Source organism: Leisingera sp. ABM4_101, from assembly GCF_056158725.1.
In genome coordinates this window covers 2,498,009-2,552,388 of the sequence record NZ_JBSWTV010000002.1, presented here as the reverse complement: position 1 = coordinate 2,552,388, position 54,380 = coordinate 2,498,009, and the positions used below count along the sequence as shown (strand labels likewise).

Sequence of the window (54,380 nt, the reverse complement as noted above, 5' to 3'; positions counted from 1 at the left end):
GAGCAGGACGTCTTTACGAAACTGCTGCAAAAGGCGACCCTGGCGGCCAACGGCCTCAGCCGTGCGCCGCAGCGCGACCTGCCCGCCCGCGAGGCCGCCGAATAGGCTCAGATCAGCCGCCCGCGCGGGATGTCCTCCTCCCCGAAGGGCTCAATCAGCTCCGGCCCCTCAGCCCGGTTGGAGTTCACCGCCGGATCGACGCGGTGAAAGTCCAGCACGCCCTCCGGCCCCGGCAGCATCAGCCGGGCCGCGCCATGGCCCTCCTCGCCCAGCCATTTGGCCCAATCCCCAGGTTCCAGGATCAGCGGCATCCGGTGGTGGATGGCAGACAGCCCCTGATTGGCCGCGGTGGTGACAATCGCGCAGGTCTTGACCGGATCATCCTCCCCCCAGCTCTGCCAGACCGCGGCAAAGGCAACCGGCGCGCCATCGCAGCGATGAATGTACCAGGGCAGCCGGGCGCCCTCCTCCGACTTGGTCCATTCATAAAACCCGCTGGCCGGAATCAGGCAGCGCCGCTCGCGGGCGGCCTTGGCAAAGGCGGGCTTCTGCGCAATCGTCTCCGCCCGCGCGTTGATCAGCAGCGGCCCGGCGGTCTCAGACTTGTACCAATGCGGCAGGAACCCCCAGCGCATCGCAACCAGCTGCCGCCCCGCACCGCCCGCCTGCACAACATGCACCGCGTTAGTCGGACAGACGTTGAAGTCCGGCACCTGGGGCAGATTATTCGCAGGCTGCGCCGCAAACAGCTGCGCCATTGCATCCGCAGGCAGGGTTATGGCAAATCGTCCGCACATGCTGATTTCTAACCCGGGCCGCGGCGCAGATGCAAAGCCTCGCCGGCTCAACGCTATTCAGCGGCTCTGACAGGATGATAGATAGGCCTTATGACTCTTCAGAATGATCTCCAATCCGCCTTGGGCTTTCTCAACCAGGGCAAGTTCAAACAGGCGCTGAAGCAGTCCAAGGGCGGCATGAAGCGGCACAAGAGCCACCCGGATTTCCCCAATATCGCCGGCATCTCATTGTCGGGCCTGGGCAAACACCGCGATGCTGTGCCTTATTTCAAGAAGGCGCTGGCACTGGCGCCCGGTTTTCACGACGCCCGCAAGAATCTGGCACAGACGCTGCTGTTCATGCAGCAGGGCGAACAGGCGATGAAACTGCTGGAGCGGGTGCTGAAAGACCAGCCCGGCGACCAGGCCGCGCTGTATCTGAAGGCGCAGGCAGAACTGATCATGAACGCGCTGGAAGCGGCCCTGGCTACCGCCAACGGCGCCTTGGCGCTTGATGCCAGACAGCCGCGTATGCTGCGGCTGCGGGCGATGGCGTGGAAAACCCTGGGCGATGAGAAGGCAGCGCTGGAGGATTACCAGGCCACCCTGCGCCTCAACCCCAATGATGTGGACGCGCTGATCAACATCAGCCTGCCCCTGGCCCGGCTCATGCGGCAGGAGGAGGCCACCAGCGCCGCGCAGAAGGCTGTCGCAGTGGATCCCCGCAATATTGAGGCCCGCCGCCGCCTGGCCAGCCAGCTGATCTCCAACGGCGAAAGCGCTGCGGCACGCGAGCAGTGCCTGGCCCTGATGGAGCTGGACCCCAAGGACACCCAGGTTCTGGAAATGCTGGCCCGCCTCAACAGCCGCGAGCAAAACACAGAGCTGCTGCCCATCGCACAAAAAGCGCTGAAGGCGGCCCCTGCAGGTTCGCTGGACCGTGCCAACATCAGCTTTGCCCTGGCGCGGATCTGCGACCAGGCCGGCGACAAGGCGGCCTTTGCCGCCCACAATGACGAGGCCAACGCCTGTATGGCGGCGCAGAATCCTTATGACTATGAAGATACCGAGCAGCAGTTCAGCCGGATCATGGCTGCCTTCCCGGCGGAGATCACCCCGGCGGAGACCGCGCCAGACGGTCCGCGCCCGGTCTATGTGGTGGGGATGCCGCGCTCGGGCACCACACTCACCGAAACGGTAATCGGCTCGCACCCGTCAGTTTTCCCGCTGGGCGAACGCGGCGTGCCGGCCTACCTGCTGCATCCCTACCTGGACCAGGATCAGCCGTTCACGCCTGAGGCCGTCCGCAACTTTGTGGCGGAGGACATCAGCCGCCTGCCCGAAATGCCCGAAGGCACCGCAGCCTATGTCGACAAGATGCCCGACAACTACCGTCTTCTGGGCCACCTGCTGACCGCCTACCCGGATGCACGTTTTGTTCATCTTTGCCGCGACCCGCGCGATGTCGCCCTGTCGATCTGGCGCGGCTATTTCTCCGGCAGCTCGCTCACCTATGCCTATGACCTGAAGGCAATGGCGCACCGCTTCAACCTTTATGGCCGGCTGATGCAGCACTGGCGGCAGGTGATGCCGGGCCGGATCTATGACCTGCGCTATGAAAACCTGGTTGCGGATATCGAGGGCGAAAGCCGCAAACTGGCAGAGTTCTGCGGGCTGGAGTGGGTCGAGGATATGGCCCACCCGGAACGGCACGAAGGCCAGGTTCTGACGCTGTCAAATACGCAAGTAAGGCAAACGGCGCACACGCGCTCAATCGGCAAATGGGAGAAATACACCGATGTTCTGGCGCCCTTCATCGACGGGCTGGACCCGGAAATATGGCCGGAAATCAAAGGTTAACGGACGTTACTTGGTGAAGGCCTTGCGTGCGATCTCGATCCGCGCGTCCATCATCGACATCTCTTTCAGGATCTCCTGCCGGCGGCTGCGGTCGCCGGCCTCGCGCAGCTCCGCCCGCAGGCGCTGCAGCTCGCGCGACAGGCTGACAAACTCCGGCACCCCGCCGCTTTCGCGCACCAGCCGGTTGACCAGCTCGTTCTCCGGATCCTCGCACTTCGGCAGCGGCCTGCCGGCGCCTTGCAGATTATCAAAGGCGCCGTCCTTCTCGGCGGCTTCGATGCGGGCGTTGATGAGGTCAATCAGCGGGTGGTCCATGCCCGCCATTCTGCCATGCGCGCGGGCGGTGCGAAAGCCCCCGCCCCCTGTTAACGAACGGGTGGCGAAGGTTAAGGATGCTTAAAAATAATGCGGCAGCCTTCCTGCCCGAATGTTTCGCGCGCGAAACATTGGGTCCGGTCCGGACCTATATGCCGCTGATTATTTCACCTGTAAAATCCGCCCGTCGGTATAGGGCGTATAGGGGCCTTGCGCGGCCAGATACTCCGCCAGCACATCCGCCAGGTCGGGGCCGAAATCATAGGCGTTCTTGTCGTCGCCCTCGAACATTGCATAGCCGTCGCCGCCATTGCGGACGTAATCGTTGGTAACCACCACATAGGTCTTGGCCGGATCAATGGGCACAAAGCCGTCGCCTTCAGCCACCAACACCTCTGTGACACGGCCCGCGTTCGGCGCGGCGGAGCTGTCCCAGCTGAATTTCAGCCCCGCCACCTGCGGAAACCGGCCCTTGACGTCCTCCACCTGGCTGACGCCGTTCTCCAGCGCCGCGACCAGCGTCTTGCCGTCAATCTGGAATGTCGAGAGCGTGTTCTGGAACGGCAGGATGGTCAGCACCTCGCCCATAGTAACCTCCCCCGCATCCAGGCTGGCCCGGATGCCGCCGGAGTTCGCAATGGCAATGGTCACGCCCTGATCCCGGACCCGGTCCAGCATCGCATCGGCCACCAGGTTGCCCATCTGGCATTCCTGCACCCGGCACACATCGCGGCTGCCCTCAACGGGTTCCGCGGCCTCTGCCACCACTTTGTTGCGGATCTCGTCCAGCGGCTGGGCCAGTTCAGCAATCCTGCTGAGGGTGGCATCATCTTCTGCAACTCCAGCATCCATGATCAGCGGCTCGCCTACGGCGCTGACAACATTGCCTGCATCGTCAAAAGTCACGTTCAGCTCACCCAGGAACTTGCCATAAGCATAGGCCTGCACGATCTGCACACCGTTCACCACGGTCGGGTAAGGCCCCGCGGCCTTCTCTGATGTATTGGAGAGGTAGGTATTCGAATGACCGCCGACGATCACATCCACACCGGAGGTCTCCGCTGCCACCCGCTGATCCACCCCGTAACCGGAGTGGCTGAGAACCACGATCTTATTGACGCCCTCGGCGGTCAGCCGGTCCACCTCCGCCTGCACCGCTGCCACCGGGTCGGAAAAATGCACGTGTTTGCCGGGGCTCGCCAGTTCATGGGTATCTTCCGGCGTCAGGCCGATCAGGCCGATCCTCTCACCGCCGCGCTCGATCACCGTGGATTTCTTCAGCACATCCGCCAGCGCAGGCTCGCCCGAGACATCCGCATTGGACATCAGCACCGGAAAGCCCACCGCATCCATGAACCCGCGAAGAACCTCCGGCCCGTCGTCGAATTCATGGTTGCCCACGGTCATCCCGTCATAACCCAGCTTGGTCATGAACTCCGCCGCGGCCTTGCCCTTGTAATAGGTGTAGAACAGCGATCCCTGAAACTGGTCGCCGCCATCCACCAGGATCGCATTCTCCGCCCGCGCCCGCGCGTCCGCTATGGCCGTCACCAGCCGCGCGGTGCCGCCGAAACACTTGCCCTCGGCCTGATCCTCCGCATCGCAGGTGCTGTCGTATTTGTTGATCGGCTCAAACCGTGAATGGAAGTCGTTGGTGTGCAGGATGGTCAGCTTGTACTCCGCCGCCGCCGCACCGGCGGTCAGGGCCAGGGCTGCAACCGATATGAGAATACGTGCAATCATGAGGAGCGCTCCCGTTGTTCTGTTTTAGGAGGAGCCTGCTCCCAAACCCCGCGCCGGTCAAAGGGGAAAAGCCGCCATGCTGCCTCCCCTTGCGTCAGCTTGACCGGCGGCTAGCCCCCAATCCCCCTTGATTCCTTTGCAAACGCAGGGCATCAGGCCGATATGCTGATTTACAAGATTTTCCGGGCGGACGAATGGGCCGCGCTGCAGGCCGCGGGCGAGACGCCGGGCGCGCCGATCGATGTTGCGGACGGCTACGTCCATTTCTCCACCGCCACTCAGGCAGCGGAAACCGCAGCCAAGCATTTTGCCGGCGCCGAGGGGCTTACCCTGCTGGCCTGCGACGCGGATGCGATGGGCGCGGACCTGAAGTGGGAAGTGTCCCGCGGCGGTGCCGAGTTCCCGCATCTCTACCGCAATATCCGCATGGGTGACGTGCTCTGGGCCAAGCCGCTGCCGCTGGTCGGGGGCATCCATCAGTTCCCGGAGGAGATGGCATGAAGCTGACTGAAAAGCTGGCCCTGGCGGCGATGCACCGGATTGATCCGGAGGCGGCACATGGCCTGTCAGTGAAGGCGCTGACCATGGGGCTGGCGCCTGCCCCCGGCCCGGTGATCTCTGCCCGGTTGAAAACAACGCTGGCAGGGATCGAGCTGCCGAACCCGGTCGGGCTGGCGGCAGGCTATGACAAGAACGCCGAGGCTCTGGCGCCGCTGGCGAAATCCGGTTTCGGCTTTATCGAGGTCGGCGCGGCCACCCCACGCCCGCAGCCCGGCAACCCCAAACCGCGCCTGTTCCGCCTGACCGAGGACAAGGCGGCGATCAACCGTTTCGGTTTCAACAACGAGGGAATGGAGGCCATCGGCGCGCGTCTGGCACAGCGCCCGCGCGATGCGGTGATCGGCTTGAACCTCGGCGCCAACAAGGACAGCGCGGACCGCGCCGCGGACTTTGCCAAGGTGCTGGCCCACTGCGGCGCGCATCTGGATTTTGCAACCGTCAACGTGTCCTCCCCCAACACCGAAAAGCTGCGCGACTTGCAGGGCAAGGCGGCACTGTCGGCGCTGCTGGCGGGCGTGATCGAAACCCGCGAGGGGCTGTCGCGCCGGGTGCCGGTGTTCCTCAAGATCGCGCCGGACCTGGACCGCGCAGGGATCGAGGACATTGCCGCAGTCGCGCTGGAAACCGGCATCGACGCAGTGATTGCCACCAACACCACCCTGTCGCGCGACGGGTTGCAGAGCGCCCACAAAGACGAGGCCGGCGGTCTGTCCGGCGCGCCGCTGTTTGAGAAATCCACCCGCGTTCTGGCACAGCTGTCGGAGCTGCTGGACGGCAAGGTGCCGCTGGTCGGCGTCGGCGGCATCAGCACCGCGGAACAGGCCTATGCCAAAATCTGCGCCGGTGCGAGCGCCGTGCAGTTCTACACCGCGATGGTCTATGGCGGGTTGTCGCTGGCCGGCGAGATTGCCCGCGGGCTGGACGAACTGCTGGCGCGGGACGGGTTCGAGAACGTCGCGCAAGCGGTTGGAAGCAAACGGAAGGAATGGCTGTGATCACCTATTGGCATTACCCGAAATGCTCAAAATCCCGCGCGGGCCTCGTGCTGCTTGAGGAGCGCGGCGCAGAGGTGCAGACGCGTGCCTATCTGGAGGATGCGCCCTCGGTTCAGGAACTGAAGGCCGTTTTGGCCGCGCTTGGCGTCTCTGCAGTTCAGATGATGCGGACCGGCGAGAAGATCTTCAAGGAGCTGGGACTTACAAAGGACAGCGCCGAGGAGGAACTGCTGGCTGCGATGGCAGCGCATCCGATCCTGATTGAGCGCCCAATTGCCATCAAAGACGGCAAGGCCGTGATCGGCCGCCCGACCGAGGCGATCGAAACCTTGCTCTGACCGTTTCCCGGCGCGGGAAACGGCCAAAAATCCTGCGAGGATTTTTGGGGGTGCAAAGCACCGGTTTTCCGCGCCGGAAAACAGGCCGGAATTCTCGCAGAATTCCGGCTGTCTCAGACGCCCACCTGCGCCTCTAGCCGCGGGTAGCGCAGGCCCAGCGTCACGCCGCGGGCAATGTTCAGCACAATCAGTGCGGCCCACAGGCCGTGATTGCCAAAGGCCGGCACCAGCACCAGTAGCGCCACCACGTAGATAGCCACCGATTGCAGCATCGCCCACCGCATGTCGCGGGTCCAGGTGGCACCGATATAGATGCCATCGAACATATAGCTGGCGACACTGAGCACGGGCAGCACGGCGGCCCAGACCAGGAACATCCGCCCTGCCTCGCGCACCTCCTGCGAGGTGGACATCAGATCAATCAGCCATGGCCCGCCGGCTGCAAAGGCTATGCCCAGCAGCACCGCACCGCCCACGCCCCATTGCGAGGTGATCACCGACGCCCGGCGCACGCGATCCCGCGCTTTGGCACCGACAGCCCCGCCCACCAGCGCCTCAGCCGAGAAGGCAAATCCATCGAGCGCAAAGGCGGTGATCTCGACAAATTGCAGCAGGATCTGGTTGGCGGCGAGGTTCACGTCGCCGATGCCGGAGCCGATGAACAGGAAGGTGGTGAAGGAGCCGGTGAGCAGAACCGAGCGCACCATGATGTCGCCGTTCACCTGCATCATCCGTTTCAGCCGCGCCGGATCAAACACCCGCGCCCAGTCGCGCCATTGATCACCACCAAAGGCATCGCGGCAAAGATACAGCCCCAATGCCAGGCCGCTCCATTCGGCGATCAGTGTGGCGATGGCAACGCCCTCCACCCCCCAGCCGAGGCCAAGGACGAACCACAGGTCCAGCACGATGTTCAGCCCGTTCATCCAGACCTGCAGCAGGAACACGCCGCGGGTGCGCTCCACCGCGATCAGCCAGCCGGTGACGGCGTAAAGCGCAATGGTGGCAGGTGCCCCCCAGATGCGGATCTGCAGGTAGTCACGGGCCAGGCTTTCGACCTCGGCACTGGCGGGTGCCAGCGCAAAAGCGCCCCAGAACACAGCGCCTTGCGCAACTATGAAGACGGCTCCGGCGGCAAAGGCGAGCAGCAAGCCGCGCATCAGCAGCGCGCCGGTTTCACCCCAGTCCCCCGCGCCGCGGGCCTGTGCCGCCAGCCCGGTGGTGCCCATGCGCAGGAAGCCGAAGATCCAGTAGATCGTTGCCAGAATCACTGCACCGATACCGACCGCGCCGATTGGCGCGGCCTCGCCCATCTGGCCGACCACGCCGGTATCCACGGCCCCAAGGATAGGCACCGTGGCGTTCGACAGCACAATCGGCAATGCGATGCTGAGCACCCGTTTATGGGTGATCTCGGTGTCCGCGCTGGTCATCCGGTCAGCCTTCGCCGTTATTGTCCTGCGGCATCAGGAAATGGCCGGTGGCCTGGGCAAACAACTTATCCTTGTGGTCCTGCCAAGCCTCCACATGCACCGAGGCATAGCGGCGGCCGGAACGGTTCACTCGCGCCCGTGCATAGGCATCGCGCGGCAGGCCGGAGCGCAGGTAGTCGACAGTGAAGTCGATGGTCTTGGGCTGGCGCGGCAGGTTGCCCTTGGCCATCTCTGCCGGGTCTAGGTCACCGCTTTCGATGCGCTGCCACAGGTGCGACCAGTTGAGCGTGATCATCGCGGTGATTTCCAGGAACGCCGCCGTCACCCCGCCGTGGATCGCAGGCAGGAACGGGTTGCCGATCAGCTTGTCGTCGAAATTCAGCACCGCCGTCAGCTCATCTCCGCGGCGCTCAAAAGTGACGTTCAGGAAACGGATGTAGGGCACCGAGTTGACCAGCGCCGACAGGGCTGCATCGCGGCGCTGCTTGACCACCTGGATCGGTTCTGGACGGGGGCGGCTCAAAACTTCTTCTCCACGGTAAAGGCGCCGGAGGCGGTGGCGACGGGACGGTCGGTGTCCTCGTCCATTGCCACGGCGCGGACAAAGGCGACGGTGCGGGTGATCTGGTGGCAGGTGGCGCGAGTGGTGATTGCCTGCCCCGGAGTGGCGGGCCGCATGTAATCAATACGCAGGTCGATGGTGGCGGTGCCGCCTGGGGCGGACGGGTGGCTCATCACCGCTGCGCCGCAGCATGTGTCCATCAGGGCTGAGACCGCACCGCCGTGGATGACGCCGGTGGCGGGATCGCCGATCAGCTTTTCGTCATAGGCCATGCGGATCTCGGCGGTGCCGTCGCCGATCTCTGTCAGCTTCATACCCAGTTGCTTGGCGTGCGGGATTGCTTCGATGAACTGGCGCGCGAGCTCTGTCTTGTCGGCCATGGGGCTGTCCTTTGAAATCTCTGTCCCATCTTTGGACCCGGTCCGGCGCAAGCGCAAGTGTGCCGCCACGGAGGTTGCACTGTTCGCTGCAAGTGCATAGGTTCCCGGCAAGGGAGAAGACGGATGGCCGACAACAGATTGTCATTCAAGGAAATGTGCGCCGAGTTCGAGGTTACGCCGCGAACGCTGCGCTATTATGAATACATCGAATTGCTGCATCCGGACCGCGAAGGCCGGTCGCGGTTTTACGGCGCGCGGGAGCGTGCCCGGATGAAGCTGATCCTGCGCGGGCGCAAATTCGGCTTTCAGCTGGAAGAAATCCGCCAATGGCTGCTGATCTACGAGAAAGAGGGCAACGACGCCCAGAACCATGCTTTCATGGAAATGGCCGACCGCCAGCTGGTGGAGCTGGAAAAGCAGCGCGTCCAGATCAATGAGGCCATTGAAGAGCTGAGCGCGCTGCGCGAAAGCACCCGGGCACTGCTGAAGTAAGCCCTGCACATCTTGCCGAAAGTGAAACCCTGCCCTGGTGGCGGGGTTTTCTGTTTGCAGACCCAGCAGCCGGATTTGCCCCGGTTCCTGGCCAGAAGCGCTGCCGGAACCCGTCTGCAGGCAGCAAGCTGCTCCATAACGTTACGTCACTTTATGTGCGTTTTGCGAACCAGTAACACCATGAAAAGTGACGCAACGTACAACTTACGTAAACGTAAAGTAAGTCTTGATCGAAATCCGGACTGCGCCCAGCTTAGTCCTGCACCAAGCCGTAAGAGTGACGACGATGACCGAAGAAACCATGACCATCCGCGAGATGTGCGAGGCCTTTGACGTGACGCCCCGCACGCTCCGGTTCTACGAAGCCAAGGAACTGCTGTTCCCGATCCGCGACGGCCAGAAGCGGCTGTTCACCAAACGCGACCGCGCCCGGCTGAAGCTGATCCTGCGCGGCAAGCGGTTCGGGTTCAGCCTGGAGGAAATCCGCCAGCTTTTGGAGCTGTACCATGTCGGCGACCAGCAGGTGACCCAGCTCACCAAAACCTATGAGGTCGCGCGTGAACGGCTCGCCGATATGGAGCGCCAGCGCGAGGAACTGACCGAGGCAATCGAGGACCTGAAGGACCAGCTGGCCTGGGGCGAGAAGATGATCGCCTCGATGAAGGCCAAGCAGGAGGCGGCCGAATAGGCCGCCGCCCCGCCCTTTCCTGCCGGCCTGCCCGGCATTGACCTGAGCAACACGACCCTGAAGAGGACCGCAATGCCTGCCTATCGAGCCCCCGCCAAAGACGCCCAGTTTATCCTGCACAATGTGCTGAAAGTGTCCGAAAGCGGCACCCCTGGATACCATGAGCTGGAGCCGGACTTCACCGGCGCCGTGCTGGAGGAGGCAGGCAAGATCGCCAGCGAAGTGCTGCACCCGCTGAACGTGGTGGGCGATCAGGAGGGCTGCCGCCTGGAAAATGGCGTGGTCTACACGCCTGCAGGGTTCAAGGAAGCCTTCGAGCAGATGAAGGAAGGCGGCTGGACCGGGCTGGACATGCCGGAGGAATTCGGCGGCCAGAACATGCCCTATGTGATGGGCACTGCGGTGGGTGAGTTCTTTTCCGCCGCGAACCAGGCCTTTACCATGTACCAAGGCCTGACCCATGGCGCGGCTTCGGCCATTCTGGCGCATGGCACGGAGGCGCAGAAGGCCGCCTATCTGCCCAACATGATCAGCTGCCGGTGGACCGGCACCATGAACCTGACCGAGCCGCATTGCGGCACCGACCTGGGCCTGATGCGCACCAAGGCGGAACCTCAGGGTGACGGCAGCTATAAGATTTCCGGACAGAAGATCTTCATCTCCTCCGGCGACCACGACATGGCTGAGAACATCGTGCACCTGGTCTTGGCCAAGATCCCCGGCGGACCGGAGGGCATCAAGGGCGTGTCGCTGTTCATCGTGCCGAAGTTCCTGGTGAACGCGGATGGCACCCTGGGCGAGCGCAACGGTGTTGCCGTTGGCAAGATCGAAGAGAAGATGGGCATCCACGGCAACTCCACCTGTGTGATGAACTATGACGGCGCCACCGGTTACCTTCTGGGCGAAGAGCACAAAGGCATGCGCGCCATGTTCACCATGATGAACGAGGCGCGGCTGGGTGTCGGCATGCAAGGTCTGGCACAGGCCGAGGCCGCCTATCAGAACGCAGTTGAATACGCCAAGGACCGGCTGCAGGGCCGCGACGTGACCGGCGCCAAGAACCCGGACGGCCCGGCCGATCCGCTGATCGTGCACCCGGACATCCGCCGCTCGCTGATGGACCAAAAGAGCTTTACCGAGGGCGCGCGCGCGTTCCTCTTGTGGGGCGCCACCCTGATCGACCAGGCGCACCGCGCCGGTGACAAGGATGCGGACGGGCTGATCTCGCTGATGACGCCGGTGATCAAGGGCTTCCTGACCGATCAGGGCTATGACATGACCGTGCTGGCACAGCAGGTCTATGGCGGCCACGGCTACATCGAGGAATGGGGCATGTCGCAATACACCCGCGACGCCCGCATCGCGATGATCTACGAGGGCGCCAACGGCGTGCAGGCACTGGATCTGGTGGGCCGCAAGCTGGGACAGCACGGCGGCAAATATGTCCTGGCTTTCTTTGACCAGGTGAAGACGTTCTGCCAGGAAAACAAAGACATTTCAGAGACTTTCGCCAAGGACTTCATCAAACCCCTGCAAGCGGCCTCCAAGGACCTGCAGGCGGCCGGCATGTTCTTCATGCAAAACGGTATGAAGGATCCGAACCACGCGCTGGCAGGGTCTTATGACTTCATGCACCTGTTCGGGCAGGTCTGCCTGGGGCTGATGTGGGCAAAGATGGGCAAGGCGGCGCAAGAAGCGCTTGACGCGGGGCCGCCTGACGCGGCGTTCTATGAGACGAAACTCGCAACCGGCCGGTACTATATGGCACGGCGGCTGCCCGCGACCAAGCTGCACCTGGCCCGCATCGAAAGCGGTGCAGATGCGGTGATGGCGCTGGACGCAGACGCCTTCTGATGCCCTTGGGCGCCCTTTCGCGGGGCGCCCTGCGCAAGCCCCAGCCGGTGCTTTGACACACAAAGGACCACAAGATGCCGAAACGTTTCCGCCTGACCCGCCGCCTGCCGATCGCAATGACGGAGGACGGCTACCGCAGGCTGAAGAGGTTCGCCCAGGAGGCGGGGCTGGATGAGGGAGAGGCGCTGTCATTCCTGTTCGAGAATTTCGACAGCGTGACGGACTACGAGAACCTGAGCCACCGGCTGCGGCTGTTCAACGCCGAGCTGGAGGCGCGAAAGCGCTAGAAAAGCGCAGCAAAGGGAGAGAAATGACCAAGACGCATTCCGCATGGATGACGGATGAGCATCAGATGCTTGGGGAGATGACGGCCCAGTTCATCAGCAATGAATGGGCGCCCAAGTTCGAGACCTGGCGCAAGCAGGGCCTGATGGACCGGGAAACCTGGACCCAGGCGGGCGCGCTTGGCCTTCTCTGCCCCTCGATCCCCGAGGAATACGGCGGTGCCGGCGGTGATTTCGGCCATGAGGCGGTGATCCTGATGGAAGGCAGCCGCGCTAATCTGGCCAGCTGGGGCAACGGCATCCACTCCGGCATCGTGGCCCATTACATTCTGGCCTATGGCACCGAGGAGCAGAAACAGCGCTGGCTGCCGAAGATGGTGACCGGCGAGCTGGTCGGCGCGCTGGCGATGACAGAGCCCTCCACCGGGTCGGACGTGCAGGCAATCAAGACCAAGGCCGCGCGCGACGGCAACGCCTACCGGCTGTCAGGGCAGAAGACCTTCATCACCAACGGGCAGCACGCCAATCTGATCCTGGTGGCGGCCAAGACCGACCCCAGCCAAGGCGCCAAAGGCGTGTCGCTGGTCGCGGTGGAGACCGATGGCGCCGAAGGCTTCAGCCGCGGCCGCAACCTCGACAAGATCGGCTGCCACGCAGCGGACACGTCGGAGCTGTTCTTCAGCGATGTGGCGGTCCCGCCGGAAAACATCCTGGGCGGCGCCGAGGGCCAGGGGTTCTACCAGATGATGCAGCAGCTTCCGCAGGAGCGGCTGATCATCGCCTGCGGCGCGGTCGGCGCAATGGAAGGCGCGGTGGAGCGCACCGTTGCCTACTGTAAGGAGCGCGAAGCCTTTGGCGGCCCGCTCACGCAGTTCCAGAACACCCGTTTCAAGCTGGCCGAATGCCTGACTAAGACCAAGGTCGCGCGCGCCTTTCTGGACGAATGCATCAGTGAGCATCTGCAGGGCAGGCTGACAGTCGAAAAGGCCGCGATGGCAAAATACTGGATTACGGACACCCAGGGCGAAGTGCTGGACGAATGCCTGCAGCTGCATGGCGGCTATGGCTACATGCAGGACTACGCGGTGGGTGAGATGTGGGCTGACGCACGGGTGCAGCGGATCTACGGCGGAACCAATGAGATCATGAAGGAGCTGATTGCGCGGTCGCTGTAGGCGCAGGGGCCGCGGCGGGATCGCGGGAGGCTGATGATGGATTTTGAGTATTTGGGGAAAGATGAAGCAAAGGCAGTGTCCCTACCCCTAGCTTTCGCCAAATGGGCAGGGACGTCTTCACCTTTCACGGCCATCGGCTCTCCAGCCTGTACCGCAAGCCCAAGGTAACAAACGGAGCGATGAGGCGGGTTAATGCCCCATCATCTTTCCAAAAATACTCCACGGGGGTGCGGGGGTGTGAACCCCCCGCTCCGCCATCCGAAACAGGGAGAAACAGATGACACTCAAACTGCATTGCTTTGGTGAAAGCGGTAACTCTTACAAAGCCGCGCTGGCACTGGAGCTGGCCGGGCTGGACTGGGAACCGGTCTTTGTCGATTTTTTCGGCGGCGCGGCCCGCACGCCGGAGTTCCGGGATTTCTCTGCCATGGCCGAAGCGCCGGTTCTTGTAGACGGGGATGTAACACTCAGCCAGTCCGGTGCGATCCAGCAGTATATCACCGACAAGACCGGCAAGTTCGGCGGCCGCCCCGAGGATAAATACGAGGTGCTGCGCTGGGTGCTGTGGGACAATCACAAGATGTCCAGCCAGGCCGGGATGACCCGGTTTCTGATCAACTTCCTGCCGGAACAGCACCGCTCGCAAGAAGTGATCAGCTTCATGCAAGGCCGCCTGAAGGCCGCCTATGCCACGCTGGAACACCATCTGGAGGGCCGCGAGTGGATTGTGGGCGATGGCCTCACCAATGCCGACATCAGCTGCTGCAGCTACCTCTATTACCCCGAACCCTTCGGCTTTGACCGCACCGACTGGCCCAATATCGACGCCTGGCTCACCCGCATCAGCGAACAGCCCGGCTGGAAACACCCCTATGATTTGATGCCCGGCAACCCGTCGGACCGGGCGTGAGGAGAGCACAATGACAGACGCATATATCTATGACGCGCTGCGCACCCCGCGCGGCAAGGGGCGCAAGGATGGCGCCTTGCATGAGGTGACCTCGGTCCGCCTGTCGGCGCTGACTCTGAACGCGATCAAGGAGCGCAACAACCTCGAAGGGCATGCGGTCGAGGATGTGATCTGGGGCAATGTCACCCAGGTGATGGAACAGGGCGGCTGTCTGGCGCGCTCGGCGGTGCTGGCGTCCGACCTGGACGAGCGCATTCCGGGCCTGGCGATCAACCGCTTCTGTGCTTCCGGCATGGAGGCGGTGAACCTGGCGGCAAACCAGGTGAAAGGCGGCGCGGGCGATGGCTATATCGCGGGCGGCGTTGAGATGATGGGCCGGGTGGCCATGGGCAGCGACGGCGCGGCGATTGCGGTGGATCCGAGCCTTGCGATGGAGACCTATTTCGTGCCGCAGGGCATTTCGGCCGATATTATCGCGACCGAATACGGTTTCACCCGCGATCAGGCAGACGCTTTGGCAATGGAGAGCCAGCGCCGGGCCGCCAAGGCCTGGGAGGAGAAGCGGTTCGGCAAATCCGTTATCACAGTCACCGATCAGAACGGCCTGCCGATCCTGGCCCACGACGAATACATGCGCCCCGGCACCGATATGCAGGCGCTGGGGTCGCTGAACCCTGCGTTCCAGATGATGGGTGAGCAGATGCCGGGCTTTGATAAGGTCGCGATGCTGAAGTACCCGCACCTGGAGCGGATCAACCACATCCACCACGCGGGCAACTCGTCCGGCATCGTCGACGGTGCTGCAGCGCTGCTGATCGGCAACAAGGAGTTCGGCGAACGCCATGGGCTGAAACCGCGCGCGCGCATCAAGGCCACCGCCAAGATCGGCACCGATCCGACCATCATGCTGACCGGCCCGGTGCCGGTGACCGAGAAGATCCTGGCCGACAACGGCATGACTATCGGCGATTTGGACCTGTTTGAGGTGAATGAGGCCTTTGCATCCGTCGTGCTGCGCTTCCAGCAGGCGTTTGACGTCGATCCGGAGCTGGTCAATGTGAACGGCGGTTCCATCGCCATGGGCCACCCGCTGGGCGCCACAGGCGCGATCATCATCGGCACCCTGCTGGATGAGCTGGAGCGGCAGGACAAGGAAACGGGTCTTGCCACCCTGTGCATCGCCTCCGGCATGGGCGCGGCCACCATCATCGAGCGCGTCTGATGGCAAAGCTGGACCTTTCCCAACTGCCCTGGCGCACCGGATCGGGCTATCCCGGCAAGCTGGCTGAGCCCTGCGCAGGCCGCAGTGTGCAGCCCTTGGGCGACCCTGGCGGGCTCAGCCAGTTCGGCGTCAACATCGTGCGGCTGGAGCCCGGCGCGGCGTCTTCCTTGCGCCATTACCATATGGAGCAGGACGAATTCGTGATGGTGACCGAGGGCGTCTGCACCCTGATCGACGATCAGGGCGCGCATGAGATGATGCCCGGCGACTGTGCCGCCTTCCCGGCGGGCGAGGAGAACGGCCACCACCTGGTGAACCGTTCGGACAAGCCCGCGGCGTTTCTGGTGGTGGGCACACGCACCGCAACCGAGACCGGCTATTACAGCGATTTGGACATGATGGTGAAATTCGCCGGCGGCGACTTCACCTTCACCCGCAAGGACGGCAGCCCGCTGACGGCTGACCAGACCGGAGAAGACACATGAGCGATTTCAAATACGGCGTGGACGCAGACGGCGTCGCAATCATCACCTGGGACGCGGAAGGCAAGTCCATGAATGTCCTCACCCGCGAGGCCTTTGGCCTGGTGGAGGAATACGTGGACCGGGCGCTGGAAGACGAGGCCGTCAAGGGCATCGTGATCACCAGCGGCAAGAAGGACTTTGCCGGCGGCATGGATCTGAACGTGCTGGCAACGATCCGCGAGGAGTCGGGTGAGAACCCGGCCCAAGGGTTGTTCGACTTCACCATGGGCGGCCACCGCATCCTGCGCAAGCTGGAGCTGGCGGGCATGGACCCGAAGACCAAGAAGGGCGGCAAGCCGGTCGCCTGTGCCATCAACGGCACCTGCGCCGGCATCGGCACTGAGATTGCGCTGGCCTGCCATCACCGGGTGATGACCTCCAACCCCAAGGCGAAAATCGGCCTGCCCGAGATCATGATCGGCATCTTCCCCGGCGGCGGCGGCACCACACGGTATTCGCGCATGGTGGGCGCAATGGCAGCGGCCCCGGTCCTGCTGGAAGGCAAGATGATGGACCCGAAAAAGGCCAAGGGCGCGCAGCTGATCGACGCGGTGGCCGACGACGCGCTGGCCGCGGCCAAGGAGTGGGTGCTGAACGCCAAAGACGCCGATCTGGTGAAGCCCTGGGACGCCAAGGGCTATAAGATGCCGGGCGGCGCCCCCTATCACCCCGCGGGCTTCATGACCTTTGTCGGCGCCTCCGCCATGGTGAACGGCAAGACCCAGGGCGCCTTCCCGGCGGCCAAGGCGCTGCTCTCGTCGATCTATGAAGGCGCGCTGGTTGATTTCGACACCGCGCTGAAGATCGAGGCGCGCTGGTTCACCAATGTGCTGATGAACCCCTCGTCCTCTGCGATGATCCGCAGCCTGTTCCTGAACAAGCAGGCGCTGGAAAAAGGCGCCGTGCGGCCCAAGGATGTGCCGGACCAGTCCGTCAAGAAAATCGGCGTGCTGGGCGCGGGCATGATGGGCGCGGGCATCGCGCTGGTCTCGGCCCAGGCCGGTATGGAAGTGGTGCTGATCGACCGTGACCAGGAGGCCGCCGACAAGGGCAAGGCCTATTCCGCCGCCTATATGGACAAGGGCATCAAACGCGGCAAGGCGACCGAGGAGAAGAAAGAGGCGCTGCTGGCGCAGATCACAGCCACCCCGGATCTGGACGCACTGCAGGGCTGTGATCTGATCATCGAGGCGGTGTTCGAAGACCCCGGTGTGAAGGCCGAGATGACCCAAAAGGTCGAGGCGATCATTCCCGAAGACTGCATCTTTGCCTCCAACACCTCCACCCTGCCGATCACCGAGTTGGCCAAGGCATCGAGCCGGCCGGAGCAGTTCATCGGCATCCACTTCTTCTCGCCCGTCGAGAAGATGCTGCTTGTGGAGATTATCAAGGGCAAAGCGACCGGCGACCGCGCGGTGGCCAAGGCGCTGGATTACGTGCGCCAGATCCGCAAGACACCGATTGTTGTGAATGACGCGCGCTTCTTCTACGCCAACCGCTGCATCATCCCCTATATCAACGAAGGCATGCGGATGATCACCGAGGGCGTCTCGCCTGTCCTGATCGACAACGCGGCGCGCCAGCTTGGCTTCCCGGTGGGGCCGGTGCAGCTGACCGATGAGACCTCGATTGACCTTGGTGCCAAGATTGCCCGTGCCACCAAGGCTGCGATGGGTGAGGCCTATCCGGAAAGCCCGGCGGATGATCTGATCTTCTGGATGGAGGAACAGGGCCGCCTGGGGCGCAAGGCAAATGCCGGCTTCTTCGACTATGACGACAAGGGCAAGCGGGTTGAGTACTGGAAAGGCGTGCAGGAGAAGTACCCGCTGGCCGCCGAACAGCCCGATCTGATCGCGGTGCAGGAGCGGCTGATGTTCGCGCAGGTGCTGGAAGCTGTGCGCGCCCTGGAGGAAGGCGTGCTGATGGACATCCGCGAGGGTGACGTCGGCGCCATCCTGGCCTGGGGCTTTGCGCCCTGGTCCGGCGGCCCGCTCAGCTGGCTGGACATCCTCGGCACGCCATACGCGGCAGAGCGCTGCGACAGCCTGACCGAACAGTTCGGAGAGCGCTTCGCCTGCCCGGCGCTGCTGCGGGAGATGGCGGAGAAAGGCCAAAGCTTTTACACCCGCTTTGCGCCGGACCAATCTGCGGCTGCCTAACCTGCGGCTTGAATGGAAACGGCCAGCGATTTGCTGGCCGTTTTCCTATTTTTCTGCAAAATGTTACCGGATGTTTCTCATGTTACATCCTGACAGAAGGGCGCTCCGCCCCCAGCACCGCGCCGTCTGCGGGCCAATACTCTTCCTCGGCCATCATCGACAAAACCAGCCCGCGCGCCTCTTCCGGCGGCAGCACCCTATAGGCGCTCTCTTCGTTGAAGACGCGGCCGCACATCAGGTTGCGCGGGGCGGCAGAAAAGCCCAGCATCCCGGCCTCAAGATAGATCACCTGATCCTGGGCAAAGCGCGGCGTCACCAGATCCAGCTGCGCGCCCGGATGCATCCGGCGGATGCCGCGGTAGCCTTCCAGTGTGCAGGCCGGCACCACGGCAAAGGGGTCGCCCTGGGCGTCCTCCACCAGCTCGCTTTCCAAGAGCACGCCTTGATCCGGCATCAGCCAAAGCGGCACCCGGTTCATTAGCGCATCGCGCGGCACCAGCAGCGGGCAGCGGGCCGGATCCAGCTCACCCTCGCCCGGCAGGATCGTCTCGCGCTGCAGCTCCAGAACCGGCTGCATGCCATTGTCGAAGGTCAGCACCTTGTCGCCTACCGCCAGCGCCTCCACCTCGCGCCAGCCCAGGTTGGAGGCTACATGGGTGCCTGCAAGAAATCCGCCCTGGCCCACGGGGATCAGGGGAAAACCGCTGCTCATCACCCGTCCCGAAGAGACCGGCGCGCGTTTCAGGAGCCAATCCAGCATCCGCGTTCCTTTCCTGCGGCCTGGGACATTCTGCCCTCCGGCCGGGTTCCGATCCTTGCTGCAAACCGCGGCATTCAGAGCGCGCAAATACGGCAAGAAACAGTCACTGTTCATGCTCTTGCACCAATCCGCAGGTTTGGAACCTGTTTGGCCCCATACCGCCAGGCTTGGCGCTGTGTCATGTCATTGGGATACGCGCGAATCGTTAAAAGAGTATTCAAATTGCGCAATGTCATCCGCGCAGGCCCTGCCAATCGCCTCGGCCGCGGCATCATCATAATAGGACCGCCAGTCCCGCTGCCGTCCGCTTTCGTTGATCCGGGGCAACTCCAGGGAAAACCCGAGGTGGGCAAACAGGGGCTGGGCATCCTCCTGAAAACGCTCCAGGCGGATATACAGCCGGCATTGCTCCGCCCCGTCCGCACGGCGCATGTATGAGGCGGCAGGGCTGCCGCGGAAGGCCCCGATGATCTGCGGGTGCTTAACAAAGGCGCGGAAGTCCAGGCCTTGGGCCAGGCCGATGGCCGGATGATCGAAGCTTTGTTCGCGCAGCCAGTGGTAATAGCTGACCGCCCGGTCCCAGGGGTTGCGCACCAGGGTAAAGGCAAAGAGGCCGCGCAATGTGTCCTGCGGCACCAGCCCTTCGATATCGGCCAGGGTGGAATGCTTCCATAGCCGCCCGCGCGCCTGTGCGCCCTTCAGGCGGCGGCGGCGCTTCAGGGCCTTGGGCGTGTCGCCCAGCATCATGTCATCTGCCATGGCGCGTGCTTCCAGCGCCAGCGCCAGCGCCGTGCCGCCGGTCTTGGGAATATGGATAAAGACGTATTGGCGGCCAAGCGACAGGATCATGCTCCGACCCTAGGCAATCTGCCCGCCGAAGGAAACAGCGGCCATGGCCCCTGCCCCTTCCTTCTGCTTCTTTCTGGTTTCAAATACTCCGGGGTGAATTGGCCCCTGGGGCCAAGAGGGGCAGCGCCCCTGTCCCAGCTACCTTGAGCGCAACGCGATGGTGGAACCTGCGCCCATGATCAGCGCAATGCCCAGCATCTGCCAGCCGTCCAGCGCCTGGCCGAACACAACCCAGGCAAAGGCCGGGCCGACAATCATCACCGAATACTCGAAGACCGACACAAAAGACGCCTCGCCCAGCTGATAGGCCTTGGTGATCAGGAACACGCCGCCAACGGCTGCAAACCCCTGCAGCAGAACCAGCGGCCAAATCTCCATCAGCGTCCAGACCCAGCCGCGGGTCAGGAACCCCTCGGCGCCTTCCGGCACCGGCTGCGGCCAAAGCTCAAGCCCCGCAAGCGCCAGCCCGCCCAGCAGCGCCTGCACCAGCAAATAGGCAAACAGCATTGCCACCGTGCTTTCGCCCTGGCAAAGGCGCCCGGTGGCGATGGAGCCCAGGGCATAGAACAGCCCGCCCGCCACCGGCAGCAGGATCAGCCAGTCAAAATCCGCGGGATCCGGCTGCAGCACCAAGAGCACCCCCAGGAAGCCGGCCGCAACTGCCGCAATGCGGAACAACCCGATCTGCATCCGCAGGAACAGTACCGAGATCACCACAATCAGGATCGGCGAGGTGAACAGCCCTGCCAGCGCCTGGGCAATCGGCATCAGCGCCACGGCAGAGAAGTAGAACACCATTGAGACCGCCAGCAGCAGCGCCCGCAGGGTGACCGGCCAGATCCGCACCGGCATCATGCCGCCCAGTCCCGCCCGCGCCATCAGCCACAACAGCGGCAGTGCGACGATAGTGCGCAGGATATAGAATTGGCCCAGCCCGATATGCTCTGCCATGGCGGGCACCGCATTGTCGGTCATGCCGATGATGGTCATGGCCGCAACCATACATTGCGCCGCTGCGGCCTGACTGCTGCTCTGAGCGGAAAGAGTTGCTGTTTGTTTCATACTCTTCCCATTGCCCGCAACTTTCCGCAATATCTGTCCTCTAAGCGACACCAAAGTGATTCAGGGGAGGAAACTGATGGGGTGGATGGCGGATGAAACCGGTCTGGAGAAGACCGCCGCGAATTATGTGCCGCTGACGCCGCTCAGCCATCTGCAGCGGGCGGCGCAGGTGTTTCCGGACCGTCTGGCGGTCAGCTATGGCAAGCACCGCAAAACCTATACGGAATATCATGACCGCTGCACCCGCCTGGCCTCTGGCCTCGCGGCTCTGGGGGTGAAGCCCGGCGATGTGGTGGCGACCCTGCTGCCGAACATCCCGGCCCAGGCTGAGGCGCATTTCGGCGTGCCCGCGTGCGGCGCGGTGCTGAACACCATCAACACGCGCCTGGACGTGGGCACGGTTGCCTACATCTTCGGACACGGCGAGGCAAAGGCGGTGCTGGTCGATCCGCAGTTCATTGAGCTGGCAGAGGCCGCCGTCGAGGAAATGGACGGTCCCGCCCCCATCCTGATTGAAGTGGCTGATGATCAGGCGACCTGGCACGCCACCGGCCGCCACATGGAATACGAGGCGCTGCTGGCCAGCGGCGATCCGGAGTTCCAGTGGGTCATGCCCGAGGATGAGTGGGAAAGCCTGGCGCTGAACTACACCTCCGGCACCACCGGGCGGCCCAAGGGCGTGGTCTATCACCACCGCGGCGCCTATCTGATGACCATGGGCACGGTGGTGTCCTGGCGGATGGTGCTGCATCCGGTCTACCTGACCATCGTGCCGCTGTTCCACTGCAACGGCTGGAACCACACCTGGATGATGCCGCTGGTCGGCGGCACCCTGGTTTGCTGCCGCGATATCACCGCGCAGAACATCTACAACGCCATCCATTACGAGGGCGTCACCCATTTCGGCGGGGCGCCGATCGTGCTGAACATGATCGTCAACGCATTGGACGAGGAACGCCGCACCTTTGACCACACGGTCGAGGTCTTCACCGCCGGCGCTCCGCCCGCCCCTGCAACGCTGTCGAAGATCGAGAACCTTGGCTTCAACATCACCCATGTCTACGGGCTGACCGAGACCTTCGGCCATGTCACCGAATGCTACTGGAAAGCAGAGGACTGGGACGCGCTGGACAAGGCCGGCATTGCCGCCAAGAAATCCCGCCAGGGTGTCGCCATGCCGATGCTGGAGCCGGTGGTGGTGCGCGACAGCGAACACAATGTGCTGCCGATGGACGGCCAAGCCCAGGGCGAGATTGCCCTGCGCGGCAATGTGGTGATGAAAGGGTATCTCAAGAACCCAGAGGCCACCGCCGAGGCGTTCAAGGGCGGCTATTTCAACTCGGGCGACCTGGCAGTGCAGCACCCCGACGGCTATATCCAGATCGCCGACCGGGCCAAGGACATCATCATCTCCGGCGGCGAGAACATCTCCTCTGTCGAGGTGGAGGGCGTGCTGATGGCGCATCCGGATGTGCTGCTGGCCGCGGTTGCGGCGATGCCGGATGAGAAATGGGGCGAGGTGCCCTGCGCCTTTGTCGAGCTGAAAGCCGGGGCGAAGGAAGACGCTGCGGCGCTGATCGCCTTCACCCGCGAGACTCTGGCGGGCTTCAAGGCGCCCAAGAAAGTCGTGTTCCAGGAGTTGCCCAAGACCTCCACCGGCAAGATCCAGAAGTTCGAGCTGAGGAAAATCGCCAAGAACCTGTAACTTTCCTTGGCAAAACTGCGTTCAGGGGCGGCAAAGCAAATTGCCGCCCTTGTTTTATGTGCTTATTCTGGCGCTAACGATACGGATGGGGACCGGGCAGGCTGCATGACGGCATTGAAGGAATTTGAGCGGCTGGAGGCTGCGGGCCTGTGGCGCGCAGATCCTGAGGCGCAGCGGCGGGATGTGATCATCTCGCTGGGCGATGCGACGCTGACCATTTCCAGCATGAACGATCTGCCCCTGGCGCATTGGTCGCTGGCGGCGGTGGAGCGCGCCAACCCCGGGGAATTCCCGGCCCTGTTCCACCCCGATGGAGACCCCGGAGAGACGCTGGAGCTGGCCCGAGACGAGACCGCCATGCTGGAGGCCATCGCCCGGGTGCAAACGGCCATTGGCCGCTCCCGCGCGCGGCCCGGGCGGCTGCGGGCGATCGGCATTCTTGGCACATTGGCGCTGGTGCTGGCGCTGCTGGTGCTGTGGCTGCCCGGCGCCGTGACCCGCCATACCGTCAGCGTGGTGCCGGATATCAAGCGCAAGGCCATCGGCCAGGCCCTGCTGGGACGGATCGAGCGGGTTTCAGGCCCGGCCTGCGCTACGCCCGAAGCGGCGCCGATCCTGACCAAGCTGGCACAGCGCACCGGTGTGCGGCAGCTGGCCATTCTGCGGTCCGGCATTCCCGGCAGCCTGCATCTGCCTGGCGGCATCGTTTTGCTGAACCGCTCCTTCGTCGAGGATTTTGAGGACCCGGCGGTCGCTGCGGGGGCGGTGCTCGCGGAACGTGCCCGGGCTGAAGCCAGCGACCCGATGCAGGAGCTGCTGGAGGCAGGCGGCTTCCTGGCCACCTTCAAGCTGCTGACCACCGGCGATCTGGACCGCGCTGCGCTGGACGCCTATTCCGAGGCGACCCTGTCCAGTCCGCGGCCGCAGCTGGCCGACGAGGCGCTGCTGGCGGAATTTGCCCGTGCGGCGCTGCCGTCTTCCCCTTATGCCTATGCGCTGGACATCACCGGCGAGACGGTTCTGGGGCTGATCGAGGCCGATCCGATGGCGGGCCGCGAGCTGGAGCCGGTGCTGAACGACCGCGACTGGGTGCAGCTGCAAAACATCTGCGGCTGACTCTGCCCCCTTGAAAATGCCCGGCCTTGCGGTAATTTGGCTTCCAAGCGAGGACGGCCTCCCCCATTCCGGGACAGCGCTCCGGGACGGCCCGGGAATATTCACGGGGATAGGCCATGCGCACTGCCAAAGACCGGATCCGTCACGCCATATCATTTGAAATCCTTGGCCTCTTGCTGGTGACACCCGCCGGGGCCTGGCTGTTTCACATTCCAATGCAGCATTTCGGCATTGCCGCGCTGGTCTGCGCCACGCTGGCGACACTATGGAACTATGGCTACAATCTGTTGTTTGACCGCGCCATGCAGCGGCTGGCCGGAACCACGCAAAAGACCGTATTGCTGCGGGTGGTGCATGCTGTCCTGTTTGAACTGGGTCTGTTGCTGGCGCTGATGCCCTTTCTGGCGTGGTTCCTGGGCATCACGCTGCTGGAGGCGCTGGTCATGGACCTTGGCTTTGCCGGCTTCTACCTCGTTTATGCGTTTTGCTTCAACTGGGCTTATGACATCGTCTTTCCACTGCCTAGGCCCAAACCTGACACCCCGGCTGGCGCCCTCTGAGCTGCCGCTGCCCCTGTAACGCAAAAAGCCAGGGCAAGCCCTGGCTTTTTGCGTGTCTCTTTTGACCCTTACTTGCTCAGCCTGGCCCCCGCAAACCCCGCGGCCTGCGTCTTGGCCAGCGCAGCAGAGGCATCTGCAGCCTGGCGGAAGGGGCCGGCCAGCACCACCTTGTAGGCCTGGCCCTTGCGGCTGACAGTGCCGAGACGGACGGGCAGACCAGTGGCGGCCAGCTGCCGGGCGGCCGTCTTGGCCTGGGCAGGATCGGCAAAGGTCGCGGCACGGACATAGCGCACTGCGGCCCGCTCTTTAGGCGCGGCGGCACCGGGTTCGGACCGGGTGGACAGGCGCAGGCCGGAAGGCTGCGCCTCTGCCGGGCTGCGGCGCACATCGCGCGGCAGCGTCACCTCGGGGCGGTCCAGCGGCAGCTGCACCAGCTTGCGCGGCACCCCATTGGTCCAGATCTGCGCCATCTGCGCATCGCCCTCTGCGGTGCGCACGCCGCGCATCGGGTTCATCCGGCCGTCAGCGCGCTCCACTGTTTCATACCCTTGCGGGGCCTGGGCAAAGGCAGTGACCACAGCGGGGCGTACGGTGCGCACTGCCCGCTGCGGGTTGAGCCGGCCATCGGTCCAGACCGGGCGGTAGCCTTCCGGCACCGTAAAACTGTTGCTGAGCCGGCGGTCCTGGTAGATATGCGTCTGCACCACGCGGGTGTTTGGCGTCAGCTGCACCGAAGACCGCGGACCGCTGACCTGGCCGCCATAGGTTACCGGGGCTTTGCGCTGCGGACCGCAACGCACGCCGGTGGAGTTTGTGTACTGGCGGCTGATATCCGACAGCCCCTGACATGCACCGTCAGCAGCGGGCTGCGCTGCCGCCGGTGCTGCTGGTGCCGGAGCCGGTTTAGGCGTCACCCGGACCACTTTTTGAGGGGCTGGCTTGGCCGCTGGAGCTGCCGCCACCGCCGCCGGGCGGGCGCTGGTGGATTGCGGCGTGCGGCGCGGCTTGGCTGTGGTGACAGCTGCCGGTGCAGCTGCAGAAGGCTTGGCTGCTGGGGCTGTGCGCTTGGCTGGTGGCGCCGAAGCGGTTTGCGCAGGCTGCTGGCTGGGCTCCAGAGTGATCAGCTCCGGCGGCGGCGCAACTTGCTGCTGAGCCGTGGTGCCAGCCAGTTTTGTCGGTGCAAACCCGCAGATCTGCTTGCGTGAGCGGGTCACCCGCGGAATCCAGCTGACATTGCCGTCGATACCTGCGCGGATATAGACACAGCCGCGGCTATCCACATACTGCTTGCCTTTGTAAGACAAGGGCGGGAATTCGGCGGGTGGACTGGTTTCACGCAGGGTTTGTGCCTGTATACCTGCTGCGCCGGTTGTCCCCGCGATGATGGCCAGTGCAATAATTCTAGTTATTTTCATTCCTGCGCCCCACAAAATATGGCAGCAGGATGCCCGAATCCGGCCTGTGAGTAAAGATTCCGCGGCAACAATAAGGCAGCAACCGGGCAATTTTTGCGTCAATTGAAATAAAATTGCGCTCATACTCGGAGCAGAGGCCAAGGCGCTTGGGAACGCCTTGGCCAGTAAGGGATCACTTGGTGCCGAACATCCGGTCGCCGGCATCTCCGAGGCCCGGCAGGATATAGCCCTTCTCATTCAGCTGGCGGTCCAGCGAGGCGGTGACGATCGGCACGTCGGGATGGGCTTCCTTCATGCGTTCGACGCCTTCCGGCGCGGCCAGCAGGCAGAGGAATTGGATGTCAGTCGCGCCGGCATCCTTAAGCAGGTCGATGGCGGCAGCTGAGCTGTTGCCGGTGGCCAGCATCGGGTCAACGGCGATCACCAGCCGGTCCTTCAGCCCTTCCGGCGCCTTGAAGTAATATTGCACCGGCTTCAGGGTTTCCTCGTCGCGGTAGAGGCCGACAAAGCCGACACGGGCTGAGGGCACCAGCTCCAGCACCCCATCCAGCATGCCGTTGCCCGCGCGCAGGATCGACACCAGCGCCATTTTCTTGCCCGCCAGGATCGGCGCTTCCATTTCCTCCATCGGGGTGTCGATGGTGGTGGTGGTCAGCGGCATTTCGCGGGTGATTTCATAGGCCAGCAGCTGGGTGATCTCGCGCAGCAGGCGGCGGAAGCCCTGGGTCGAGGTCCCCTTGTCCCGCATCAAGGTCAGCTTGTGCTGCACAAGCGGGTGATCAACAACGGTCAGGTGGTCGGTCATGGGGCACTCCTAAAATTTGGTTTTGCGCGCTTTTACGGGCTTGGCGGCGGCAGGCAAGCAGGTTTTGACCATAGGGTCAAAGAAAACTCTTGCCGGGACCCTGGGCCAGAACATTCAGGTGGGCGGCGATTGAGGCTGCCACATCGGCGAATTTGACCTGCCCAATGGTGCCGGCGTCAAGCCCTGCGATCAAAACCGGCACCTGTTCGCGGGTGTGGTCGGAACCCGGCCAGCTGGGGTCGTTGCCGTGATCGGCAGTGAGCAGCAGCAGGTCGCCCTTGCGCAGCTTGGGCAGCAGGCGGCCCAGTTCCGCGTCGAACCATTCCAGCGCGCGGGCATAGCCGGAAATGTCGCGGGTGTGGCCGTACAGGCTGTCGAACTCGACAAAGTTGGCAAAGGTCAGGCTGCCGTCCTCTGCTGTCTCCACAGCTTCAAATAGATGCTCCATCAGCTTGGTATCCGGGCCTTTTTTCAGGGTGTCGATGCCGGCCATGGTGAAGATATCGCCGATCTTGCCGATGGCATGGACACTGCCTTCTGCGTCCTGAACCCAGTTGGTCAGCACCGGCGCCGGCGGCGTGATTGCATAGTCGCGGCGGTTGGTGGTGCGGGTAAAGCCGTCTTCCGCGGAGCCCAGGAACGGGCGCGCGATGACACGGCCCACTTTCATCGCGTGCAGGCGCGGCGCAACGGCCTCGCAGAGGCTCAGCAGACGGTCTAGACCAAAGGCCTCCTCATGCGCGGCGATTTGGAACACGCTGTCGGCAGAGGTGTAGCAGATTGGTTTGCCGGTCCGAATGTGTTCAGCGCCGAGGTCATTGATGATTTTGGTGCCGGAGGCATGGCAATTGCCGAGAATGCCAGCCGTGCCAGCCTGCTCTGCTACAAAGGCTGAAAGGTCTTCAGGAAACGACGGCGCCTGATCGGGAAAGTAGTGCCAGTCCCAGGGGACCGGCAGGCCTGCCAGCTCCCAATGGCCTGACGGTGTGTCCTTGCCGCGGCTGAGTTCGCGGGCGCAGCCCCATAGCCCCTGCGGTTCGGCATCCAGTCCCGGAAAGGGCACAGATGAAGCCAGCCGCATGGCCGCGCCAAGGCCGAGGCGTTCCATGTTCGGCACTTGCAGGGGGCCGCTGCGGCCCTCTTCTGCTTCTCCGGCTGCGCAGGCCTGCACGATATGGGCCAGCGTATTGGCACCGAGGTCAGGCAGATCGCCATTGAAAAAGGCGCCGGCATCCGGCGCGCCGCCTATTCCGGCGGAATCCATCACCACAACAAAGGCTCGCGGCATCAGGAGATCCTTTCGTGAACCAATGGCAGAGTGCCGGGTGCCGCCCCTATGGCGATGGCTGCAAGGACTGCGGCCTCTGCCATGTCTGCAGCTTCATCGCTGGCGGCGTGGATGCGGGCAAGCGTCTCCCCTGCCCCGACGCTTTCGCCCAGGCGGGCGATGTCCGAAATGCCGACGCCCGGGTGGATACGGTCGCTCTCGACCATCCGGCCGCCGCCAAGGGCGACAACGGCCAGGCCAAGCGCTTCGCCGTTCATGGCAGCAACATGCCCGGCTTCGGGGGACTTCACCTCGCGCACCACTTCCGCGCCGGGCAGGTGATCCTGCCAGGTGGCGGCAAAATCCGCAGGGCCGCCCATGGCAGCGATCATCCGGGCGAAGCGATCCGCCGCGCGGCCGTCGCTGAGGGTTGCTGTAATCTTTGCTGCACCTTCCCTTGCCTCGGCTGCGAGGCCTGACAGGGCCAGCAGTTCACCGCCCAGAATGGCGGTTATCTCAGCCAGCGGGCCTTGTGCGCCGCCGGTCAGCACCCGCATCACCTCTGCCACTTCCAGCGCGTTGCCAAGCGCGGGCGCCAGCGGCTGGTTCATGTCGGTGATCAGCGCCGAGGTCTTGCAGCCCGCCGCATTGGCAGTGTCGCACAGCGATTGCGCCAGCGCACGGGCATCATCCGCAGTCTTCATGAAGGCGCCGGAGCCGATCTTGACGTCCAGCACCAGCGCGTCCGGGGAGGCGGCGAGTTTCTTGGAGAGGATCGAGGCGGTGATCAGGTCCAGGCTTTCCACCGTCGCGGTCACATCGCGGATCGCATAAAGCCGCTTGTCCGCCGGAGCGATCTGCGCCGTGGCGCCAACGATGGCGCAACCGATGTCCTGCATCATGCCCCGCAGGCGGTCTTCGCTGACTTGGGTGGAGAGGCCGGGAATGGCCTCCAGCTTGTCGAGCGTGCCGCCGGTGTGGCCCAGCCCGCGGCCGGAAATCATCGGCACATAGGCGCCACAGGCCGCCAGCGCCGGCGCCAGCAGCAGCGAGACGCAATCGCCCACGCCGCCGGTCGAGTGCTTGTCCAGCACCGGGCCGTCCAGGTCCCAGGCCAGCACATCGCCGGTGTCGCGCATCGCCAGCGTCAGGGCGCGGCGGCCTTCGGTGCTGAGACCCTGCAGGCAAACGGCCATGGCAAAGGCGCCGGCCTGGGCGTCAGATACCGCGCCGCTGGCCAGTCCTTCGGCAAACCAGCGCAGCGCGTCCTCGCCGGGTGTATCACCGCGCCGCAGCTGTGCGTTGATGGCGCGGGCGTCCATCAGGTCCGCTCCATATGGCCCGCATCAAAGGCGCCGGGCAGCAACGCGCCGATGGTGATTTCCTGCTCGGCGCCATCAGTGGTGCCCATGGTGACCTTAACGCTGCCTGCGCCGAATTCCTTAAGCTTCTGGCGGCAGCCGCCGCACGGCGGCACCGGCGCCGGGCTGTCGGCGATCACATAGACCTCGGCCAGTTCCGTCTCTCCCGCGGCCACCATGGCGGCGATGGCGCCGGCCTCGGCGCAGGTGCCTTCGGGGTAGGCCACGTTTTCGACGTTGCACCCTACATAAATCTGGCCCGAGGCCGAGCGGATGGCAGCGCCGACCTTGAAATTGGAATAGGGTGCGTGGGCGTTTTCACGGACGGCAGCGGCGGCGGCTTTGAGGCTCATTGATGATTCCCCGTTTTTTGATCATCTGGTCAGAATGCCGCAGCCTAGCTGAAATGCCCCGGGGAGCGGAAGCCCCCCGGATGCTGTTCGCTGGTCAGGTTTGAGTTTAGGCCAGCGTGGTATTGAACACGCCTGGCAAGGTCACCTCCAGCAGTTCCACTTCGCCAGACGGATCGCTGAGACGGGTCTTCATGCCGGGCGGGATGACAAAGGCATCGCCTTGCTCCAGCCGGTAGGGCTCACGGCCCTCGCCCTCCAGCGTGACCGCGCCATTCATCACAAAAGTGAAGTGGATGTCGGTGTCATGGGCGGCCCATTGCGGGTCTCCTTCACCCCGGCGCACCACCTGCACACCCGCGACGCCCTTGGTGTTTTCGGCAATGGTGGTGTCGCGGCAGATATAGCCCGGCAGACGGAACGGAAGCCATTCCGCACCTTCGGCCCTGTTGTAGACAAAACGCTGGCCCTGCCATTCGCGTTCGGGCCGGTAATGCGGTGTGGGCAGGGTCATCTCGTGGTCGATCTCGGTGACATGCTCAGCAGGCACGCCGATTTCGATCACCTGCACGTTGTCGCTCGCCTCCAGCACGCGGTGGCGGATTTCGGGGGGCTGGATGAAGCAATCGCCCGCGGTCAGACGCATCTTTTCGCCCTGGTCCTCGTAGACCACATCAACCCAGCCGTGGATGCAGAAGATCAGCTGGAAACCGACCCGGTGGAAATGCACCATATCCGGCACCGGTCCGCCGTCGGGAATGCGGATGTGGCTGGCGATGATCGAGCCGCCCAGCCGGTCCGGCACCAGGTCGCGGTAATGCATGCCCGCGCGGCCGATGATCCAGGGCGCCTGGTCTTTCAGGCGGCGCACCACGAAGCTGTGCACGGTTTCCGGCATCACCATTGGCGGGTGGCGTTCTTCGATCTCGATCTTCGTTCCGTTGGGCGCTGTCAGACGGCGCTGCCCTTCGGCAAATCCATCAGGATCTTCTGTCAGAATACGGATAGTGCCGGGGTCTTCCGCGGCCCCCTTTTCAATCCTGAGCCGCAGCCCGTGGCCGGAGAAGACGGCAATGCGCGGATCATCCGCCGGATAAATCATATCCATCTTCATACCCAAGACTTTGGTAAAAAACGGAATATCATTGCGCAGCTCATGTGTCGGCAGGCGGAATTCGGCGATTGCGTCGCTCATTTTTCACTCCCAATTCATTTTGCAGGAGAGTGACCTTGCGGCAGGGTGAATGCAAGAACCCGCCGCCCGGCCTGCCGCTGCGTTCATTTGCGTCAGTTTGGGCTAGGTTTCCGGCAGAAAAAATGGTTTAACGCTAAACAATAGGGTTTCCGAGGAGCGCCAGATGTCCAATTCACAGAACCTGCGCCAAGCCGCGCTCAACTATCACGAGTTTCCGCAGCCCGGTAAGCTGGAGATCCGCGCGACCAAGCCGATGGCCAACGGGCGCGACCTGGCCCGCGCCTACTCACCCGGCGTGGCGGAGGCCTGCACCGAGATCAAGGCGGACGCGGGCAATGCCGCCCGCTATACCTCGCGCGGCAATCTGGTTGCGGTTGTGTCGAACGGCTCGGCGGTTCTGGGGCTGGGCAACATCGGTGCGCTGGCGTCCAAGCCGGTGATGGAAGGCAAGGCGGTTCTGTTCAAGAACTTCGCGGGCATTGACTGCTTTGACATTGAAGTCAACGAAAGCGATCCGGAAAAACTGGCGGAAATCGTCTGTTCGCTGGAGCCGACGTTTGGCGCGATCAACCTCGAAGACATCAAGGCGCCTGACTGCTTTATCGTCGAGAAAATCTGCCGCGAGCGCATGGGCATTCCGGTCTTTCACGACGACCAGCATGGCACCGCGATTGTGGTGGGAGCGGCCGCCAAAAATGCGCTGCATGTGGCGGGCAAGTCGTTTGAGGAGATCAAGATCGTCTCCACCGGCGGCGGCGCTGCGGGGATTGCCTGCCTCAACATGCTGGTGAAGCTGGGGGTGAAGCGCGAGAACATCTGGCTGTGCGATATTCACGGGCTGGTCTATGAGGGCCGGGCCGAGGATATGAACCCGCAGAAAGCGGCCTTTGCCCAGGCCTCGGACAAGCGGACATTGGACGAGGTGGTGGACGGCGCCGACCTGTTCCTCGGCCTCTCCGGCCCCAATGTGCTGAAGCCGGAGATGGTGGAGAAGATGGCGGAGCGGCCGATCATCTTTGCCCTGGCCAACCCGACGCCGGAGATCATGCCGGAAGCCGCCCGCAAGGTGGCGCCGGAGGCGATCATTGCCACAGGGCGCAGCGATTTCCCCAATCAGGTCAACAACGTGCTGTGCTTTCCCTTCATCTTTCGCGGGGCGCTAGATGTGGGCGCGACCGAGATCAATGACGAGATGCAGATCGCCTGTGTCGACGGCATTGCGGAACTGGCCCGGGCCACCACCAGCGCCGAGGCCGCCGCAGCCTATAAGGGCGAGCAGCTGAATTTCGGCGCTGATTACCTGATCCCCAAACCCTTTGATCCGCGGCTGGTGGCCGTGGTGTCCTCTGCCGTGGCCAAGGCAGCGATGGAAAGCGGCGTGGCAACCCGCCCGATCGAGGATATCGAGGCCTATAAGCAGAAGCTGAACCAGACGGTGTTCAAATCGGCCCTCTTGATGCGGCCGGTGTTCGAGGCTGCACGCGCTGCTGCCCGCCGGATTGTCTTTGCCGAGGGCGAGGACGAGCGCGTGCTGCGCGCCGCGCAAGCGATCCTGGAGGAGACCACCGAAACCCCGATCCTGATCGGCCGCCCCGAAGTTATCGAACGGCGCTGCGAGAAACTGGGGCTGGACGTGCGCCCGGGCCGCGATTTCCAGTTGGTGAACCCGGAAAACGATCCGCGCTATTACGACTATTGGAACAGCTATCACAAGGTGATGCAGCGCAAGGGTGTGACGCCGGATCTGGCCAAGGCGATCATGCGCACCAACACCACCGCCATCGGCGCTATCATGGTGCACCGGGGCGAGGCGGACAGCCTGATCTGCGGCACCTTTGGCGAATACCGCTGGCATATGAACTATGTGCAGCAGGTTCTGGGCGGCAACAGCTATTCGCCGCACGGGGCACTGTCGATGATGATCCTGGAGGACGGGCCGCTGTTCATCGCCGACACCCATGTGCGGATCGAGCCGACCCCGGAACAGATCGCCGAAACCGTGATGGGCGCCGCCCGTCATGTGCGCCGCTTTGGCATTGAGCCGAAGATTGCGCTGTGTTCACAATCGCAATTCGGCAATATTTTCTGCGACACCGGCTCGCGCCTGCGGGATGCGCTGGAGATCCTCGACGGCAAGCGCCGGGATTTTGCCTATGAGGGCGAGATGAACATCGACACTGCGCTGGACCCTGAACTGCGCGGGCGGATCTTCCCCAACTCGCGGCTGGAGGGTGCGGCCAACGTGCTGATCTTTGCCCATGCCGATGCGGCCTCAGGCGTGCGCAACATCCTCAAGATGCGGGCTGGCGGGCTGGAAGTGGGGCCGATCCTGATGGGCATGGGCAACCGCGCCCATATCGTCTCCCCCTCGATCACCGCCCGCGGACTTTTGAACATGGCCGCCATTGCCGGAACCCCGGTGGCGCACTACGGTTAAATCCGCGGCTGGGCATTACCGCTGGCCGCCCATCCCGGGAGGCCAGCAAGGGAGACCAGCCATGAGAGGGCATTGCCACTGCGGCGCCGTGCATTGGGAGAGCCAGGCTGAGGCGGCCTGGAGCTGCTATTGCCACTGCGCCGATTGCCGCCGCAACTGCGCGGCACCTGTCACCGCATTTTTCGGACTGCCGCATGAGGCCGTGGCTTGGTCCGGTGCCGAGCCGTCGGTTTACCAGTCCTCGGAGGATGTCGAGCGGCTGTTCTGCGGCGCCTGCGGAACCCAAATGGCCTATCGCAATGCCAAGGACACGGCGAATATCCACCTTTACACGGCAACCCTGGAAAACCCCAGCGATATGCCGCCGCGGTTTCACGTTTTCCATTCCGAACACGTCACCTGGCTGGAGGTGAAAGACAGCCTGCCCCGCTACGCGAAATCCTCGGGCGGGTGATTCCCGGGCTGCCGCCGGGATTTGCAGCCGCAGAATTTGCAGTTTTGCAATTCCAGCCCGAAACCCCTGATTATTCTGCAGCAAAGCCCTGTTTGCAAAACCAGGCAACTGCAAACAGATGCCGGACTGTAAAAAGTTTACAGACAGCCTGAAGCGCGGGCGTGAAGCTGTAAATTCCTTGACCAACCTTGCGTGAGGGCGGCTCAAAACTTGCCCGTTTGCCGCCTTCTCGCCTACCCAGAAGGCAGGAGGAGATGAACACCATGGGATATCAGGACATTTACGCCGACTGGCAGCAGGACCCGGAAGCCTTCTGGATGGAGGCCGCCCAGGCGATCAGCTGGGACGAGGCCCCGAAGCAGGCCCTGTTTGACAAGGGCGAAGGCCTTTATGAATGGTTTGCCGATGCCAAGGTGAACACCTGCTATAACGCCGTTGACCGCCATGTCGAACAGGGGCGCGGCGAACAGACCGCGATCATTTATGACAGCCCGGTCACCCAGACCAAACGTGCGATCTCCTATGCCGAGCTGCGCAACCGCGTGGCCACCCTTGCCGGAGCGCTGCGTGCCAAGGGCGTGGAGAAAGGTGACCGCGTCATCATCTACATGCCGATGATCCCCGAGGCGCTGGAAGCGATGCTGGCCTGCGCCCGCATTGGCGCAGTGCATTCGGTGGTGTTCGGCGGCTTTGCCTCCAATGAACTGGCGGTGCGGATCGACGATGCCAAACCCAAGGCGATCATCGCCGCCTCCTGCGGCATCGAGCCGGGCCGGATCGTGCACTACAAACCGCTCTTGGACGGCGCCATCGACCTGGCGAGCCACAAGCCCGACTTCTGCGTGATCTTCCAGCGCGAGCAGGAAGTGGCGGAGCTGACCCCGGGCCGCGACGTGAACTGGCACGGCTTCCAATACGGTGTTGAGCCTGCCGAATGTGTCCCCGTCGAGGGCAACCACCCCTCCTACATCCTCTACACCTCAGGCACCACTGGCCAGCCCAAAGGCGTGATCCGCCACACCGCAGGCCAGCTGGTGGCGCTGAACTGGACGATGAAGAACATCTATAACGTCGATCCGGGCGACGTGTTCTGGGCGGCCTCGGATGTGGGCTGGGTCGTGGGCCACAGCTATATCTGCTATGCGCCGCTTATCCACGGCAACACCACAATCGTGTTTGAGGGCAAGCCGGTGGGCACCCCGGATGCGGGCACCTTCTGGCGGGTGATTTCGGAACATAAGGTCAAGAGCTTCTTCACCGCGCCGACCGCCTTCCGCGCTGTGAAACGCGAGGATCCGAAGGGCGACTACGTCAAGAAATACGACCTGAGCTGCCTGCAGCAGGTTTACCTGGCGGGCGAGCGTGCGGACCCGGACACCATCACCTGGGCGCAGGAGCAGCTTAAGGTTCCGGTGGTCGACCACTGGTGGCAGACCGAAACCGGCTGGTCAATTGCAGCAAACCCGCTGGGGATTGAGGAACTGCCGACCAAGCTGGGCTCACCGGCGGTGCCAATGCCCGGCTACGAGGTCGACATCCTGGACGAGGGCGGCAATCCGGTGGCACCGGGCGAGCTGGGCGCAATTGCGGTGAAACTGCCGCTGCCGCCGGGCACCTTGCCGACCCTGTGGAACGCTGAGGAACGGTTCAAGAAGAGCTACCTGACCACCTTCCCCGGCTATTACGAGACCGGCGATGCGGGCATGAAGGACAAGGACGGCTATCTCTACATCATGGCGCGCACCGATGATGTGATCAACGTGGCCGGGCATCGCCTCTCGACCGGTGGCATGGAAGAGGTACTGGCGGGCCATCCGGATGTGGCAGAATGCGCAGTGATCGGCGTCGCCGACAGTCTCAAGGGGCAGATGCCGGTGGGCTTCCTGTGCCTCAATGCCGGTGCGGACCGCGACCACGGCGACGTGGTGGCTGAGGTGGTCAAGCTGGTGCGCGAAAAGATCGGCCCGGTCGCCGCCTTCAAGCTGGCGGTGGTAGTGGACCGCCTGCCCAAGACCCGCTCCGGCAAGATCCTGCGCGGCACCATGGTCAACATCGCCGATGGCACCCCGTGGAAGATGCCCGCCACCATCGACGACCCGGCAATCCTGGACGAGATCACCGCAGCGCTGCAGACCATCGGCTACGCCAAGTAATGCACCCGTTTCCCGGCGCGGGAAACGGCCAAAAAATCCTGCGCGGATTTTCAAGGCTCCGCCAGCAGGCGGAGCCTGTTTTCCGAGCCGGAAAACAGACCGGAATTCTCGCAGAATTCCGGCGTTCTGCCGCCCGGTTTTTCTTGCAACTCTCCCCTGCCCGCCTAGGCTGCAGAACCAGGGAGAGAGCAGATGGCAAATGAAGAGCTTTGGCGCCTGAGCGCAACAGAACTGACCGGTTTGACCCGCGCAGGCGATTTGAGTGCCGAAGCCGCAGTGCAGGCCTCGGCAAACCGGATGAATGCGGTGAACCCCACCCTGAACGCAGTTGTCGAGGATTTGAGCAACGAAGCGCTGGAGCGCGCCCGTGCACTGGACAAGGCGCGCGCAAGCGGCGCTGCGCCCGGCCCGCTGCACGGAGTTCCGGTTACCATCAAGATCAACGTCGATCAGAAGGGCCACGCGACCTCTAACGGGGTCACCGCGCTGAAAGACCTGATTGCCCCGGCAGATGCCCCGGTGGTTGAGAACTTGCAAAAGGCCGGTGCAGTGGTGATCGGCCGCACCAACACACCGGAATTCTCCTTCCGCGCCGATACCGACAATCCTCTCCACGGGCGCACGCATAACCCCTGGGGGAAGCATATCTCAGCCGGCGGCTCTTCGGGCGGCGCAGGGGCTGCGGTGATGGCCGGGATCGGCGCCCTGGGCCACGGCAATGACATCGGCGGCAGCTTGCGCTTTCCCGCCGCCGCCAATGGCGCAATCACAGTAAAGCCGGGCCTGGGCCGGGTGCCGGCCTGGAATCCAAGCCAGAGCGCCGAACGCGGGCTGCTGGCGCAGCTAATGTCAGTTCAAGGCCTGATCACCCGTTCGGCGGAGGATTTGCACCTGTCGATGCCCAGCCTCATCGCGCCGGACCCGCGCGACCCGTTTCATGTGCCTCTACCCTGGCGCGGTGCGGCGCTGGAGGGACCGGTGAAGGTCGCCTTTACCAAGAACACCTACGGCTACGACCTGCACCCCGAGGTCGAGGCGGCGCTGGACTTCGCCCGCGATGCACTGCGTGATGCAGGCTATCAAGTTGAAGAGGCGGATCCCCCCAATGTATTCGAGGCCGGGCGCACTGGCTACCGGGCGCTGATGGGCGAAATTTACGCGCTGATGAAGGGCGACGTGGACGCCGCGGGCTCGCAGACCGTACGCGATATCTTCGCCGTCTATTTCCAGGAGTTTCCGCCTTTTGCCGGGGAGGAACTCTTGAAAATGATGGCCAAGCGCACCCATTACGCGCGTCAGTGGTCATTGTTTATGGAGAAGTTCCCACTGGTGCTGTCCCCCTTCCTGCCGCAGCCTTTCTTCAAACCGGACCGCGATACCGAAGGGGCTGATGGGGTGCATGAGGTGCTGGGCTGCGCAGTCTATTCCTATGCGATGAACTTCCTTGGCCTGCCCGCAGCATCGGTCCCGGCCCGGCTGGCGCCGCTGTCAAAAGGGCCGCAGCCCATCAATGTCCAGATCGCTGCGCGCCGCTGGCGCGAGGATCTGGCGGTGGACGCCTGCGCCGCAATCGAAGCCAGGGCGGGCCGCATGTGCCTGCCGCTGTGGGACCGGATGCAGGCAGACGGCCAAGCCTAACAGTTCCCGCCTCCCCCATAATCGGCCGAATGATCTTTCAGGAAATGCAGGTCAAACCGGTACCAAACCGTTCAAAGCCGCTCGATTAGGGCTGCGACACGATCCGTTGCCCGCTTTTGGCGGCACAAAGGAGCAAAGCACAGCCCCGGCGCATAGGACCGCTGCGCATAAGGTCCCGGGGAACGGGTTGAGCCGCCCCCGGGGAACTTCCGTACCCAGTCTACTCACTACCAAAAGCGCTCGCCTCTATCGTCAGAGAACCCGGCGTCTTCACATAAGGTTCAGCAGGCATGACCAGTGGACAACTAAGAAAACGGCAACATTCAAAATACCGGAACGGCTCTGCGGCACTTCAGACCTTCAGCAGATACCATCCACACCTGCCTGTTGGTAAATCTTCGCACAGAATCGTTACCTGAATGTTCACAAAACCGTGAACCCGCCGTTAATCCTCTAGGTAAACTGCTCAGAAATCAGTCTTTCTTCGAGCCCATGGCCCGGATCAAACAGGATTTTATGGCGGATTTGCGTATCTGTCCGGATTTCAACCCAGTCGATATCCGCCACAGAAATGGAGTCTGCGTCGGCCATCACCGGGCGCTTGTCAGCCTCCAGCACGTCAAATCGCACCATTGCGTTGCTGGGCAGCAATGCCCCCCGCCAGCGCCGGGGCCGGAACGCCGCAATCGCAGTCAGCGCCAGCACATCAGCCCCGATCGGAAGGATCGGCCCGTGCGCAGAGTAGTTATAGGCGGTGGATCCGGCCGGCGTGGACACCAGAGCCCCATCACAGACCAGCTCCTCCATCCGCACGCGCCCATCCACCGAAATTCGCAGACGCGCCGCCTGGGGACCTGCACGCAACAGCGAGACCTCATTGATGGCCAATGCCTGATGCACAGCGCCGCGGCGGTCCATGGCGGTCATCGACAAAGGATTGATGATCTCCTGAACCGCCTCCTCCAGGCGTTCGATCAGCCCGTCTTCGCGGTATTCGTTCATCAGAAACCCGACGGTGCCACGATTCATGCCGTAAACCGGCGCCGGGTGATCCACCATGGTGTGCAGGGTCCGCAGCATGAAACCGTCCCCGCCCAGGGCCACGATAATATCAGCCTGTTCGGGGGGGACATGGCCGTAGCGGCGGCTGAGGCCAGACAAGGCATCCTGCGCTGCTTCGGCGTCACTTGCCAAAAAGGCGATTCTCAAACCCATCAAATCTGTTTCCGGTGTTAGGCATGTGGTTCCGAAACAATCACAGCTTTCCTGCAAAGACCATAGTTGCCGTTCTGTCGCAGGGAAATGTCGCTTTACAGGCTTCCTGCGCAATGAAGTTTCCGATACGAAACCAGCAATTCTGATCCCTACTCCAACGGAGCCACCATGACTGAAGCGACCCGTGACCCCGGCTTTTTCACCCAAGCGCTTTCTGAGCGCGATCCTGAACTTTACGCCTCGATCACGGCCGAGCTGGGCCGCCAGCGCGACGAGATTGAGCTGATTGCGTCTGAGAACATCGTCTCGGCCGCGGTGATGGAAGCGCAAGGGTCCGTCCTGACCAACAAATATGCCGAAGGCTACCCGGGGCGCCGCTACTATGGCGGCTGCCAGTATGTCGACGTGGCCGAAAACCTTGCCATCGACCGCGCCAAGGAACTCTTTGGCTGCGAATTCGCAAACGTGCAGCCGAACTCCGGCTCCCAGGCCAACCAGGGCGTGTTCCAGGCGCTCTTGAAGCCCGGCGACACCATCCTGGGCATGGATCTGGCCTCCGGCGGCCACCTGACCCACGGCGCCGCGCCGAACCAGTCGGGCAAGTGGTTCAACGCGGTCTCCTACGGCGTGCGCCGCGACGACAACCTGATCGACTACGACCAGCTGGAAGCGCTCGCGGTTGAGCATCAGCCGAAGCTGATCATCGCCGGCGGCTCCGCTATTCCGCGTGTCATCGACTTTGCCCGCTTCCGGGCGATTGCCGACAAGGTCGGCGCCTATCTGCACGTGGATATGGCGCATTTTGCAGGGCTGGTTGCGGCCGGCGAGCACCCCTCGCCCTTCCCGCATGCGCATGTGGCCACCACCACCACCCACAAGACCCTGCGCGGCCCCCGCGGCGGCATGATCCTGACCAATGACGAGGCGATCGCCAAGAAGGTGAACTCGGCGATCTTCCCCGGCATCCAGGGCGGCCCGCTGATGCATGTGATCGCCGGCAAGGCAGCGGCCTTCGGCGAGGCGCTGAAGCCGGAGTTCAAGGCCTACCAGCAGCAGGTGAAGGCGAACGCGGCGGCGCTGGCGGACCAGCTGATCCAGGGCGGGCTGGACATCGTGACCGGCGGCACCGACACCCATGTGATGCTCGTGGACCTGCGTCCCAAGGGCGTCACCGGCAACATCGCCGACAAGGCGCTGGGGCGCGCCCATATCACCACCAACAAGAACGGCATCCCGTTTGACCCGGAAAAGCCCACCGTGACCTCCGGCCTGCGCCTGGGCACGCCCGCAGGCACCACCCGCGGCTTCGGCGAGGCGGAGTTCCGCCAGATCGCCGACCTGATCATCGAGGTGATCGACGGGCTGGCGGCCAACGGTGAAGAGGGCAATGCGGATGTGGAGGCCTCGGTGCGCGCCAAGGTCGCGGACCTTTGCGCCAAGTTCCCGCTGTATCCGAACCTCTAAGCCTCTCCCAGGGTTGAAAAAGAAACCGCCGCGGCCCCCAGCCGCGGCGGTTTTGCATTACCACGGCGGCTCTCCCGCGCCCCGCCGGAGCATCCCGGCTGCCCTTGCGGGCCGCCCAGCTGCCCCGGCAAGGGCCTTGGGCCCGGCAGCGCCCCTGCGGGGCGCTGCCCGCACCCCGCCGCCAGGCGCGGTGCCATGCCCAAGGCTTTGCGGACGGCCGCAGGCGGGCCGCAGAAGGGGCGGTGCCATGCCCAAGGCTTTGCGGACGGCCGCAGGCGGGCCGCAGAAGGGGCGGGAGCAGCAGGCGGGCGAATTGCCTTGTACAGCCTGTCCCGCGTTTGATCTAAGCAGGTCATGAACAAGATCTATCCCAACCGCACCCGGCTTCTCGAACGCCGCCTTGGCGACTGGATGCGCGCGCGCCTGCCGCTGGCGCTCAGCGAATTCATCATGTTCACCCTAAAACAAGGCTGGGCGGCCATTTTCGGCATCCTGCTGCTGGCAGGCCTGATCGTAACCACCGGGATCTGGCAACCCGGCTGGCGCCTGGCGCGCTATGACGCGCTGCTGATCTATGCGCTGGCGCTGCAGGCGCTGCTGCTCGCCACCGGTATGGAAAGCTGGCGTGAGGTTCGGGTGATCCTGCTGTTTCACCTCACGGGCACCGCGATGGAGGTATTCAAGGTGCAGGCGGGCAGCTGGAGCTACCCCGGCCAAGGCATTATCAAGCTTTATGACGTCCCGCTGTTTTCCGGCTTTATGTATGCGGCCGTCGGCTCCTACATGGCGCGGGCGATCCGGCTGTTTGACATGAGCTTTGCGCCCTACCCACCGTTCTGGACCACCGTTTTTCTGGCCGCCGCGATTTACGGCAATTTCTATGCCCATCACTATTTGCCCGATGTCCGAATGGGCTTGTTTGCAGCTACGCTGCTGCTGTTTGCCCGCACCCGGATCTGGTTCCGTATTGGTGCCAGGTACTACTGGATGCCGCTGCCATTGGCGGCGTTCCTGTCCAGTTTCTTTTTGTGGCTGGCCGAGAATGTCGGCACCAGTACTAAGACCTGGATCTACAGTGGCCAGGCCAGCAGCGAGATGGTGAGCCTGGCAAAAATGGGATCCTGGTACCTGCTGCTTTACGTCAGTTTTGTCACCGTGACGCTGGTGTTCCGGGACGCGCTATCGTCGGCCGCCATTCCCCTCCGGCAATTGGCAAACGCCCGCCGGTAACGGCGGGCGCACGGAGCCAGCGGGCTGGCAGCACTCAGAAGTCCTTCTTCGTATCCATCAGCGCATCTTCCAGCAGTTTTTCATTGCGCGCGTCCTCAATCTTGCGGATGCGGTCCTCGCTGGAGCGGTGGTCGAAGCGGTATTTGACCACGTTGATCAGGCTCAGCGTCAGCAGCAGAACCGCCATCCCCCAGTAGCCCTTGGTCGCCAGCGGCACATCGGTCGAGAGCCACAGGGAAATCCCCAGCATGGCATAGGCAATAGCGACGCCGGCAGAGTTCAGCAGGATAATCAGTTTGTTGTCAGTGTTGTCGGTGTACATTTGTTTTCTCCGGTAAATGGAATTGTGTCAGAAAGGCCTGGCAGGAACTAACGGACAGTTCAGTTCTTGGGTTGAAGACGGCTCAGCACTTCCGCGGCGGTGCTGCGGCTGCGGGGACCAAAGCCGGCGTCAGCCAGCTCGCCGGCAATCGTGGAGTTGTTCAGTTCGCCGTCGATCTCGCGCAGGATCTCGCCCTGCTCGAAGGGGTCGTCGCGCTGCAGCACATCATGGATCAGCGCTTCGGCCTCCTCTGCCGGGCTGCTGCCGCCGGTATGGCGGCGCAGGCGGCGCTGAATATCCTGCTCGCGCCGGGTGGCCCGGGCAGCGATGGCGCCCTGTTTCAAATCGGTGATACGGCGGCTGGCGGTCTCCACCGACTGGCGCAACTGGAGGATACGGGTGTCGAGCCGGTCCAGAGTCTGGCGGCGAACCACCAGCTCGTTCTCCATTTCCGACACCGCCTGGGCGGCGCTTTGGGCCAGATCCTCGCGCCCAGCCTCCAGCGCCTCGCCCGCCCGGGCCATCAGGTCGCGGACGCGCTCCTCCAGCGTGCCTATCTGGCGCTGCTCTGCCCGCTGGCGCTGGATCAGGCTGGCAAGTGTCAGCTTGGCCGCCTTCAAGCTGCCCTCAGCCTCGCGGATTTTCTGGGTGATCAGCTCGATCGAATAGGCCTCGCGCAGCTGCTCTTCCGCACGGGCACTGGCGCCGGTGATCAGGGTCTTCAGAGTGTTGAACATCATTTCCTCCGCAATCATGAACATTGTTCATGAAGACTCATGCAACAACACCCTGAACGTCGTTCAAGTATTTTCTTGAACAGCGTTCAAAAAATCACTTCCCGCCGATTTGCTCCAGCACCTGGGCGATCATCTGCTCAATACGCTCCGGCGGCACGCCAGAGATGCGCTGCTCCAGCCCTAAAAGCACAATGCCGTGGACAGCAGAGAACAGCGCCCGCACCATCAGCGCCGCTTCGCCTGCGTCCTTATCCGGGAACATTTCGGCAACGGGCCGGGCGATATTAGCAAACAGGCTGTCCAGCGCGGTCAAGTACCAATCCGGCACCGCGTCTTCTGCCGTCAGACGAAGATCGAACATCGCCCGCCACAGATTGGTGTTTTCCACTGCGAAATGCAGATAGGCGTTGCTCATCAAGATCAGGCGGCGGGTGGGGGTTTCGGCGTCTGCCTCTTCGACTGACGCAGCCACCGTGGCGCCGAGTTTCTGGAAGGTGCGCCCGTTTACCGCCATGATGATGGCAGTCAGATCATCATAGGCGTTATAGATTGCCCCCAGCGCGCAGCCGGCATCCTGCGCCAAGTCGCGGGCACGCAGCGCCCCTGCCCCGTCGCGCGCGATGCGGATCTCTGCCGCTTCCACCAATTTCTGCCGCAGCGCAGCCTTGCGCGCCTCTACCTTGCCAGCCATGCCGTGCCGCCCTCTGCTTGAACCGCGTTCAAAATACTTGCAGCGGCGGCGGCGTAAAGCGGGAAATCAGATCAGGCCGCGCCATCGCAGCACCGCAATCAACAGGGCCAGCACGCAGAGAATGGAAAACGCCATACTGCCGAGCACGCCCAGCCAGAATCCCTTGCGGCGGTCCGCCAGATCGATCCTCTCAAGATGCGACTTCACCTCGCGCGCGGCGCTGCGCAGTATTTTTTCGTCGATGGTGAGCCGCAGCTTGGGGTGGTCCAGCAGCGGCAGCGCATCTGCAAGCTTCATACCCTGCCGGTACACCCGGCGGGGAATGCGGCGGCGGGTGCGCTTCAGCGCGGCAGCAAGATCTCCGCCTGCGTGCTCGCGTTCTTTCAAGAGCGCGCGGATGTCTTCGATGTCCTGGTCGAGGCTGGCGGCCATTCTGGCACTCTCCCTTTGCTGCCGTATCACCCTAGCCTGCTGCCGGGCCTGCCTCAATGGGGGTGGCAAGCCTTCGCCTAGGCAGCTATCTAGGTCTCATGCTGAACACGATCATTCATGGCTCTGCCTCCGGAAAACCGCCGCTTCTAATTGCCCATGGGCTGTATGGCTCTGCCCGCAATTGGGGAGTCATTGCCAAGCGCCTGTCGGACGAGCGGCTGGTGGTCGCGGCGGACATGCGCAACCATGGCCACAGCCCCTGGACGGACAGCCACAGCTATTCGGAACTGGCAGAGGATCTGGCGGAGGTGATCGCCGCGCATGGCGGGCAGATGGATGTGATCGGCCATTCCATGGGCGGCAAGGCAGCGATGATGCTGGCGCTGAACCACCCCGGAGCCGTGCGCCGGCTTGTGGTTGCCGACATCGCGCCAGTGTCCTACAGCCACACGCAGGCGCAATACATCCACGCCATGCGCACGGTGGATCTGGAGACAGTGGAACGCCGCCCCGAAGCGGCCGCTCAGCTGGCTGAAGCGGGGGTCGAACCGGCCCTGCAAAGCTTTTTCACCCAATCGCTGGATATCCCGAACAAGCGCTGGCGGCTGAACCTGGACACGCTGGAAGATCAAATGCCCGGAATTGTTGCCTTCCCTGAGACAGATGCCTCCTGGGCCGGGCCAGCGCTGTTCCTGTCGGGGTCCGAGTCCGACTATGTACTGCCGGAACACCGCGGCGTAATCCGCGCCCGCTTCCCTGCCGCCCGTTTTGCCAAGCTGCCCGGCGCCGGCCATTGGCTGCACGCCGAGAAGCCGCGGGAGTTCGAGGCTGCTGCGCGAGTGTTCCTGAACGCTTGACGGTCAGACGTCAGGCGCCGCGGGCATACAGCTGCTTGGCCACCAGCCAGGCAACCGGCATCCCCAGAACTGCACCAATGGCGGCGGAGCCCAGAATGGCCGGAACCGTGCTCATGCCTGCGACCAGAACCACGATGACGCCAACGCCCGCCAGGCTGCTGCCGATCAGCGAGTAAAGAATGGATGCAAGGCGCAACATGGGGTCTCTCCTATAGCTGCCGTGTCTCTTTGCGTACTTGCATAGGGCGAGTGAATGGCTGCCGCCTTGATCAGGATCAGATGGTGCACCGATCAAAAAAGGCGGCCCCAAAAGGCCGCCAGCAACTGACCTGAGGAGGAGGAACTGGTCAGCCGATTTGCACAAAAACCCGACCGCCTTCGACTTTCACCGGGTATGTTTTGAGGTCTTCATGCACCGGCGCTGACAGCGCCTTGCCGGTGCAGATGTCAAAGCGGCCTCCGTGCAGCGGGCATTCGATGACACAGTCGATCACCAGACCGTCCTCCAGGCTCTGCTCCTCATGGGTGCACATCAGGTCAGAGGCAAAGAACCCCTTTTCGGTGTTGTAGATCGCGTATGACTTGCCCCCGTGTTCCCAGGAGATCAGATCCTCCTCGTCGATGTCACCGGTGGCGCAGGCGTCAATCCATTGGCTCATTTTCTAGCTCCTGAAACTCTGATATTCACATGGTCCGCTGCGCGACGCGCCTTACCGGGCCGCCGTCGGTGATCATATGCGGAGCCTGGCGGATGGTCGCGGCCCTGGTCGGGCGGCCCAGCGAGCGGCGCAGCACCACAGACATCACTTCGAGGTTGGTCTTGAAGAACCCCGGGTCCGGTTCCGGCAGCTGGTCCTGCACCGCCTCGGCCAGTTTCGGCAGCGCGTGGAACGGCACCTGCGGGTAGAGGTGGTGTTCAACGTGATTGTTCATCTTCATGTAAAGGAACTCAGCCAACCAGTTGCTGCGGAAAGAACGGGTGCTTTCCAGGATCGAGGGCGAGTTTTCCTGCAATTCCACATGCTGGATCAGGGTGAACAGCAGCATGACAGGCGCGCCCAGAACCCGCGGGATGACGATCAGCCAGACCGGCCACCAGATGCCAAAGAAGGGAGCGGCAGCAATCAGCGCATAGATGGCCAGCATGATACGCGCGTTGCGCGTCATCTTGGCAAACTCGCCTTCAGGTGTGACCATCTTCATCGTATCGGTGTATTGGCCCACCGCCAGATGCACGAAGACCTGCATGTGGAAGCGCAGCAGCGCAAAGCCGGTGATCTCGGCCAGCCAGCCGCCGAAGCCCATCGGCGTGTCGAATGGCATCTGGCTGTCCTTGCCGACCCACCAGGTATGGGTGTGGTGGTTGGTGTGGGTGTAGCGGCGGTGCAGCGGCTCCTCCATGTAGAGGAGCGATGTGACCCACAGCACCGCCTCGTTCAGCCAGCGGCTGCGGAAGGCGGTTCCATGGGCGGTTTCATGGCTGAAAGAATAAGCCGGCACCGTCAGAAAGATGCCGTGCAGCAGCATCGCGGGCCACATCCAGATTGTGCCAAGCGTGGCCCAGACCAGGGTGCCGGTGGCGGCCAGAAAGGCGATCCACTGCGCGGTATAGATCAAACCGGGCCTGTCGCTGCGGGCGGCAATGGATTTCAACGTCTTCTTGTCGAGCTTCACGCCCGAGGACGCAGCATTAGTGGGAACGTAATCAGGCATCTGGAACCTTCTGGATGGCTGAAGTGTTGTTTCGATTGGATGCAGCAAGCCGACGGGCAGCTGTCGCAACTGCCCGTGGCTTCATCGCCTGCATGGTGTGCCTGTTTTAGCTGGCGTAGTTGGAGCCTTCGTCGTCCAGGATAGCCTTCAGCTCAGCCAGGTGGCGCTCTGCCTGATCCGGGTAATCCTCCAGCTCCTGCGCGGTTTTCTCGGCGACCGCGTCGCTCAGCACCCGCAGTTTCTGCCCCGTTTGCAGCGCCCGGATATAGGTCTCGGCGGCGCGTTCGAAATAGTAGAGGCGGTTGAACGTGTCCGCGACGGTGTCGCCGATCACCAGCACCCCGTGGTTGCCCATGATCATCACCTTGACCTTGGGGTCGGTCAGCATCGAGGCGCAGCGCTCGCCTTCGCTTTCAAACGCAAGCCCGCCGAATTCACTATCGACCACATAGCGGTTGTAGAAAGTGGCGGTGTTCTGGTCGATCGGCGGCAGGGTGCTGTCGGCAAGGCAGGCCAGCACGGTGGCGTGGATCGAATGCACATGCATCACGCAGCGCGCATGCGGGCACAGCCGGTGGATCGAGCCGTGCAGGCCCCAGGCGGTCGGGTCCGGCGCGTCAGGGCGGTCCATGGTCTTGGGGTCATTGGCGTCCAGGAACAAGAGGTCAGAGGCTTTGACGCGGCTGAAATGCACCTGGTTCGGGTTCATCAGGAATTGGCTGCCATCCTCGTTCACGGCCAGGCTGAAGTGGTTCGCCACCGCCTCATGCATGTTCAGCCGTTCGGTCCAACGGAAGACCGCGGCCATGTCGACGCGCTCCTGCCAATGGGTGAGGTTCGGGCTCAGGTCCGCTTGCTTGTTCATTCTGGCGCCTCCCAAAAGTTGCTGCGCTATTGGTGCCAGCCGCAAACGCTGCTGACAAACGATTGATTCACGCGTAATGCATTAATTGAACTAATGCATAGGTCATGCGTCCATGTCTTCTTCCCGGTCCCCCACCTCTTCCTTGCCGCCGCTCACCTGGCTGCGCGCCTTTGAGGCCAGTGCGCGGCACCTCTCCTTCACCCGCGCCGCCGGCGAGCTGAACCTGACGCAATCGGCGATCAGCCAGCATGTGAGGAGCCTCGAGAACTTCCTCGGCCGGGAACTGTTCATCCGCAAAACCCGCGCGCTGGAGCTGTCGGAGGCCGGCGCCAACTATATGCCCATCGTGCGCGAGGCCTTTGACCTGATTGCGGCCGGCACCCAGGCCTTTACCGGCGGCGATCAGGGGCGGCATCTGGTCTTGCAGTGCAACATGGCGTTCTCGGTGTTCTGGCTGTCGCCGCGCCTGCCCCGTCTGTACGAGAGGTTCCCCTGGCTGGTGCTGAACATCGTGACCCCGATCTGGGACCCGGAGCGCCATGCCAGCTCGGCCGGGACTGAAATCCGTTTCGGTCGCCCCAACGATATGTCGGCAGCGGCGATCCGGCTGACCCGCGACCGGTTCTACCCGGTCTGCGCGCCTGGCTATCAAGGGGGCACAGTGGACTTCGGCACCGCGCACTTGCTGGATTGTGCTGGCGTTACAGGATCTTGGGGCGCATGGTTCAAGTCACAGGAACAGCCCTTTGAACGCAATCACGAGATCCAGCTGGCCTCAACTTACGTGATTGCCATGACCGCGGCGGTGAATGGCGCCGGCATTTCCATGTCGCATGACACACTGGCGGGCGGGCTGCTCGAGAGCGGGCAACTTGTGAAAGCCAGCGAACACTCGGCCGAATTGCTGGAGAACTACTTCCTTCTGCCCCCGCCCAGCCATGCGAGCACGCCAGCGTCGCGGGCATTTCTGGAGTGGCTGGAAGGTGAGCTGCCGCCAGTGTGAAGCAGAACATCAGGGTCGCGCCCGACCCTGGGCGGGTGCGAAGCGCCCTCCCGTGGGGAGGGTCGGGCGCGGGCCGGGCCTTTGGCCCGCCGCTTAAGGCATTTTCAACTTTTCCAAACATCACCTGCAAATGTGCGCTATCCGCCCGCCTCTTGCGCGTTAAGCCTTCCGCGGCTATATGCGCGCCACCGGTCGCAGCCTACCCGGTCACCAAAACAAGGGTTCAAACATGAAGACTATCGTTATCTGCTCCGGCGGACTGGATTCCGTTTCGCTGGCCCATATGGTCGCTGAGGAGCATCAGCTGACCCGCCTTGTCTCTTTCGACTATGGCCAGCGCCACAAGAAAGAGCTCGACTATGCTGCCGCCGCCGCCGAACGGCTGGGCGTGCCGCATGACATCATCGACATGCGCGGCATTGGCGCAGCACTCACGGGCTCGGCCCTGACCGATGACATTGACGTGCCGGACGGCCACTACGAGGAAGAGACCATGAAGGTCACCGTGGTGCCCAACCGCAATGCCATCATGCTCACCATCGCTTATGGCATTGCCGCAGCAAACGGCGACGAAGCGGTGGCAACGGCGGTGCATGGCGGCGACCATTTCATCTATCCCGACTGCCGCCCGGCCTTCACCGAAGCGTTTGACGCCATGCAGCGGGCAGCGCTGGACGGCTATGCGGACGTGCGGCTTTACACCCCCTTTGTGCACCGTACCAAGGGCGACATCGTCACCGCCGGCGCCAAGCACAACACCCCCTTTGCAGAAACTTGGTCCTGCTACAAAGGCGGTGATGCGCACTGCGGCCGCTGCGGCACCTGTGTGGAGCGGCGCGAGGCCTTCCATCTGGCAGGTGTCGAGGATCCGACAGTTTATGCCGACCCGGATTTCTGGAAGGCGGCGATTGCAGGCAAGGATGGCGCCTGATGTTCCGGATCACCAAGGAGTTCCATTTCTCCGCCTCGCATCAGCTGACGCACCTGCCGCCCGATCATCAATGCGCCCGGCTGCACGGCCACAATTATGTGGTGGTGGTGGAGCTGGCGGCGAAGGAGCTGAACGCGGACGGTTTCGTGCGCGACTACCACGAGCTGAAGCCGCTGAAGGACTATATCGACGACAGTTTTGACCACCGGCACCTGAATCACGTGCTGGAGGGGCATTCGACGGCGGAAAACATGGCCAAGCATTTCTATAACTGGTGTCATGCGCGCTGGCCGGAAGTCGCCGCCGTGAAGGTCTCGGAAACGCCCAAAACCTGGGCGGAGTACCGGCCGTGACCCTGCGCATCGCGGAAATCTTCGGCCCCACCATCCAGGGCGAAGGCGCCCTGATCGGGGAGCCCACCGTGTTTGTGCGCGCCGGCGGCTGCGATTACCGCTGCGCCTGGTGCGACAGCCTGCATGCGGTCGACAGTGCCTACCGCCACGATTGGGCGGTGATGGCGCCCGAAGAGGTCATGATCGAGGTGCGCCGCCTGTCCGGTGGCAAGCCGCTTACGGTGTCGATCTCCGGCGGCAACCCGGCAATCCAGGACTTTGCTCCGGTGATCGCCTACGGCAAGGCCGAGGGCTACCGCTTTGCCTGCGAGACGCAAGGTTCGGTCAGCAAACCGTGGTTTGCGGATCTCGACACCCTGGTGCTGAGCCCCAAGCCGCCCTCCAGCGGCGAGAAGGTGGACTGGAAGGCCTTCGACCAATGCCTGGAGGCAGCCCAGGGCTGCGGCCAGGCGGTGATGAAGATCGTGATCTTCGATGACAAGGATTATGCCTGGGCCAAGGCGGCCTCCGAACGCCACCCGGAGCTGCCGCTGTACCTGCAGCCAGGCAACCCTGAGGTCGACCCCGATTTGCCCGTCGACCTGCAGCAGGCCACCGACCGGCTGCTGTGGCTCATCGAAAAAGTAACCGGCGACGGCTGGTTTACCCCCCGCGTCCTGCCGCAGCTGCACGTGCTGGTCTGGGGCAACAAGCGCGGCGTCTGAAAATAGGAACCCTGACATGTCTGACAGCATCTACAGCAACCTGAAGCAGCTGGGCGGCGATACCATCGTGCCGCAAAGCCCGGAACAGGCGGAACTGGAGCGGGTGCAGAACCCGCAAGCCGACGTGGCCTATAATGTGCGTTTCACCGCGCCCGAGTTCACCTCGCTGTGCCCGATGACCGGACAGCCGGATTTTGCGCATCTGGTGATCGACTATGTGCCGGGCGAATGGCTGGTGGAAAGCAAGTCGCTGAAACTGTTCCTCACCTCCTTCCGCAACCACGGTGCATTCCACGAGGATTGCACGATCTCCATCGCCCGCCGCCTGGCGGATTTCCTGGAGCCGCAATGGCTGCGGATCGGCGGCTACTGGTACCCGCGCGGCGGTATTCCGATTGATGTGTTCTGGCAAACCGGCCCGATGCCCGAGGGCGTCTGGATCCCGGACCAGGGCGTACCACCCTACCGCGGCCGCGGCTGACACAACCCAGAGCCCCCAAAAGCTTCAAAGCCTGGCAGCGCATCTGCCAGGCTTTTTCGTTTGAAATCAGATAGCCCCCGCAGCCGCACGCACGAATGGCACAGCAGGGGCTCCAACTCAAAATTCAAACAATTTATCGCAAAAGTAGTTAAGATTTTAGACAATCTGCACTCTGTGGCGGCGTCAGCTGGCAATCCGGGATATCCCGGGATGTAAACTATGCGACGGGGGGAGCTACATGAATTCACTGGATTTGGGGAAAACGCTGTCGGGCTATCTGCAGGCGCTTTCGCAGGCAGGTTTGCAAGTCGAGATGTTCACGGATTTTGAGAAAGTGCCCGAAACGGCGGCCACGACGGGGCGGCAATTTCAGATGCCTGGGTTTGCAATCGAGCGAGCCGACCACACCAGGAACTCAGCCTTTTGGCTGTTCCTGCGGGACGGCGGCACCTACATCGGCGGCGCAGCCTCCATGCTGCAGGATCTGGGCCGCGAAACCCTGGCCGATTACCTGCTGCGCACGTCGCGCCACCAATTCCCCAATGATGCCGGCGGCGGAGTGGAAAGCGTTGCGGAACCGCTGGCGCGGGAGGTTAGCGGGCGGCTGGCCTATATCGGAGAGTTGAATTTCCTGCCCGGCCACCGCGGCCGGCGGGCAGAACGGCTGGAGCCCTTCATGCGGATTTTCCAGATCCTGGCGATCCAGAAATGGGACGTGGACTGGATCTATGCCTTTATCCCCGACCGCCACATGCAGGCGCGGCTGGATCTGGTCTATGGCTTCAGCCGGGCCATCCCGCGGGCGCAGAAATGGCGGGACCCGGAGCCGGAGGTGCGCAGTAGCACGGAATGGTTTGTCGGCTCCTCCCGGCTGGAGATGGAGCACATGCTGCGCAGCGACTTAGCCAAATTTGATGTCTTGTGAAAAGTTCACCACAAGCAGCTTGCCATCCGGCAGGTAAACCGGTGCCAGAACCCGCCGGTACTGACGGGTAAAGCGGCGGCCGTTCAGCAGCTTCACATCAAGAGACGGGTGGGTGATCACTGGTTCGCCCCGATTGATCGCCTCGCTATGCGCCATAACCAGATCTGTGTTAATCCGGTTGCTGAATCCGTTCAGCGTGTCCCGAAGCTGATCGCTGCTGGACACTTCGAAACAGACAGAGGCCAGGCTGGCCGGGCCGGAACGGATTGGCTGGATGCGGTTCTGTTCCGGATCCGGGGGATTGAACATATCCACCTGATGCTGCAAGCGGTCGAACCCTTCCAGGCGGCCGCTGTTGGCAAACCACCAATCCAGGAAATCCTGCAGCGACACATCACAGCCGCGGTACTGGCGGGTACGGGCCGCCGCCTGCATCCGGGCATTGAGGATCTCAAACGCCTTGCGCTCTTCCGCATCTGCGCGGCGGTCTTCGAGCAACTCCAGCCCTGCCGTGTCCGACGCAAAATACTGAAACGACACCCCCAGCCCACGGGCCAGAGCATCCAATGTGCTCCAACCGATTTCGCGTTCGTTTTTCAACGCGTTGTTGAAGGTACCGTAAGGGATCCCGCATTTCAGCGCGGCCTGCCGGTTGGACAGGTTCATATCCGCCAGAAGAACCGAGATTTTGTCGTAAATCAGCGCCATATGTGCAAAATCTTTCACATTCCGCGAAACTATTTGCACAAAAGCAACGTTACAGCAATGCAATCTTTGCGTGATCAAAACGGTTTTCGGCAAAAACCCGGCACGCTGCCGCCCCCACTCCGAAACCTTGGGCGGGCCAGCCTTTCAGCAGGCAAACAGGTCATTCCGAAAAAACTGGTGCCCGCGGCCGGACTCGAACCGGCACGGCCATACGGCCAGGAGATTTTAAGTTCCAGTTGAACCGCGCAAAATCAGCAGCTTGGCCGGTTCTGCTCCCACAGACAAAGCGGAAACAAAGGGTGAAGGTGGGAGCTGGCTTTCCGCGCCGATCAAGCTGCGATAATCAGATGAAAAAGGCAGTCAGGAGCGGGCAATGAGCGGCAATCGGATCAAGGTCGAGAGACTGCCAGACGGCAAGGTGAGCGTGCGCAAGGGCTCATGGCACAACGTGTTCGACGAGGAGCGCCGAGAGCCCTGGGCGGCCTGGTATGAGCAGATGTTCCATGAGCGTGGCTACCCGGGCTATCTCGATATGGCGAAGGCTCTGCGCGAGCTACCCCCGCTATGAAGGGCTGGCCCTGGACCGTTCCAGAGGATCTGCGTCAAGCGATGGAAGCCGCCGATCACAACGGCTGGGAGGCGCCCGTGCGCGCCTGGGCAAAGCGGCATGGACTGAAGCTCAAGATTCAGTGGTTCGCCGATCTGCAGCGCCGGCTTGCCACTTTGGACGAATACCGCGATCCGCCCAGCATCCAGACGCGCTGGGGATCTATCAAGGAATGGCTGGAGGAGCGCGATGTGCCGGCGCCTGGTGGACTGCCGTCGCGTCCGGAAATGGAGAGGCCAGATTTCGGCCACTGACGGGATGACACTCCTTTAATCGATGAAACCGGAGGCGTAATTCTTTGTTGAGGGCGCTGAACCATAATGGTTGCAATTTCGGCTGAAACGGTTGCATACAACTCGCAAATTACACAACTAGAGCTCGATTTCCTGATGGCGCCCACACTTAAGATCGACCTTAAGACAAGGATTCTCAGCAACAATATTAAGGTTCATCTGGTTCGCCCCGGCGCTCGATATGCTCTTAGGAATCTCGTGCTAAAGCATGAAGCCCTGCCGGCCGATGCCCCACTGCTGTCACCGGAAAATGGAACTGAACTGTTGGCTGCAGGCAAAATGGCTCCAGAGCTTGAACGAGCGCGCGTTCTCCGGACATGGGCCAGGCGGTCCAAGGGCACCCGCGGCCCAAAGCCCTCTTTGGACATCGACTCCTACCGATTAGATCTCATCGATCCAAAACGAGCGGCAACACGAACAAAGATCAGGAACGCAGCTAACCAGGTTCTTTGGTCGATACCAGGTGGCACATTGGTTGTCATTCCCAGCAACACTCTTGGCGGAAACGCAATTTTGGCCGAGATCGCGCCAAGAAAGGAGCCTCGTCTCATTATTGAAGGTGAGGGGCAACTATCTGGGCTAACATACCCCGCTCGGAAGTTGAGGGGCCTCAAGCAGGTCCCAATGCGTTACCTACCCGAGTCGGTGACAGATGCCGCAAGAACTGTAAAGGTGGTAGAGGAAGTGTCAGGCCATGCCGAAGACAGGGTTCTTCGGCAATACTATGGAGATTATCAGAGATCTACGGATCGCGTGACCGGACTGCTGGCTGGGACCGACGACTTTGATGGCCGCGTAATTGGGCAAATGATCGAGCTGCACATGGCTGTTGAGCATGCGCTGACGACTGGGCAGAAGCTGAGACCCGGGGCTGCGCTTTTCGAGAGTTCTGTTGCGTCTAGCCCTTACTTCCATGCGAGGGTTGATAGTCCCAACGGCAGAGCACATCTTGAGTCCAACTCTTTGGCGACGTTCGTGGTAAAGCTGCTTATGGTCGCGGCCGCTGCTGGGCTTCCGGGTATGGCATGCGCCGAAGCGATCGATGCCGGGCAAATTCTTGTCGAAAACAGCAAAGACCTGGACGGAGTTGACCTAGTTGAAGCAAGCAAAATGGCGCTAGTAGATTTTGTGCGAATTTCAGGGCATGATAACACTGCAACCTACATCGAAGCTTTGCAGGATGGCCTGAACAGAAATGCAGCCAGTGTGGCCGGGGAAGCTGAGTTGTCGGATTAGGATTGGCTATGATGTCGATTGAAATCTTTAAGAAAGGCTGGGGCGTGGTAAAGGGCCACCCCATTACCGCGTTCCTTATAGCAGTGCGCTGGGTGATTTTGATTGCCGGAACAGCGTACTATTTCTTCTATTCTGCCTATGTGGAATCGAAGGACATTAGCACTCAGTTGACTCAGGACTTCGTTGCTGTTGAGGCCAATCAAAATCTGCTAGTC

At 62.8% G+C, this 54,380-nt stretch carries 59 protein-coding genes (2 of these 59 running past the window's edge); 34 read left to right on the top strand and 25 right to left on the bottom strand.

Translation table 11 applies throughout. From position 1 onward, the window contains the following. Nucleotides 1-105: the end of a MarR family winged helix-turn-helix transcriptional regulator gene (locus ACXAEK_RS13660; protein ID WP_475042680.1), read on the top strand. Its footprint begins 387 nt before the window's first position; only the last 105 of its 492 coding nucleotides appear in the window; the start codon falls outside the window, past its left edge; it ends in the stop codon at nt 103-105. 2 nt (nt 106-107) lie between these two features. Here ACXAEK_RS13660 and ACXAEK_RS13655 read toward each other — a convergent pair whose 3' ends face one another. Then, nucleotides 108-797 carry an SOS response-associated peptidase gene (locus tag ACXAEK_RS13655; protein ID WP_475042678.1) on the bottom strand — a complete coding sequence of 230 codons (690 nt, stop codon included), beginning with the start codon at nt 795-797 and terminating at the stop codon, nt 108-110. 90 nt (nt 798-887) lie between these two features. Between ACXAEK_RS13655 and ACXAEK_RS13650 the strand changes: the two genes are divergently transcribed. Beyond that, complete coding sequence (locus ACXAEK_RS13650; protein ID WP_475042677.1) at nt 888-2,636, top strand: tetratricopeptide repeat-containing sulfotransferase family protein; 1,749 nt, start codon at nt 888-890, stop codon at nt 2,634-2,636. 6 nt (nt 2,637-2,642) lie between these two features. On the opposite strand, the gene ACXAEK_RS13645 is transcribed toward ACXAEK_RS13650, so the two are convergent. Both ACXAEK_RS13645 and ACXAEK_RS13640 read right to left on the bottom strand, forming a co-directional pair. Then, the gene (locus ACXAEK_RS13645) at nt 2,643-2,951 is read right to left on the bottom strand and encodes a DnaJ family domain-containing protein (RefSeq protein ID WP_475042676.1); all 309 of its coding nucleotides are present in this window, start codon (nt 2,949-2,951) and stop codon (nt 2,643-2,645) included. A 162-nt stretch (nt 2,952-3,113) separates the two neighbouring features. Next, nucleotides 3,114-4,694 (bottom strand): bifunctional metallophosphatase/5'-nucleotidase, encoded by a 1,581-nt coding sequence (locus ACXAEK_RS13640; RefSeq protein ID WP_475042674.1) that lies wholly within the window; start codon nt 4,692-4,694, stop codon nt 3,114-3,116. A gap of 162 nt (nt 4,695-4,856) precedes the next feature. Here ACXAEK_RS13640 and ACXAEK_RS13635 point away from each other — a divergent pair, with 162 nt between their 5' ends. From ACXAEK_RS13635 to arsC, 3 genes are read left to right on the top strand one after another with little or no spacing between them, the layout of a single operon-like run. Beyond that, nucleotides 4,857-5,195, top strand: coding sequence for a DUF952 domain-containing protein (locus ACXAEK_RS13635; protein WP_475042673.1), 339 nt, complete (start codon nt 4,857-4,859; stop codon nt 5,193-5,195). Further along, nucleotides 5,192-6,250, top strand: coding sequence for a quinone-dependent dihydroorotate dehydrogenase (locus ACXAEK_RS13630; RefSeq protein WP_475042671.1), 1,059 nt, complete (start codon nt 5,192-5,194; stop codon nt 6,248-6,250). Before ACXAEK_RS13635 ends, ACXAEK_RS13630 begins: the two co-directional genes overlap by 4 nt. Then, nucleotides 6,247-6,588, top strand: coding sequence for an arsenate reductase (glutaredoxin) (gene arsC, locus ACXAEK_RS13625; protein ID WP_475045272.1), 342 nt, complete (start codon nt 6,247-6,249; stop codon nt 6,586-6,588). Before ACXAEK_RS13630 ends, arsC begins: the two co-directional genes overlap by 4 nt. Before the next feature lie 113 nt (nt 6,589-6,701). Here the strand turns inward: arsC and ACXAEK_RS13620 are convergent, their stop codons facing one another. The 3 genes from ACXAEK_RS13620 to ACXAEK_RS13610 are packed head-to-tail and all read right to left on the bottom strand — an operon-like array spanning nt 6,702 to nt 8,963. Continuing rightward, nucleotides 6,702-8,021 carry an MATE family efflux transporter gene (locus ACXAEK_RS13620; RefSeq protein ID WP_475042670.1) on the bottom strand — a complete coding sequence of 440 codons (1,320 nt, stop codon included), beginning with the start codon at nt 8,019-8,021 and terminating at the stop codon, nt 6,702-6,704. Nucleotides 8,022-8,025: 4 nt separating this feature from the next. Next, nucleotides 8,026-8,544, bottom strand: coding sequence for a PaaI family thioesterase (locus tag ACXAEK_RS13615; protein ID WP_475042668.1), 519 nt, complete (start codon nt 8,542-8,544; stop codon nt 8,026-8,028). After that, nucleotides 8,541-8,963, bottom strand: coding sequence for a PaaI family thioesterase (locus ACXAEK_RS13610; protein WP_475042667.1), 423 nt, complete (start codon nt 8,961-8,963; stop codon nt 8,541-8,543). The genes ACXAEK_RS13615 and ACXAEK_RS13610 overlap by 4 nt, the downstream gene beginning before the upstream one ends. A 123-nt stretch (nt 8,964-9,086) precedes the next feature. On the opposite strand from ACXAEK_RS13610, the gene ACXAEK_RS13605 reads away from it, so the two are divergent. The 9 genes from ACXAEK_RS13605 to ACXAEK_RS13565 all read left to right on the top strand — a co-directional run bounded on the left by ACXAEK_RS13605 (nt 9,087) and on the right by ACXAEK_RS13565 (nt 18,271). Next, on the top strand, nt 9,087-9,455 hold the full coding sequence (locus ACXAEK_RS13605; RefSeq protein ID WP_475042666.1) for a MerR family transcriptional regulator: 369 nt from the start codon (nt 9,087-9,089) through the stop codon (nt 9,453-9,455). Nucleotides 9,456-9,741: 286 nt separating this feature from the next. Beyond that, entirely contained in the window at nt 9,742-10,143 is a 402-nt protein-coding gene (locus ACXAEK_RS13600) for a MerR family transcriptional regulator (protein ID WP_475042664.1), read from the top strand. A gap of 72 nt (nt 10,144-10,215) precedes the next feature. Then, nucleotides 10,216-11,997 carry an acyl-CoA dehydrogenase C-terminal domain-containing protein gene (locus tag ACXAEK_RS13595; protein WP_475042663.1) on the top strand — a complete coding sequence of 594 codons (1,782 nt, stop codon included), beginning with the start codon at nt 10,216-10,218 and terminating at the stop codon, nt 11,995-11,997. Between the two features lie 74 nt (nt 11,998-12,071). Continuing rightward, a complete protein-coding gene (locus ACXAEK_RS13590; protein ID WP_065266373.1) occupies nt 12,072-12,284 on the top strand; it encodes a hypothetical protein in 213 nt (70 codons plus the stop codon). Nucleotides 12,285-12,307: 23 nt separating this feature from the next. Further along, nucleotides 12,308-13,456, top strand: coding sequence for an acyl-CoA dehydrogenase family protein (locus ACXAEK_RS13585; RefSeq protein ID WP_475042662.1), 1,149 nt, complete (start codon nt 12,308-12,310; stop codon nt 13,454-13,456). Nucleotides 13,457-13,733: 277 nt separating this feature from the next. Further along, entirely contained in the window at nt 13,734-14,366 is a 633-nt protein-coding gene (locus ACXAEK_RS13580; protein ID WP_475042660.1) for a glutathione S-transferase family protein, read from the top strand. A gap of 10 nt (nt 14,367-14,376) precedes the next feature. Continuing rightward, nucleotides 14,377-15,588, top strand: a complete 1,212-nt coding sequence (locus ACXAEK_RS13575; protein WP_475042659.1) for an acetyl-CoA C-acetyltransferase — start codon at nt 14,377-14,379, stop codon at nt 15,586-15,588. After that, nucleotides 15,588-16,073 (top strand): cupin domain-containing protein, encoded by a 486-nt coding sequence (locus ACXAEK_RS13570; RefSeq protein ID WP_475042657.1) that lies wholly within the window; start codon nt 15,588-15,590, stop codon nt 16,071-16,073. The genes ACXAEK_RS13575 and ACXAEK_RS13570 overlap by 1 nt, the downstream gene beginning before the upstream one ends. After that, on the top strand, nt 16,070-18,271 hold the full coding sequence (locus ACXAEK_RS13565; RefSeq protein WP_475042655.1) for a 3-hydroxyacyl-CoA dehydrogenase NAD-binding domain-containing protein: 2,202 nt from the start codon (nt 16,070-16,072) through the stop codon (nt 18,269-18,271). Before ACXAEK_RS13570 ends, ACXAEK_RS13565 begins: the two co-directional genes overlap by 4 nt. An 82-nt stretch (nt 18,272-18,353) precedes the next feature. Here ACXAEK_RS13565 and ACXAEK_RS13560 read toward each other — a convergent pair whose 3' ends face one another. From ACXAEK_RS13560 to ACXAEK_RS13550, 3 genes are all read right to left on the bottom strand, one after another. Next, nucleotides 18,354-19,031 carry a Hint domain-containing protein gene (locus ACXAEK_RS13560; RefSeq protein WP_475042653.1) on the bottom strand — a complete coding sequence of 226 codons (678 nt, stop codon included), beginning with the start codon at nt 19,029-19,031 and terminating at the stop codon, nt 18,354-18,356. A gap of 183 nt (nt 19,032-19,214) precedes the next feature. Further along, the gene (locus ACXAEK_RS13555; protein WP_475042651.1) at nt 19,215-19,880 is read right to left on the bottom strand and encodes a sulfotransferase family 2 domain-containing protein; all 666 of its coding nucleotides are present in this window, start codon (nt 19,878-19,880) and stop codon (nt 19,215-19,217) included. 138 nt (nt 19,881-20,018) lie between these two features. Continuing rightward, nucleotides 20,019-20,882 carry a DMT family transporter gene (locus ACXAEK_RS13550; RefSeq protein ID WP_475045271.1) on the bottom strand — a complete coding sequence of 288 codons (864 nt, stop codon included), beginning with the start codon at nt 20,880-20,882 and terminating at the stop codon, nt 20,019-20,021. A 136-nt stretch (nt 20,883-21,018) separates the two neighbouring features. On the opposite strand from ACXAEK_RS13550, the gene ACXAEK_RS13545 reads away from it, so the two are divergent. The 3 genes from ACXAEK_RS13545 (at nt 21,019) to ACXAEK_RS13535 (ending at nt 24,323) form a co-directional block, all read left to right on the top strand. Further along, the gene (locus ACXAEK_RS13545) at nt 21,019-22,647 is read left to right on the top strand and encodes an AMP-binding protein (protein ID WP_475042649.1); all 1,629 of its coding nucleotides are present in this window, start codon (nt 21,019-21,021) and stop codon (nt 22,645-22,647) included. Between the two features lie 105 nt (nt 22,648-22,752). Next, entirely contained in the window at nt 22,753-23,763 is a 1,011-nt protein-coding gene (locus tag ACXAEK_RS13540; protein ID WP_475042648.1) for a hypothetical protein, read from the top strand. A 116-nt stretch (nt 23,764-23,879) separates the two neighbouring features. Continuing rightward, entirely contained in the window at nt 23,880-24,323 is a 444-nt protein-coding gene (locus ACXAEK_RS13535) for a PACE efflux transporter (RefSeq protein ID WP_475042646.1), read from the top strand. A 68-nt stretch (nt 24,324-24,391) separates the two neighbouring features. Here the strand turns inward: ACXAEK_RS13535 and ACXAEK_RS13530 are convergent, their stop codons facing one another. The 6 genes from ACXAEK_RS13530 to ACXAEK_RS13505 all read right to left on the bottom strand — a co-directional run bounded on the left by ACXAEK_RS13530 (nt 24,392) and on the right by ACXAEK_RS13505 (nt 30,716). Continuing rightward, the gene (locus tag ACXAEK_RS13530; RefSeq protein WP_475042644.1) at nt 24,392-25,738 is read right to left on the bottom strand and encodes an SPOR domain-containing protein; all 1,347 of its coding nucleotides are present in this window, start codon (nt 25,736-25,738) and stop codon (nt 24,392-24,394) included. A 172-nt stretch (nt 25,739-25,910) separates the two neighbouring features. Beyond that, a complete protein-coding gene (gene upp / locus ACXAEK_RS13525; RefSeq protein WP_475042642.1) occupies nt 25,911-26,543 on the bottom strand; it encodes a uracil phosphoribosyltransferase in 633 nt (210 codons plus the stop codon). Nucleotides 26,544-26,619: 76 nt separating this feature from the next. Next, nucleotides 26,620-27,831 (bottom strand): phosphopentomutase, encoded by a 1,212-nt coding sequence (locus tag ACXAEK_RS13520; RefSeq protein ID WP_475042640.1) that lies wholly within the window; start codon nt 27,829-27,831, stop codon nt 26,620-26,622. Further along, a complete protein-coding gene (locus ACXAEK_RS13515; RefSeq protein WP_475042638.1) occupies nt 27,831-29,132 on the bottom strand; it encodes a thymidine phosphorylase in 1,302 nt (433 codons plus the stop codon). The genes ACXAEK_RS13520 and ACXAEK_RS13515 overlap by 1 nt, the downstream gene beginning before the upstream one ends. Further along, on the bottom strand, nt 29,132-29,524 hold the full coding sequence (locus ACXAEK_RS13510) for a cytidine deaminase (RefSeq protein ID WP_475042637.1): 393 nt from the start codon (nt 29,522-29,524) through the stop codon (nt 29,132-29,134). Before ACXAEK_RS13510 ends, ACXAEK_RS13515 begins: the two co-directional genes overlap by 1 nt. A gap of 106 nt (nt 29,525-29,630) precedes the next feature. Then, on the bottom strand, nt 29,631-30,716 hold the full coding sequence (locus tag ACXAEK_RS13505) for a cupin domain-containing protein (RefSeq protein WP_475042635.1): 1,086 nt from the start codon (nt 30,714-30,716) through the stop codon (nt 29,631-29,633). Nucleotides 30,717-30,879: 163 nt separating this feature from the next. Here ACXAEK_RS13505 and ACXAEK_RS13500 point away from each other — a divergent pair, with 163 nt between their 5' ends. The 4 genes from ACXAEK_RS13500 (at nt 30,880) to ACXAEK_RS13485 (ending at nt 37,398) form a co-directional block, all read left to right on the top strand. Continuing rightward, nucleotides 30,880-33,153 (top strand): NADP-dependent malic enzyme, encoded by a 2,274-nt coding sequence (locus ACXAEK_RS13500; protein ID WP_475042634.1) that lies wholly within the window; start codon nt 30,880-30,882, stop codon nt 33,151-33,153. Nucleotides 33,154-33,214: 61 nt separating this feature from the next. Further along, nucleotides 33,215-33,607: a GFA family protein gene (locus tag ACXAEK_RS13495; protein ID WP_475042632.1), complete on the top strand. Its 393-nt coding sequence runs from the start codon at nt 33,215-33,217 to the stop codon at nt 33,605-33,607. Between the two features lie 263 nt (nt 33,608-33,870). Further along, a complete protein-coding gene (prpE, locus tag ACXAEK_RS13490; RefSeq protein WP_475042630.1) occupies nt 33,871-35,760 on the top strand; it encodes a propionate-CoA ligase PrpE in 1,890 nt (629 codons plus the stop codon). A gap of 192 nt (nt 35,761-35,952) precedes the next feature. Then, nucleotides 35,953-37,398, top strand: a complete 1,446-nt coding sequence (locus ACXAEK_RS13485) for an amidase family protein (protein ID WP_475042628.1) — start codon at nt 35,953-35,955, stop codon at nt 37,396-37,398. 453 nt (nt 37,399-37,851) lie between these two features. On the opposite strand, the gene ACXAEK_RS13480 is transcribed toward ACXAEK_RS13485, so the two are convergent. After that, nucleotides 37,852-38,613 (bottom strand): NAD kinase, encoded by a 762-nt coding sequence (locus ACXAEK_RS13480; RefSeq protein WP_475042626.1) that lies wholly within the window; start codon nt 38,611-38,613, stop codon nt 37,852-37,854. 168 nt (nt 38,614-38,781) lie between these two features. Between ACXAEK_RS13480 and glyA the strand changes: the two genes are divergently transcribed. Together glyA and ACXAEK_RS13470 are read left to right on the top strand one after the other, a co-directional pair. Continuing rightward, on the top strand, nt 38,782-40,077 hold the full coding sequence (glyA, locus tag ACXAEK_RS13475; RefSeq protein ID WP_475042624.1) for a serine hydroxymethyltransferase: 1,296 nt from the start codon (nt 38,782-38,784) through the stop codon (nt 40,075-40,077). Nucleotides 40,078-40,431: 354 nt separating this feature from the next. Then, a complete protein-coding gene (locus ACXAEK_RS13470) occupies nt 40,432-41,307 on the top strand; it encodes a DUF817 domain-containing protein (RefSeq protein ID WP_475042622.1) in 876 nt (291 codons plus the stop codon). Nucleotides 41,308-41,341: 34 nt separating this feature from the next. Here ACXAEK_RS13470 and ACXAEK_RS13465 read toward each other — a convergent pair whose 3' ends face one another. The 4 genes from ACXAEK_RS13465 to ACXAEK_RS13450 all read right to left on the bottom strand — a co-directional run bounded on the left by ACXAEK_RS13465 (nt 41,342) and on the right by ACXAEK_RS13450 (nt 43,489). Next, on the bottom strand, nt 41,342-41,629 hold the full coding sequence (locus ACXAEK_RS13465; RefSeq protein WP_475042620.1) for a YiaA/YiaB family inner membrane protein: 288 nt from the start codon (nt 41,627-41,629) through the stop codon (nt 41,342-41,344). Nucleotides 41,630-41,688: 59 nt separating this feature from the next. Further along, the gene (locus ACXAEK_RS13460; protein WP_475042618.1) at nt 41,689-42,390 is read right to left on the bottom strand and encodes a PspA/IM30 family protein; all 702 of its coding nucleotides are present in this window, start codon (nt 42,388-42,390) and stop codon (nt 41,689-41,691) included. 70 nt (nt 42,391-42,460) lie between these two features. After that, nucleotides 42,461-43,057: a TetR/AcrR family transcriptional regulator gene (locus tag ACXAEK_RS13455; RefSeq protein WP_475042616.1), complete on the bottom strand. Its 597-nt coding sequence runs from the start codon at nt 43,055-43,057 to the stop codon at nt 42,461-42,463. 66 nt (nt 43,058-43,123) lie between these two features. After that, nucleotides 43,124-43,489, bottom strand: coding sequence for a hypothetical protein (locus ACXAEK_RS13450; RefSeq protein WP_475042614.1), 366 nt, complete (start codon nt 43,487-43,489; stop codon nt 43,124-43,126). A gap of 98 nt (nt 43,490-43,587) precedes the next feature. Here ACXAEK_RS13450 and ACXAEK_RS13445 point away from each other — a divergent pair, with 98 nt between their 5' ends. After that, nucleotides 43,588-44,346 (top strand): alpha/beta fold hydrolase, encoded by a 759-nt coding sequence (locus tag ACXAEK_RS13445; protein WP_475042612.1) that lies wholly within the window; start codon nt 43,588-43,590, stop codon nt 44,344-44,346. Between the two features lie 10 nt (nt 44,347-44,356). Here ACXAEK_RS13445 and ACXAEK_RS13440 read toward each other — a convergent pair whose 3' ends face one another. The 4 genes from ACXAEK_RS13440 to ACXAEK_RS13425 form a co-directional block, all read right to left on the bottom strand. Further along, entirely contained in the window at nt 44,357-44,545 is a 189-nt protein-coding gene (locus ACXAEK_RS13440) for a hypothetical protein (protein ID WP_475042610.1), read from the bottom strand. A gap of 148 nt (nt 44,546-44,693) precedes the next feature. Then, complete coding sequence (locus tag ACXAEK_RS13435) at nt 44,694-45,005, bottom strand: non-heme iron oxygenase ferredoxin subunit (protein ID WP_475042608.1); 312 nt, start codon at nt 45,003-45,005, stop codon at nt 44,694-44,696. Between the two features lie 25 nt (nt 45,006-45,030). Continuing rightward, entirely contained in the window at nt 45,031-46,059 is a 1,029-nt protein-coding gene (locus tag ACXAEK_RS13430) for a fatty acid desaturase (protein WP_475042607.1), read from the bottom strand. Nucleotides 46,060-46,165: 106 nt separating this feature from the next. Next, nucleotides 46,166-46,924, bottom strand: coding sequence for a class II aldolase and adducin N-terminal domain-containing protein (locus ACXAEK_RS13425; RefSeq protein ID WP_475042605.1), 759 nt, complete (start codon nt 46,922-46,924; stop codon nt 46,166-46,168). Nucleotides 46,925-47,036: 112 nt separating this feature from the next. On the opposite strand from ACXAEK_RS13425, the gene ACXAEK_RS13420 reads away from it, so the two are divergent. The 6 genes from ACXAEK_RS13420 (at nt 47,037) to ACXAEK_RS13395 (ending at nt 51,321) form a co-directional block, all read left to right on the top strand. Next, a complete protein-coding gene (locus ACXAEK_RS13420) occupies nt 47,037-47,927 on the top strand; it encodes a LysR family transcriptional regulator (RefSeq protein WP_475042604.1) in 891 nt (296 codons plus the stop codon). A gap of 229 nt (nt 47,928-48,156) precedes the next feature. Next, complete coding sequence (gene queC / locus ACXAEK_RS13415) at nt 48,157-48,858, top strand: 7-cyano-7-deazaguanine synthase QueC (RefSeq protein ID WP_475042602.1); 702 nt, start codon at nt 48,157-48,159, stop codon at nt 48,856-48,858. Beyond that, complete coding sequence (queD, locus tag ACXAEK_RS13410; RefSeq protein WP_475042601.1) at nt 48,858-49,211, top strand: 6-carboxytetrahydropterin synthase QueD; 354 nt, start codon at nt 48,858-48,860, stop codon at nt 49,209-49,211. Before queC ends, queD begins: the two co-directional genes overlap by 1 nt. Further along, entirely contained in the window at nt 49,208-49,915 is a 708-nt protein-coding gene (gene queE / locus ACXAEK_RS13405) for a 7-carboxy-7-deazaguanine synthase QueE (protein WP_475042600.1), read from the top strand. The genes queD and queE overlap by 4 nt, the downstream gene beginning before the upstream one ends. Before the next feature lie 16 nt (nt 49,916-49,931). Continuing rightward, complete coding sequence (gene queF, locus ACXAEK_RS13400; RefSeq protein ID WP_475042599.1) at nt 49,932-50,396, top strand: preQ(1) synthase; 465 nt, start codon at nt 49,932-49,934, stop codon at nt 50,394-50,396. Nucleotides 50,397-50,634: 238 nt separating this feature from the next. Beyond that, nucleotides 50,635-51,321 (top strand): hypothetical protein, encoded by a 687-nt coding sequence (locus ACXAEK_RS13395; protein WP_475042598.1) that lies wholly within the window; start codon nt 50,635-50,637, stop codon nt 51,319-51,321. On the opposite strand, the gene ACXAEK_RS13390 is transcribed toward ACXAEK_RS13395, so the two are convergent. Beyond that, on the bottom strand, nt 51,298-52,029 hold the full coding sequence (locus ACXAEK_RS13390) for a helix-turn-helix domain-containing protein (RefSeq protein WP_475042596.1): 732 nt from the start codon (nt 52,027-52,029) through the stop codon (nt 51,298-51,300). The genes ACXAEK_RS13395 and ACXAEK_RS13390 overlap by 24 nt on opposite strands. Before the next feature lie 373 nt (nt 52,030-52,402). Here ACXAEK_RS13390 and ACXAEK_RS13385 point away from each other — a divergent pair, with 373 nt between their 5' ends. The 4 genes from ACXAEK_RS13385 to ACXAEK_RS13370 all read left to right on the top strand — a co-directional run. Further along, a complete protein-coding gene (locus ACXAEK_RS13385; protein WP_475042594.1) occupies nt 52,403-52,597 on the top strand; it encodes a hypothetical protein in 195 nt (64 codons plus the stop codon). 41 nt (nt 52,598-52,638) lie between these two features. Next, complete coding sequence (locus ACXAEK_RS13380) at nt 52,639-52,890, top strand: hypothetical protein (protein ID WP_475042592.1); 252 nt, start codon at nt 52,639-52,641, stop codon at nt 52,888-52,890. Nucleotides 52,891-52,956: 66 nt separating this feature from the next. Further along, a complete protein-coding gene (locus ACXAEK_RS13375) occupies nt 52,957-54,165 on the top strand; it encodes a hypothetical protein (RefSeq protein ID WP_475042591.1) in 1,209 nt (402 codons plus the stop codon). An 8-nt stretch (nt 54,166-54,173) separates the two neighbouring features. Next, nucleotides 54,174-54,380, top strand: partial view of a hypothetical protein gene (locus tag ACXAEK_RS13370; protein WP_475042589.1) — the 5' portion only. 345 nt of this gene lie beyond the right edge of the window; only the first 207 of its 552 coding nucleotides appear in the window; it begins with the start codon at nt 54,174-54,176; its stop codon lies off the right edge, out of view.

Coding starts and splice junctions, on each gene's coding strand:
- ACXAEK_RS13655 (WP_475042678.1), bottom strand. CDS start 797: ATGTGCGGACGATTTGCCATAACCCTGCCTGCGGATGCAATGGCGCAG.
- ACXAEK_RS13650 (WP_475042677.1), top strand. CDS start 888: ATGACTCTTCAGAATGATCTCCAATCCGCCTTGGGCTTTCTCAACCAG.
- ACXAEK_RS13645 (WP_475042676.1), bottom strand. CDS start 2,951: ATGGACCACCCGCTGATTGACCTCATCAACGCCCGCATCGAAGCCGCC.
- ACXAEK_RS13640 (WP_475042674.1), bottom strand. CDS start 4,694: ATGATTGCACGTATTCTCATATCGGTTGCAGCCCTGGCCCTGACCGCC.
- ACXAEK_RS13635 (WP_475042673.1), top strand. CDS start 4,857: ATGCTGATTTACAAGATTTTCCGGGCGGACGAATGGGCCGCGCTGCAG.
- ACXAEK_RS13630 (WP_475042671.1), top strand. CDS start 5,192: ATGAAGCTGACTGAAAAGCTGGCCCTGGCGGCGATGCACCGGATTGAT.
- ACXAEK_RS13620 (WP_475042670.1), bottom strand. CDS start 8,021: ATGACCAGCGCGGACACCGAGATCACCCATAAACGGGTGCTCAGCATC.
- ACXAEK_RS13610 (WP_475042667.1), bottom strand. CDS start 8,963: ATGGCCGACAAGACAGAGCTCGCGCGCCAGTTCATCGAAGCAATCCCG.
- ACXAEK_RS13605 (WP_475042666.1), top strand. CDS start 9,087: ATGGCCGACAACAGATTGTCATTCAAGGAAATGTGCGCCGAGTTCGAG.
- ACXAEK_RS13600 (WP_475042664.1), top strand. CDS start 9,742: ATGACCGAAGAAACCATGACCATCCGCGAGATGTGCGAGGCCTTTGAC.
- ACXAEK_RS13595 (WP_475042663.1), top strand. CDS start 10,216: ATGCCTGCCTATCGAGCCCCCGCCAAAGACGCCCAGTTTATCCTGCAC.
- ACXAEK_RS13590 (WP_065266373.1), top strand. CDS start 12,072: ATGCCGAAACGTTTCCGCCTGACCCGCCGCCTGCCGATCGCAATGACG.
- ACXAEK_RS13585 (WP_475042662.1), top strand. CDS start 12,308: ATGACCAAGACGCATTCCGCATGGATGACGGATGAGCATCAGATGCTT.
- ACXAEK_RS13580 (WP_475042660.1), top strand. CDS start 13,734: ATGACACTCAAACTGCATTGCTTTGGTGAAAGCGGTAACTCTTACAAA.
- ACXAEK_RS13575 (WP_475042659.1), top strand. CDS start 14,377: ATGACAGACGCATATATCTATGACGCGCTGCGCACCCCGCGCGGCAAG.
- ACXAEK_RS13570 (WP_475042657.1), top strand. CDS start 15,588: ATGGCAAAGCTGGACCTTTCCCAACTGCCCTGGCGCACCGGATCGGGC.
- ACXAEK_RS13565 (WP_475042655.1), top strand. CDS start 16,070: ATGAGCGATTTCAAATACGGCGTGGACGCAGACGGCGTCGCAATCATC.
- ACXAEK_RS13560 (WP_475042653.1), bottom strand. CDS start 19,031: ATGCTGGATTGGCTCCTGAAACGCGCGCCGGTCTCTTCGGGACGGGTG.
- ACXAEK_RS13555 (WP_475042651.1), bottom strand. CDS start 19,880: ATGATCCTGTCGCTTGGCCGCCAATACGTCTTTATCCATATTCCCAAG.
- ACXAEK_RS13550 (WP_475045271.1), bottom strand. CDS start 20,882: ATGGTTGCGGCCATGACCATCATCGGCATGACCGACAATGCGGTGCCC.
- ACXAEK_RS13545 (WP_475042649.1), top strand. CDS start 21,019: ATGGGGTGGATGGCGGATGAAACCGGTCTGGAGAAGACCGCCGCGAAT.
- ACXAEK_RS13540 (WP_475042648.1), top strand. CDS start 22,753: ATGACGGCATTGAAGGAATTTGAGCGGCTGGAGGCTGCGGGCCTGTGG.
- ACXAEK_RS13535 (WP_475042646.1), top strand. CDS start 23,880: ATGCGCACTGCCAAAGACCGGATCCGTCACGCCATATCATTTGAAATC.
- ACXAEK_RS13530 (WP_475042644.1), bottom strand. CDS start 25,738: ATGAAAATAACTAGAATTATTGCACTGGCCATCATCGCGGGGACAACC.
- upp (WP_475042642.1), bottom strand. CDS start 26,543: ATGACCGACCACCTGACCGTTGTTGATCACCCGCTTGTGCAGCACAAG.
- ACXAEK_RS13520 (WP_475042640.1), bottom strand. CDS start 27,831: ATGCCGCGAGCCTTTGTTGTGGTGATGGATTCCGCCGGAATAGGCGGC.
- ACXAEK_RS13515 (WP_475042638.1), bottom strand. CDS start 29,132: ATGGACGCCCGCGCCATCAACGCACAGCTGCGGCGCGGTGATACACCC.
- ACXAEK_RS13510 (WP_475042637.1), bottom strand. CDS start 29,524: ATGAGCCTCAAAGCCGCCGCCGCTGCCGTCCGTGAAAACGCCCACGCA.
- ACXAEK_RS13505 (WP_475042635.1), bottom strand. CDS start 30,716: ATGAGCGACGCAATCGCCGAATTCCGCCTGCCGACACATGAGCTGCGC.
- ACXAEK_RS13500 (WP_475042634.1), top strand. CDS start 30,880: ATGTCCAATTCACAGAACCTGCGCCAAGCCGCGCTCAACTATCACGAG.
- ACXAEK_RS13495 (WP_475042632.1), top strand. CDS start 33,215: ATGAGAGGGCATTGCCACTGCGGCGCCGTGCATTGGGAGAGCCAGGCT.
- prpE (WP_475042630.1), top strand. CDS start 33,871: ATGGGATATCAGGACATTTACGCCGACTGGCAGCAGGACCCGGAAGCC.
- ACXAEK_RS13485 (WP_475042628.1), top strand. CDS start 35,953: ATGGCAAATGAAGAGCTTTGGCGCCTGAGCGCAACAGAACTGACCGGT.
- ACXAEK_RS13480 (WP_475042626.1), bottom strand. CDS start 38,613: ATGGGTTTGAGAATCGCCTTTTTGGCAAGTGACGCCGAAGCAGCGCAG.
- glyA (WP_475042624.1), top strand. CDS start 38,782: ATGACTGAAGCGACCCGTGACCCCGGCTTTTTCACCCAAGCGCTTTCT.
- ACXAEK_RS13470 (WP_475042622.1), top strand. CDS start 40,432: ATGAACAAGATCTATCCCAACCGCACCCGGCTTCTCGAACGCCGCCTT.
- ACXAEK_RS13465 (WP_475042620.1), bottom strand. CDS start 41,629: ATGTACACCGACAACACTGACAACAAACTGATTATCCTGCTGAACTCT.
- ACXAEK_RS13460 (WP_475042618.1), bottom strand. CDS start 42,390: ATGTTCATGATTGCGGAGGAAATGATGTTCAACACTCTGAAGACCCTG.
- ACXAEK_RS13455 (WP_475042616.1), bottom strand. CDS start 43,057: ATGGCTGGCAAGGTAGAGGCGCGCAAGGCTGCGCTGCGGCAGAAATTG.
- ACXAEK_RS13450 (WP_475042614.1), bottom strand. CDS start 43,489: ATGGCCGCCAGCCTCGACCAGGACATCGAAGACATCCGCGCGCTCTTG.
- ACXAEK_RS13445 (WP_475042612.1), top strand. CDS start 43,588: ATGCTGAACACGATCATTCATGGCTCTGCCTCCGGAAAACCGCCGCTT.
- ACXAEK_RS13440 (WP_475042610.1), bottom strand. CDS start 44,545: ATGTTGCGCCTTGCATCCATTCTTTACTCGCTGATCGGCAGCAGCCTG.
- ACXAEK_RS13435 (WP_475042608.1), bottom strand. CDS start 45,005: ATGAGCCAATGGATTGACGCCTGCGCCACCGGTGACATCGACGAGGAG.
- ACXAEK_RS13430 (WP_475042607.1), bottom strand. CDS start 46,059: ATGCCTGATTACGTTCCCACTAATGCTGCGTCCTCGGGCGTGAAGCTC.
- ACXAEK_RS13425 (WP_475042605.1), bottom strand. CDS start 46,924: ATGAACAAGCAAGCGGACCTGAGCCCGAACCTCACCCATTGGCAGGAG.
- ACXAEK_RS13420 (WP_475042604.1), top strand. CDS start 47,037: ATGTCTTCTTCCCGGTCCCCCACCTCTTCCTTGCCGCCGCTCACCTGG.
- queC (WP_475042602.1), top strand. CDS start 48,157: ATGAAGACTATCGTTATCTGCTCCGGCGGACTGGATTCCGTTTCGCTG.
- queD (WP_475042601.1), top strand. CDS start 48,858: ATGTTCCGGATCACCAAGGAGTTCCATTTCTCCGCCTCGCATCAGCTG.
- queF (WP_475042599.1), top strand. CDS start 49,932: ATGTCTGACAGCATCTACAGCAACCTGAAGCAGCTGGGCGGCGATACC.
- ACXAEK_RS13395 (WP_475042598.1), top strand. CDS start 50,635: ATGAATTCACTGGATTTGGGGAAAACGCTGTCGGGCTATCTGCAGGCG.
- ACXAEK_RS13390 (WP_475042596.1), bottom strand. CDS start 52,029: ATGGCGCTGATTTACGACAAAATCTCGGTTCTTCTGGCGGATATGAAC.
- ACXAEK_RS13385 (WP_475042594.1), top strand. CDS start 52,403: ATGAGCGGCAATCGGATCAAGGTCGAGAGACTGCCAGACGGCAAGGTG.
- ACXAEK_RS13380 (WP_475042592.1), top strand. CDS start 52,639: ATGGAAGCCGCCGATCACAACGGCTGGGAGGCGCCCGTGCGCGCCTGG.
- ACXAEK_RS13375 (WP_475042591.1), top strand. CDS start 52,957: ATGGTTGCAATTTCGGCTGAAACGGTTGCATACAACTCGCAAATTACA.